Source organism: Azospirillum sp. TSO22-1, assembly GCF_003116015.1.
Lineage (GTDB): Bacteria > Pseudomonadota > Alphaproteobacteria > Azospirillales > Azospirillaceae > Azospirillum.
In genome coordinates this window covers 1-57,671 of the sequence record NZ_LGQZ01000108.1, presented here as the reverse complement: position 1 = coordinate 57,671, position 57,671 = coordinate 1, and the positions used below count along the sequence as shown (strand labels likewise).

Sequence of the window (57,671 nt, the reverse complement as noted above, 5' to 3'; positions counted from 1 at the left end):
ACGCGCCAGGGCGACCGCCGCATCGACCACGCCCGCAACGCGATGAGCACTGCGCTCGACCGCCTGCCGGGTGACGTGGACGCCGGGCTGGTGGTGTTCGGCGACTGCAAGGGCACCGACAATTTCTCCTTCTTCAAGCCGGCCGAGCGGGACCGCCTGCGCGGCATCGTGCAGGGCATCGAACCGCGCCAGGGCACGCCGCTGGCCCGCGGGATCGAGCGCGCCGCCAACATGATGGCCGCCGACGACCCCAAGAGGCCGGCGGTGATCGTCGTGCTGTCGGACGGCCACGATTCCTGCGGCGCCGACCCCTGCGCCGCGGCGCGCGCGCTGAAGGCCCGCAAGCCGGGGCTGGTCATCAACGTCGTGCAGGTCACCAACGGCGACTCCGCCTCGTGCCTGGCGCGCGAGACCGGCGGCAAGGTGTTCAACGCCACCGATGTCGGCGGCCTGCTGCCGGCCGTGCAGAAGGCCACCGGGCAGGCCCCCGTACCCGCGGAGTGTCGGAAACCATGAGCGGTCCCATGGACATCGGCGCGCTGCTGCGCTCCGACCCGCTGAGCGCCTATCAGGCCAAGGGGGCGCACGGGGAACCGGTGTTCCGGTCGGCCACGCCCCTGCGCCGGGCGGTGCAGGCGCGGCTCGGGCCCGAACTGGCCGGGTTCCTCGCCATCCCCAAGATCAACGAGCGCGGCGACGCCATCGACTGGTACGCCGCGTCGGGCGGCGACGTGATCCCGCCCGCCAGCCAGACCGAGGAGGAGCGCGCGCAGGCGCACGCCGAGGCCAAGGCCATGCAGGCCCGCCTGCGCGAGGCCGCCGCCGGCTTCGCCGCCGCCGCCGGCGCCACCCGCGACGAGACGCTGTTCGCCGCGCTGCTGGCCGCCGCCGCCGAGTTCCCGGACGGCGACCACGTCTATCTGGTCAACGGCCGGCCGGTGATCACCTTCTGGGGCTTCACCCACATCGGCCAGGACACCACCAGCTGGGCCGCCCGCGCCCCGGTCGCCACGCCGCCTCCCGAACCACCGCCCGCCGCGCCGATGCCGTCGGTACCGGCGCCGGTACGGCGCGGCGTCCTGTCCTGGCCGTTCCTGGCCGGCTTCCTGCCCTTCGTCGTGCTGCCCCTGCTGCTGATCCCCTTGCTGTTCGGGCTGCACAGCTGCTCGCCCGGTCTGGTGGAGCCCTATGTGGCCGGGATCGACCCGCGCCTGCCCGGGCTGTTCGGCTGGAGCGCGCCGGAGCGTCCGTCCCCGCCCGCCGCGCCGGCGCGCATCGACCCGCCGAAGGCGGAGGTTGCCGCCCCGCCGAAGGCGGAAATTCCAGTGGTCCCAGCCGTCGAGCCGGGAAAGCCGGTGCCGGTGACGCCGGAGGTCGGCAGGGCCGGGACGGTGCCCCCGGTTCCGCCGTCCAAGCCGCCGACGCCCGCCACCCTGCCGCCGGAGCCGGTGCCGATGGTGATTCCGGAACAGGCGCGCAAGGAAGGCCGGGTGGATTTCCTGGAGGGCCGCTGGCGCTCGCGCACCGGCCTGACGGAAACCGACACCGGGCGCCCGGTGGCGGTCGATTACGCCTTCGACCGGCAGGGTCAGGGCACGCTCACCATCCGTCGCGACGACGGCTCCGAATGCCGGGGCCGGGCGCAGGCGACCATGCGTGGCGGCCAGCTGCACATCGACGGGCTGGACGACCCGCGCTGCCCGGACGGCACCCGGTTCAACCGTTCGCAGGTGGAATGCCGGGTGGGCGAGGGCGGACGGGCGGTCTGCCATGGCCGCCACGCCAACAACAAGACCTTCAATGTCGAGATGCAACGCTAGGCCAGCCGGGGAAACCGTCGAATGCTCGCCGAACTGAAGAAATACGACGACGTCACCTCGCTGATCACCCGCAGCGGCGTGCAGTTCCTCGATTTCGGGCTGACGCTGCGCAGCGCCGGCAGCATGCCCGCCGGCTTCGTGCTGGACGGCGGCACGATGGGCGCGATCCGGCTCGACTACGCCCCGGAGGAGGGCGAGTACCATATGCCCGGCGACAGCCGGGCGCGCCGCCAGCCGCAGGTCGAGACGCTGCTGAAGGAGGTCGCGGCGCTGTACGACCGCCAGTGGCTGCCGGTGCCGGTGCTGCGCCGCCGGCCCGACGGCGGTTTCCTGGAGGGGCCGACCAACTGGGCGCGCGCCCGGCTGGTGCGGCTGGCCGAGGGCGAGGACCCGGCGCACAGCCACCGTCTGACGCTGGCCATCGACACCGCGCTGATGGTGGCGGAGGACGCGCTGTACCTGCGCCCCACCGACGAGGACGTGCGCGCCGGCCACCTGTTCCAGTTCACCGACGACGCGCGTGTGGCCGCCGGCTTCGCCGCGCTGCCCTGGGTGGACGCGTGGCTGCGTGAGCTGTTCGAGGTCGACGCCAAGCGACGCAAGGCGCACCCCGACGACCTGTCGGCCGATCTCGCCGCGTTCAGGCACCGGGCGCTGTACCTGCACCTGCTGAACCTGCTGGCGACCCAGGCGGCGGTGCCGCAGGTCAAGATGATCGCCAACCGGCAGGACGCGCTGCACCGCCCGGTGCCGGTCGACCTCGTCCTCGATTTCGGCAACGCCCGCACCTGCGGCATCCTGATCGAGGAGATGCCCGGCTCCGCCAACCGGCTGGGCGACGTGCACGCGCTGGAGCTGCGGGATCTCGGCGAACCGCACTGCGTCTGGCGCGAGCCGTTCCAGTCGCGCATCGAGTTCGCGCAGGCCAGCTTCGGCAAGGATCACCTGTCGGTGCAAAGCGGGCTGGGCGACGCCTTCCTGTGGCCGACCATCGCCCGCGTCGGGCCGGAGGCCATGCGCCTCGCCGCCCGGCGCCGCGGCAACGAGGGCTCGACCGGCCTGTCCAGTCCGAAGCGCTACCTGTGGGACACCGCCGAGTACCCGACCGCATGGCGCTTCAACGCGCAGCCCGGCGGCGGTGCCGCGTGGGACGAGCCGCACGCCACGGCCGCCCCCTTCGCCAACCACATCGACCAGAAGGGCGAGGCGCTGTTCTCGACGCAGACCAGCCACATGCCGGTCTTCATGCCGCACTACGCGCGCTCCTCGCTGATGACCTTCACCCTGGCCGAGATCCTGGTGCAGGCGCTGACGCAGATGAACAGCCCGGCGCAGCGCCAGCGCTCCAGCCACGCCGACCTGCCGCGCCACCTGCGCCGCGTCATCCTGACCGTGCCGCCCTCCATGGCGGTGCAGGAGCAGGCGATCTACCGCGAGCGCGCCAACCAGGCGCTGCGGCTGGTGTGGACGACGCTGGGATGGCACCCGGAAAGCTATGACCCGGAGCCCAGCCGCGACTGCTGGCCGGAGCTGCCGCAACTGGTCATGAACTGGGACGAGGCGACCTGCTCGCAGGTGCTGTACCTCTACAACGGCATCGTCTGGCATTTCGCCGGCAACGCCCAGCAGTTCTTCGCCACCATGCGCCGGCCGCGCTACGGCGAGACGCCGGGCCGGGCGCTGCGCGTCGCCTCCATCGACATCGGCGGCGGCACCACCGACCTCGTGGTCACCGACTTCACGCTGCGCGGCGAGGGCATCAACCCGGACATCATCCCCGACCAGCTGTTCCGCGAGGGCTTCAAGATCGCGGGCGACGACATCCTGCTGCGCGTCGTCCAGCAGGTGGCGGTGAAGGCGATCGAGCGGCACTTGGCCGCCTGCGGCGTCGGCGACCCGCACGTGGTGGTGGACGATCTGATGGGGCCGCACGCCACCGAGGCCACCAGGACGCTGCTGCGCCAGCAGCTCGCCGTGCAGGTGCTGCACCGCATCGGGCTGACCGTTCTGGCCGCCTACGAGGAGTACGACCCGGTTGCCGGGGCGCCCGTGCAGACGCGCACGGTGGAAGAGTTCTTCGACGTCTCCACCATGCCCGGCGCCACGGTGTTCGATTACGTGAACGCCGGGGCGAAGGCCGCCGGGGCGCAGGGCTTCGACCTGCGCACGGTGCCCGTCACCATCGACCTCGGCCTGCTCCACCGCACCATGTGGGAGTGGGAGATCGCCAAGGTGCTGCGCTGCCTGTGCGAGGCGGTGCGCGCCTACGACTGCGACGTGCTGCTGGTGTCGGGGCGGCCCTCGCGCCTGCCCGCGGTGCGCGAGATGCTGCTGGCCGAGCTGCCGGTGGCGCCCGACCGCATCGTGCCGCTGCACTCCCACCGCATCGGCAACTGGTACCCGTTCCAGAAGACCGGCCGCATCGGCGACCCCAAGACCACGGCGGCGGTCGGCGCCATGCTGTGCGAGCTGGGGCGCTGCGGCGCGCTGCGCAACTTCGCGCTGTCGTCCGACCGGCTGTTCGTGAAGTCCACGGCGCGCTACGTCGGCTTCCTCGACCTCGTCGGCACCATCGCGCCAGAGGACGTGCTGGACGAGCTGGACGTGGACGTCCGCCCCTCCGACGAGACGGGCGGGCAGGAGACCCTGGACCTCGCCAGGACGCACGTCTTCCGCAGCGTCGTGCAGCTCGGCTTCCGGCAGCTGCCCATCGCCCGCTGGCCGGCGACGCCGCTCTACCTGATGCACGCAGCCCCCGGCAAGGCGGAGGTGGTGCGCGCCGCGGCACCCGAGGTGACAGTGAAGCGTGTCACCCGCATTCCCAGCGCCGATCAGGTGCGGCGCGGCCGCAAGCCGCCCTTCGCGGTGGAGGATTACGACGTGGCGCGGGCCGAGCCGACCAACCCCGTCGGCGGCTTCAGCCGCGCCGACGTGAAGCTGAGCCTCCACACGCTGCCCTACACCGGCGTCGGCGTGGACGGCTACTGGCTCGACACCGGCGCCGTCGCCCTGCAGAAGTGAGACCGCGGACATGACCTTCGACGGCAACCCCCTCCCCCAGGCCTGCCAGGACGCGCACGACGCCGCCGGGCAGGCGGCCGGCTGGATCGCCGCCACGCGCGCCGAATCCCCGCGGCTGGACCGCGAGGCCGACGGCCTGACCCAGCAGCTCCTGCGCAGCCGCAACCACCTGCGCCGGTTGCGCCGGACGGTCGAACGGCCGCTGGCCGTGGGCTTCTTCGGCGAAAGCCAAGTCGGCAAGTCCTATCTGGTGTCGGTGCTCGCGGCCGGGGCGAACGGCCGGCTGGAAACCCGGCTCGGCCCCGACCGGCTGGACTTCCTGGAAAACGTCAACCCCGTGGGCCACGGCAAGGAGGCGACCGGGCTGGTCACCCGCTTCACCTGCCGCCCGGGCGGCGCGCCGGCCAGCCACCCCGTGGAGGTGCGGCTGCTGTCGGAGGCGGACGTCATCAAGATCCTCGGCAACAGCTACTACCGCGACTTCGACCAGCAGACCGCCGTGCCGCTGCCCGAGGCCGCCATCCGCGACCGGCTGAACGAGCTGCGCGGCCGGGCGCAGCCACAGCCGGCGGGCGGCCTCAGCGCCGAGGACGTGATCGACGTGATGGACTATTTCGCCCATCACTTCCGCGCCTCCATGGAGCGCTACACGCTGTTCTGGCGCACCGCCGCGGATCTGGCGCCGCGCCTGGCCGCCGACGACCGCGCCCGGCTGTTCGCCCTGCTGTGGCAGGACGTGGCGCCCTTCACCGAGTGCTACCGCACGCTCCAGGCGGCGCTGGCGGCGCTCGGCCACGCGGAGTCGGCGCATTGCCGCCTGTCCGCCCTGGTGGAACGCAAGCCGGACGGCAGCCTCGCCAAGGAGCGGGGCATCGTCAACGTGCAGACGCTCTGGCAGCTGGGCAAGGACGGCGCCGACCGCGTCGGCGTGCTGCCGGCCGACGGTGGGGCAGCCGGTGGGGCCGAGGTGGCGTTGCAGCGCTCCGTCCTGGCGGCGCTGGTGGCGGAACTGCGCTTCGTCCTGGCCGAACCGCCGGCGGCGGAGCTGGTGGAGCGGGTGGACCTGCTGGACTTCCCCGGCTACCGCGGCCGGCTGGCGGTGTCCTCCATCGAGGAGGTGGGGAGCCAAGCGCGCACCGCGGCCAACGCCGACCCGATGGCGGAGCTGTTCCTGCGTGGCAAGGTCGCCTACCTGTTCGAGCGCTACACCGCCGACCAGGAGATGAACCTCCTGCTGCTCTGCGTCGCCTCGTCCCGCCAGCCGGAGGTGGCGGCGGTCAAGGATGCGGCGTCGGCCTGGGTGCGCCAGACGCAGGGCGCCACACCCGAGGAGCGGCGGCGGCGTGCCGCCGGCCTGTTCTTCGTCATCACCCGCTTCGACGAGAAGGTCGCCCCGATGGCGGCGGAGACGGCGGAGAGCCGGCGGCTGATCTGGTCCGACCTGATGAAGATGGCGCTGGAGAAGATCGGCGCCGAGGAGTGGGTGGCGAACTGGAACGGCCGCCCGTTCAACAACACCTTTCTGACGCGCAAGCCGCGCCTCGCCAGCACCGTCGTCGCGCTGGAGGACGGGCGCGAGACCGGCTTCCTGCCGGGCCAGCCGGAACGGCTGGCGGAGCTGCGCCGCACCTTCCTGGAGGAGACGCTGGTCCGCGACCACGTCGCCGAGGCCCACGACGCCTGGGATGCCGTGATGACGCTGGACGACGGCGGCGCCGGGCGGCTGATCGCCAAGCTGACCGCCGCCGCCGACCCGGCGCAGAAGACCGGCCGCGTGGCCGAGCTGCTGGCCGCGGAATGCCGGCGCCTGCGCGACGGCGTCGGTTCCTTCTACTCCGGCACCGGCACCGAAGAGGTGACGCGCAAGGAGCAGGCGTTCGACGCGCTGCTGCGAAGCCTCGACCCCGGCTATCTCGGCGCCATCCTGGCCAGCCTCTATCCCTCCGCCGAACGGCTGCGCGCCCTCTATTTCGGGGCCGGCGAGAAGGCCGAGACGGCGCCCGCCGCCCGCGCTCCGCGCGGCCGGGCCGACCTGTCGGCGCTGATGAGCGGCGGCGGGGCGGCGGGTGGCGCGGCACCCAGGGCACGCTCCGGCCGTGCCGTCGATTTCGCCCGCGAGGTGATGCGGGAATGGCAGCAGCTGCTGCGCGAGTTCCCGGACGACGAGGACCTGCTGCGCCACCTGGGCGGGCTGCCGCGCGAGACGGCCCTGTTCATCACCCGCGAGCTGCTGACCGCCGCCGCCACCGCCCGCCTGGAGGAGCGCATCGTCACCGCCATCGAGGCGGCCGAGGCCAACGCCGGAGCGCAGTGGGAGGCGATGGTGGACCGGCAGGTGCTGGCCTCCGCCATGGTCATCGGCCGCTTCATCGATGATTTCGGCATGCAGGAGCGGGCGCCTTCGGCCCGGCCGCTGCGCCCGGACGGCGTGACGCCCATCTTCACCGACCCGCCGCCGGCCGGCGCCTATCCCGACCTGCCGGAGGAGGAGACCACCAGCCCGTTCATCTTCGACTGGCTGCTCGCGCTGAAGGCCGCCGCGATCGAGAACGTCGGCCATTCCGAGGCCAGCGAGATCTCCAGCCACGCCAACCGCCGCCTCGGCGAGATCCTGGCCCGCGTGCCGGTGCCGGACGCCGCCTGAGCAGGAAACCGACCGCATGCGCGCCGACATCCTCACCCACCCCTGCCTCGGCCCCGGCCACGGCCTGATCCGCCTGCCCGACGGCACCGCCGCCCCGCCGGCCCTGTCCATCCAGCGCAACCAGGGGGCGGCGAACTGGCTCGGCCCCGGCGGCTGGCAGGCCAGCGAACACCGCTTCGCGCTCGACGGCGGGATGTTCACGCCGGAGGACGGCGGCATCGCCGTCGCGACCCCCGCGGTGGATGCCGTGCTGGCGGCGCGGGCCGGCGGAGCCGCCTTCGCGCTGCACCTGCTGGACGGCGAAGCCCGCACCACCGGCATGCTGAGCGTGCGCGACCTCCTGGGCGGCAACGCCCGCCGCGCCGCGCCTCCACCCGCTCCCGAGCCGGTTCCGCCCGAACCGCCGCCGCCCGAGCCGGTACCCCCCGGGCCGGTGCCGGACCCGCCCCCCGGACCAGTGGTGCGCAGCGGCGGGGGCGGCCCGAACGTCGCGCTGATCGCCGCGGTTTTGGCGGGGGTGCTGCTCGCCGCCGGGGGCGGCGCGTGGCTCCTGTTCGGCCGCGGCGACACGCCTCTGACGGCGGCGGCTCCCGCCGCCCCGCCCGCGCCGCCCCCGGCTCCGGCCGACACCCGCAAGGAGGTGGGCGACTTCCTGGCCGGCAAACCCTCGCCGGATGGCGCCCGCGCCAAGGCGGAGGGGATGGCGAAGGCCGGGCGGTTGGATGGCGCGCTGCTGCTCTACCGCTACGCGGCGGAGGGCGGCGACGGGGCGTCGGCGCTGGCGCTGGCCCGGATGTACGACCCCGCCACCTTCGCTCCGCAGACCAGCCCGCTGCCCGCGGCCAACGCGGACATGGCGCGCCACTGGTACGAGAAGGCCGCCGCCGCCGGATCCGCCCCCGCGCAGCAACGCCTGTCGCAGATGAAGGAGGGCAAATGATGCGCCGCGCCTGGAAGGCTCCGTTCGCCGCGCTGGGTCTGGCGCTCTGCCTCGCCGCCACGCCGGCGCCCTGTGCCGAGCGGCAGCCGCTGCTGATGGAGGGCAAGAAGACGCTGTTCCAGCGCGCGCTGACCCGCCCCGGCGCCCTGCTGGCGCCCGCCGCCGGGCAGGCGGGCGGCAAGGAGCTGCCGGCGCTGTCCATCCTCTACGTCTACGACCGCAAGGCGGGGGACGGGGCGGAGTGGCTGGAGGTCGGCGCGGACAGCCGCGGCGGCGTGCGCGGCTGGGTCAGGGCCGACGCGACGCTGCCCTGGAAGCAGCAGCTGACGCTGGCCTTCACCAACCCGGCCGGGCGCGACCGGGCGCTGCTGTTCAGGGAGAAGGCCGGCGTGCTGTCGGTGCTGGAGGCGCCGGAGCCCGGCGCCGCCGCCCGTCCGCTGCTGGCCGCCGCGCAGACGCCGCCGCTGCCCGCGGATTCACCGGCGATCTCCATCGAGCCGGAGACCCACGTCGATCTCAACAAGCGGTTCTACCTGCTGCCTATCCTCCAGGCGGAGGAGGCGTACCACGGCGCCGGCTTCCCGGTGCGGGTGCTGGAGGTGGCCTCGGTTACCGCGCGTCCCGACCCCAAGGACGCTAAGCCGGCAGCCGACCACGCGTTGGCGCTGCGCAACTTCAGCGCCAACCTGGTCTTCGTCATCGACAGCACCGTGTCGATGGACCCCTACATCGACCGCACGCGCGAGGCGGTGCGGCGGATCCACGCCCGCGTCCAGCAGGCCGGCCTGTCGTCGCGCGTGCGCTTCGGGCTGGTGGCCTTCCGCTCCTCAGTCAAGGCGGTGCCGGGGCTGGAGTACGTCACCAGGCTCTACGCCGATCCCAACACGGTCGCCGACGGCGACGCCTTCATGGCGCAGGTCAAGGGGCTGAGCCAGGCCAAGGTGTCCAGCGCGCGCTACGCCGAGGATTCCTACGCCGGGGTGATGACGGCCCTGCGCGACATCGACTGGAGCGAGGCCGGCGGCCGGTACGTGGTGCTCATCACCGATGCGGGCGCGCTGCGCGGCAACGACCCGCTGTCGGAGACCCGGCTGGATGCCGAGCAGGTGCGGCTGGAGGCGGAACAGCGCGGGGCGGCCATCTACACGCTGCACCTGAAGACGCCCGCGGGCCGGAACGACCACGCCGCGGCCCAGGCGCAGTATCAGGCGCTGTCCCTCAACAAGACCCTGGGCAAACCGCTGTACTACCCGGTGGACGCCGGATCGGTGGACGAGTTCGGCCGCATCGTCGACAGCCTCGCCGAGGCCATCGTCGCCCAGGTGAAGACCGCCGCGGAGGGCAGGCTCACCCCCGCCGACGCGGCCAGGGACGAGAAGGACGCCGCCCGGCGCGCCGCCCGCGAGGCGCAGATGGTCGGCCGCGCCATGCAGCTCGCCTATCTCGGCCGGGTGGAGGGGACGGAGCCGCCGCGTCTGCTGCGCGCCTGGATCGCCGACCGCGACTTCGCCAAGCCGGACCTCGCCACCACCGACGTGCGGGTGCTGCTGACCAAGAACCAGCTCTCCGACCTTCAACAGGCGGTGAAGGGCATCGTGGACGCGGGCCAGGCGGCGCAGCTCACCCCCGACGATTTTTTCAAGCGCCTGCGCTCGGCCGCCGCGGTGCTGGGCCGCGACCCCAACCAGATCAACCGGCCGGACGCCGCCAAGCTCGGCGACCTCGGGCTGCTCGGCGAATACCTCGACGACCTGCCCTACAAGAGCAAGGTCATGAGCATCGACCAAGCCACCTGGGGCCGCTGGTCCATCGGCGAGCAGCAGGCCTTCCTGGACGAGTTGGAGCGCAAGTTGCGCCTCTACCAGCTCTACCACGACGACACGGCGCGCTGGATCGCGCTCGACACCAGCGCGGCGCAGGCGGACGCCGTCTTCCCGGTGCCGCTGGAAGCGCTGCCGTGACCGCCATCCTCCACCTGGAAGACGTGACGCGGCAGCGCGGACGGGGTCCCGGTTCCTTCCGGGTGGAGGTCCCCCGACTGAGCGTCGCGGCGGGGGAGTGCGTGGCGATCACCGGACCGTCCGGCTCGGGCAAGAGCACGCTGCTGGACCTGCTGGGCCTAGTCGGCGCGCCGGAGAGCGCCGGGCGCTTCGCGCTGCGCCTCACCGCGGGGGAGGCGGTGGACGTGGCGGCGCTGTGGGCGCGGGACCGCTCCGACGCGCTGGCGGAATTGCGCGGGCGCGGCGTCGGCTATGTGCTTCAGACCGGCGGGCTGCTGCCGTTCCTCACCGTGCGCGACAACATCGCGTTGTCCTGCCGTCTGACCGGCAAGGCGGCGGGCGAGCGGGTGGCGGCGCTGGCCCGCGTGCTGGGGCTGGAGCGGCACCTGACCAGGAAGCCCCGCGACCTGTCCATCGGCGAGCGCCAGCGCGTCGCCATCGCCCGCGCGCTGGCGCATGGCCCGGCGCTCGTCGTCGCCGACGAACCGACCGCCTCGCTCGACCCCGCCAACGCCGAGCGGGTCATGGCGCTGTTTCTGCACCTCGCCCGCACCTTGGGCGTCGCCGTCGTCGTCGCCTCGCACGACTGGGAGCTGCTGGGCCGGCACGGCGTGCGGCGCATCGATGCCTCCCTTGCGAGGACGGAGGGCGGCACGGTGGCGCGCTTCGACGGGGCGGCCGCATGAGGCGTTGGCGCACCGCCCTCGTCCTGGCGTGGAAGGACTTCGCCCATGAATGGCGGATATCCGCCTGCCTCGTCCTCGGGCTGGCGGCGGTGCTGACGCCGCTGCTGGTGCTGTTCGGGCTGAAGTCCGGCATCGTCGCCACGCTGACCGAACGGCTGCTCGCCGACCCCACGAACCTCGAGGTGGTGGTGCTCGGCAACGGCCGGCTGGACCGGGACTGGTTCGCCGCACGTGCGCGCGACCCGCTGGTGCGCTTCGTCGTGCCGCGCACGCGCAGCCTCGCCGCCACCATCGATCTCGTGGCCGGCGCCAGCGGCGGGGGCGGCGGAAGGCGCGTGCTGGCGGGCGTCGAGATGCTGCCGACCGCCGCCGGGGACCCGGTGCTGGCCGGCCGCCCGGTTCCGTCGGAGGTCCGGCAGGTGGTCCTGAGCGCGGCGGCGGCGCGCAGGCTGGGCGTGGCGCCGGGCGACCCGCTGGCCGCCGCCGTGCCGCGCCAGACCGGCGAGCGGCGCGAGGCCGGACAGCTGGGGCTGACCGTGCTGGACGTGCTGCCGGACGCGGCCATGGCGCGGGAGGCGGTGTTCGTCCCGCTGGCGCTGCTGACGGCGGCCGAGGATTTCCGCGACGGCTTCGCCGTGCCCGATCTCGGCTGGCCGGGGGAAAGAAGCGCGCCGCCGCGCACCGTCTTCGCCAGCGCCCGCCTCTACGCCACCGGGATCGATGCGGTGGCGCCGCTGGCCGCCGCGCTGGCCGCGGCCGGGATGGAGGTGCGCACGCGCGCGGCGGAGATCGAGCAGGTGCGCGCCATCGACCGCGTGCTCTCCTTCCTGTTCACCGTCATCGCCGGCATCGGGGCCGGCGGCTTCGTGCTGTCACTGGCCGCCAGTCTGTGGGCCAACGTGGACCGCAAGCAGAAGGACCTGGCGCTGCTGCGGCTGGTCGGCTTCACCACCGCGCCGCTGGTCGCCTTCCCGGCCGCCCAGGCGGTGATGATCGCGCTGTGCGGCGCCGCGGCGTCGGCCGCCTGCTACGCCGCGGTGGCGGCCTCGCTCAACGCCGTGCTGTCCGAGAACCTCGCGCATGGCGAGGTGGTCTGCCGCCTGCCGCTGCCCGCGGCGCTGGCGGCGCTGCTGCTCACCCTCGTCCTGTCCGTCCTGGCGTCCGCCCTTGGAGGATTCCGTGCGTCCCGCATCGAACCGTCGCAGTGCCTGCGCGAGGTCTAGCCTCGCCACCCTCCTGCTGCTGCTGACGCCGGCCGCGGCCGGGGCGGCGGAAGGACCGGCGCGCTGGGCGGACGCCCTGTGGAACCCGAAGCCGGACACGGACGACGTCGCGCTGCCCATGCCCTGCGGCGGCGCCATGGCCTTCCGCCGGGTCGAGGTGCCGTCGGACGGCCCGCTGGGCGACTACAAGGTCACCCTGGGCGGCACCGACGAAACCGCCGCCTTCGCCGAGAACAGGCACACCGACCACCTCGCCGGCGCCTTCGAGGCGGGCAAGGCGGCGCGCTATTACCTGATGGCGAAGTACGAGGCGAGCGAGCTTCAGGTGCAGGCGCTGTCCGGCACCTGCCCGCAGCCGTCCATGCGGCTGCGCCTGCCCAAGGTGAACGTCACCTGGTTCGAGGCGGTCGCCTTCGCCGACGCCTACAGCCAGTGGCTGCGCGCCAACGCCGCCGACCGCCTGCCGAAGGATGGGCAGGAGGCGGGCTACCTGCGCCTGCCCACCGAGGCGGAGTGGGAGTTCGCGGCGCGCGGCGGCACGCGCGTGCCGCCCGCCGAGTTCGAGGAGCGCACCTTTCCCATGCCCGAGGGCATGGCGCGCTACGTCTGGTTCCAGGGCAGCCAGTCGGCCAACGGCAAGCTCCAGCTCACCGGCCTGCTGCTGGCCAACCCGCTGGGCCTGCACGACATCCTGGGCAACGCCGACGAGATGGTGTGGGAGCCGTTCCGCCTCAACCGCGTCACCCGCGCGCACGGGCAGGCCGGCGGGTTCGTGGTGCGCGGCGGCAACCTGTTCACCTCCGAGGCGGACATCCGCTCCGCCTACCGGCAGGAGCAGCCCTTCTACGATTCGCAGGGCGCACGGCGCAGCGCCTCCACCGGATTCCGGCTGGTGGTGACGGCGCCCGTGCTGACCAGTCCGGCGCGGTTGCGCGAGGTGCAGGCAGCGTGGTCCAAGCTGGGAACGGGGGCTGGCGGACTGGCTGGGCCGGCGCTCGCCGACCCGGTGGAGGAACTGGGCGTCATCGTCAAGGCGACGGACGACGAGCGGGTCCGGCGTCGCCTCCAGGACCTGCAGACGACCATGCGCGGCAACATCGCCGCCCGCGACGAGCAGCGCGACCGTGCCGCCCGCGTGCTGCTGCGCCTTGGCGCCTTCCTGGGGCGCAAGCTGGCGGACGACGCCCGCGCCATCGACCAGCTGGCCGCCGTGTACGAGGCGCGCACCAAGTCGGCCTCGGCCGACGACGCCCTGGCCAAGCGCTACAAAGGGCAGCTGGATACCGAGAAATCCGTTCTCTCCGACAACCTGAAATACTATGCTGATACGGTGCTGCGCGCTGCGGGCGACTACACGGCCGAGGTGCTCTCCCGCCAGAACGCCGTGCTGGCCGTGGAACTGAAGAACAACGAACTGCCCGACCTCGTGCGCCTGGCCGAGATGTTCCTCGGCCACACCCAGGCCTACCGCGCCTCGGGAAAGCCGGACCGGGATCAGTGGCTGAACGAACTGAAGACCAGAAACTGAGCGTGGGGGCCCCTGAGAATGTTGAACAACCGTAGAGCGATCCGCCGCACCGCTCTGGCGCTGGCCGTCGTCATGACGCTGTCGGCCTGCGCCGCCGGGCAGAACACCGCCACCATGACTCCGGCGGAGCAGCGGCTGCATCAGCAGGCCCAGGACTTCAACCAGACGCTGACCGAGGGCGCGGTGGCCGGCGTCGTCATCGGCGCGCTGCTGGGCGCCGCGCTTGGCGGCCGGCGCGGTGCCGCCATCGGCGCGGGCGCCGGTCTGGCCACCGGTCTGGCCGCCGGCTACGCCGTGGCCAAGCAGAAGGAGAGCTTCGCCACCGAGGAAGCCCGGCTCGACTCCATGGCTGCCGACGTGAAGGCGGACAACGCCAAACTCCAGCAGATGACCGTGACGGCGCGCGACGTGCTCGCCCAGGACCGCGACCGGATCGATCAGGTCCAGCGCGAGATGGCCGCCGGCCGCATGAACGCCGCCGAGGCCAAGCGCCGGCTCGCCAGCGTGGACAACAACGTCCAGTTCCTCACCAAGACCGTCGAGAACCTGAAGAAGAAGATCGGCGACTACAAGGAGGCGGCGATGGAGCAGCGCCAGAAGCACGTGAACACCTCGGCCATGGAAACGGAGATCCGGCAGCTGGAGGGGCAGGTGTCGAACCTGGAGATGGAGCTGGCGCAGCTCGTCACCCGCCGTCAGATCACCCGGATCGGCTGACCGGGGATCGGCCGATGACGATGAACCGGACCATGCTGGCCCTCGGCGTGCTGCTGCCGCTGGCCGCCTGCACCACCAACGACCCGACGCGCGGCGGGTTCTTCGGCGGCGTCGGCGGACTGAGCAGCGGCGCCTACACCCAGCGCATCAACGACCGCAAGACCGAGTTGGAGAACGAGCAGGACCAGCGCATCGCCAACCAGCGCGCGCTGGACCGCGCACAGCAGGAGCAGGTCGCCGTCGCCACCGAGCGCCGGCAATCGGAAGCCAAGCTGGCCTCGCTGCGCGGCGAGGTGTCGGCGCTGCGCACCAGGCTCGCCGCCAGCCAGCGCAAGGAGAAGGCGGCGAACAGCGCGCTCGCCCAGCTCCAGGACGAGGTCGACAGGCTCGATCGCGAGGTCCGGCTGGCGGAGAACGACGGCTTTTCCAGTCCCGAGGAAAAGGCACGCCGCCTTGAGCAGCTTCGGCGCAGCAAGGAACAGCTCGAACGTGAGATCCAACTGGCCATCGGCCGTTGAGACCGACCGCTGGGGACGCCGTCCTAGTCGCGACAGGGGCCGTCGGCCAGGGGCAGGCGCAGGCCGCGCTCGGCGATGAAGGCGGCGAGGTCGGCACCGGCCAGCGCGAAGCCGGCCTTGCTGCTTTCCTTGGCGTCCACCGTCATGAAGGTGTTGATTCCCACCACCCGGCCGCAGCGGTCGGTCAGCGGCCCGCCGCTGCTGCCGGAGGAGATCTGCGCGGAATGCGCGATGGTGGCGAAGCCGTGGTCGCGATTCTGCACTGCCATCACTTCGCCCCGGCTTAGCGCCAGGTCCGGGATGGCGGCGAGGTCGCCGTTGAGCAGCGCCTGAAATCGGCTGTCGTTGCTGAGCAGCAGGCCCGGGAAGCCGGCCGCCACGACCTCCTCGAGCGGGGTCACCGCGGTGGCGATGGACAGCGTCTGCGCCGCCCTTCCCCCGTCCACCCGCAAGATCGCGTAGTCCCGCCCCGCCGATCCTTCCGGCGTCGGCGGCGACATGGCGAGCACCTGCGCTCGCAGCGGCTGCGGAACCGCCTTGCCGATGACGATCACGTCGCCGTCCTCCACCTTCTCGACGACGTGGCGGTTGGTTATGATCGTGTCCGGGGTGACGAAGAACCCCGATCCCGTCATGGGCGGTGCCAGCACCAGGACCGTGGCGGCTTCCAGCCGGCGCACCAGCGCCTCGCGCGCCAACGGCTTTCCGGGCGGCAGCGTCGCTTCCTGGACCGGCACGGGACCGGCAGCGTCCCGGCCCGGCGGGCAGGGGTCGGAGTCCAGCGCCGCCTTCAGCTCGGCCGCACGCTGTTCGAGCGCACGGTTGCGATCCTCCCGCTCGTGCAGGAGCCGCGCCACGTCGGCCGGTTCAGACGGAGCGGGATCGCACGCCGCGGCCACCGTCAGGACGGGCAGCAGAACGGCCAAACGTCTCCAGGCAGTGGTTCGCATTGCAAATATCACGTGTTTTCCGGCGCCTGATTCGCCAAGAACACGCAGACGTTAACACAATGCCCCCCGACTCCCAACCATCTCCAACCGATGGAACGGCGCGGCCACGCTATCGTCGCGCAGACGGAGCAGCACCTCGCCGCCTCAAGCGGCTCACCGCCCAAGCCGTCGGCGTGACGTCGCCTGGGCGCACCTACCGGCAGGGCATCAAGCCGTTGTGAGCAGCCGTCGCGCGCGCCTCCGGTGCGACGAACGCCTCCCGGAGCGTGGCGTATACGAGTTCTATATGCGGGGGATACCTCGCCCCACCTCGAATTTATACGCGCTTCGGGCGCACCCTGATTCCGGCGGACGAGCGTCGCGAGCGACGGCGCTTTGCCTGGATAAAGGCGGGCTCGGCCGCACGCGCCAGCCCCGCCATCACGACAAACGGCGTGCCTTGGAGACCAACCATGCTCGACATCGTCGCCCTGGCGATCACCGTGGCGTTCTTCGCCGGGTCGATCGCCTACGTCCACGCCTGCGACCGGCTGTAGGGGGATTGCCATGATCCTCGACTACGCCCTTGCCGGCGTGGTGACCGCCGGCCTGCTCGCGTACCTAGTGTACGCGCTGATCCGCCCCGAACGGTTCTGAGGAGAGCCCCATGACCGCTCTCGGCTGGTTTCAGATCCTGCTCTTCGCCGCCCTGGTGGTCGCCGTCACCCGGCCGCTCGGCGGCTTCATGACGCGCGTCTTCACCGGCGAGCGCACCGTCCTGACGCCGCTGCTGCGCCCCGTCGAGCGCGGCCTCTACCGCCTTGCCGGGGTGGATGAGACGGCGGAACAGCACTGGACGGCCTACGCCGTCGCCATGCTGCTGTTCAGCGCCGCCGGCATGCTGCTGCTGTACGTGATGCAGCGCGTCCAGGACGCCTTGCCCTTCAACCCGGCCGGGATGACCGATGTGCCCGCCGACCTCGCCTTCAACACCGCCGCCAGCTTCATCACCAACACCAACTGGCAGAACTATGGCGGCGAGAGCACGATGGCCTACCTCGTGCAGATGGCCGGGCTGACCGTCCACAACACCGTCTCGGCCGCCACCGGCATCGCGCTGGCGGTGGCCCTGGTGCGCGGCTTCGCCCGCTCCTCGGCGCGCACGGTCGGCAACTTCTGGGTCGATGTGACCCGCTGCACGCTCTACGTCCTGCTGCCGATCTGCGTGGTCTACGCGCTGTTCCTGGTCTGGCAGGGCGTGCCGCAAACCTTGGGCGCCTACGTCGACGCCACCACGCTGGAGGGCGCCAAGCAGACCATCGCGCTCGGCCCCGTCGCCTCGCAGGAGGCGATCAAGATGCTGGGCACCAACGGCGGCGGCTTCTTCAACGCCAACTCGGCGCATCCGTTCGAAAACCCGAACGCGCTGACCAACCTGGTGCAGATGGTGTCGATCTTCGCGCTCGGCGCCGGGCTGACCAACCTGTTCGGCCGCATGGTCGGCGACGAGCGCCAGGGCTGGGCCATCCTCGCCGCCATGGGCGTGCTGTTTTTCGCCGGCGTCGCCGTCGCCTACTGGGCCGAGGCGCAGGGCAACCCGGCCTTCGCCGCGCTCGGCGTCGATCCCGCCGCCGGCAACATGGAGGGCAAGGAGACCCGCTTCGGCGTCGCGCTCAGCGCGCTGTTCGCCACCGTCACCACCGCGGCGTCCTGCGGCGCGGTGAACGCCATGCACGACAGCTTCATGCCGCTTGGCGGCATGGTGCCGCTGATCAACATGATGCTGGGCGAGATCATCATCGGCGGCGTCGGGGCCGGGCTCTACGGCATGCTGCTGTTCGCCATCGTCGCGCTGTTCGTCGCCGGACTGATGGTCGGCCGCACGCCCGAGTACCTCGGCAAGAAGCTGGAGGCGAGGGAGGTCAAGATGACCATGCTCGCCGTGCTGTGCCTGCCGCTGATGATGCTGGGCTGGACCGCGGTCGCCGTGGTGCTCGACACCGGCACCGCCTCCATGGCCAACGCCGGGCCGCACGGCTTCTCGGAGGCTCTGTACGCCTACGTCTCCGGCGCTGCGAACAACGGCAGCGCCTTCGCCGGACTGACCGGCAACACGCTCTGGTACAACCTGACCATCGGCATGGCGATGCTTGTCGGCCGCTTCTTCGTCATCATCCCGATGCTGGCCATCGCCGGCTCGCTGGCCGCCAAGAAGCGCGCCGTCGCTTCGGCCGGCACCTTCCCGACGCACGACGCGCTGTTCGTCGGCCTGCTGGTCGGCGTCATCCTGATCGTCGGCGGCCTGACCTTCTTCCCGGCCCTCGCCCTCGGCCCGGTGGTCGAGCACCTGGCGATGAACGCCGGCACCCTCTTCTGATCGGACACCCCCATGCACACCGTGTCGAAAGAACGCAAGCGGATGCCGGTGTCGACCATGCTCGACTCCGCCATCCTGGGCCCTGCGGTGGCCGAGTCCTTCAAGAAGCTCGACCCGCGGCGGATGGTCCGCAATCCCGTCATGTTCTGCGTCGAGGTGGTCGCGGCGCTGACCACGCTGCTGCTGCTGCGCGATCTGGCGACGGGCGCCGGCGGCACCGGCTTCGCCCTGCAGATCGTCGTCTGGCTGTGGTTCACCGTGCTGTTCGCCAACTTCGCCGAGGCGGTGGCCGAGGGGCGCGGCAAGGCGCAGGCGGCCAGCCTCCGCAAGACCAAGACCGAGACCAACGCCCGCCTGCTCGGGCCGGACGGCACCGTCAAGCAGTTCGTGCCGGCCACCAGCCTGAAGCCCGGCGACATCGTCCTGGTCGAGGCCGGCGACCTTATCCCCTCCGACGGCGAGGTGGTCGAAGGCGTCGCCTCGGTCAACGAGGCCGCGATCACGGGCGAGTCCGCGCCGGTCATTCGCGAGTCCGGCGGCGACCGTTCGGCGGTCACCGGCGGCACCCAGGTGATCTCCGACTGGATCAAGGTGCGCATCACCGCGGCGCCGGGCTCGACCTTCCTCGACCGCATGATCGCGCTGGTCGAAGGCGCGCAGCGCCAGAAGACGCCGAACGAGATCGCGCTGAACATCCTGCTGGCCGGCATGACGATCATCTTCGTCATCGCCGTGGCGACCGTCCCCAGCTTCGCCGCCTACGCCGGCGGCTCGGTCGGCGTACTGGTGCTGGTGGCGCTGTTCGTCACGCTGATCCCCACCACCATCGGCGCGCTCTTGTCGGCCATCGGCATCGCCGGCATGGACCGGCTGGTGCGCTTCAACGTGCTGGCGATGAGCGGGCGCGCGGTGGAGGCGGCCGGCGACGTGGACACGCTGCTGCTCGACAAGACCGGCACCATCACCCTGGGCAACCGGCAGGCAGCCGAATTCCTGCCGGTGACCGGGGTGAGCGAGCGCGACCTGGCCGATGCCGCCCAGCTCGCCTCGCTGGCCGACGAGACACCGGAGGGCCGCTCCATCGTCGTGCTCGCCAAGGAGGCCTACGGCATCCGCGGCCGCGAGATGGCCGAGTTGCACGCCCACTTCATCCCCTTCACGGCGCAGACCCGCATCAGCGGCATCGACACCGACGGCGTGTCGATCCGCAAGGGCGCCGTCGATGCGGTGCTGGCGCACGTCCAGAGCGGCAGGCACGCGGCGGCGGTGAGCGGTCGCGGCCCGGCGCTCCAGGCGCTCCGCCCGGCCAGCGTGGCCGAGGCCGCCGAGCGCGAGCTGATCGCCATCGCCGAGCGCGTCGCCAAGGCCGGCGGCACCCCGCTGGCGGTCGCCAGGGACGGCCGGCTGCTCGGCGTCATCCACCTGAAGGACATCGTCAAGGGCGGTATCCGCGAGCGCTTCGCGGCGCTGCGGCAGATGGGCATCAAGACGGTGATGATCACCGGCGACAACCCGATGACCGCCGCCGCCATCGCCGCCGAGGCCGGGGTGGACGACTTCCTGGCGCAGGCGACGCCGGAGGCCAAGCTGCAGCTCATCCGCGACGAGCAGGCCCGGGGGAAGCTGGTCGCCATGTGCGGCGACGGCACCAACGACGCGCCGGCGCTGGCGCAGGCCGACGTCGGCGTGGCGATGAACACCGGCACCATGGCGGCGCGCGAGGCCGGCAACATGGTCGACCTCGACAGCGACCCGACCAAGCTCATCGAGATCGTCGAGATCGGCAAGCAGCTGCTGATGACCCGCGGCGCCCTGACCACCTTCTCGATCGCCAACGACGTGGCGAAGTACTTCGCCATCATCCCGGCGATGTTCCTCGCCTTCTACCCGCAGCTCCAGGCGCTCAACGTCATGGGACTGGCGAGCCCGCAGAGCGCCATCCTCTCGGCGATCATCTTCAACGCGCTGATCATCGTCGCGCTGATCCCGCTGTCGCTGAAGGGCGTGGCGTACCGGGCGGTCGGCGCCGCCAGCCTGCTGCGCCGCAACCTGCTGATCTACGGCCTGGGCGGTCTCGTCGTCCCGTTTGTCGGCATCAAGGCGATCGACCTGATCGTCACCGCCATCGGCCTCGTCTGAGGATTCTGCCATGCTCAAGGAACTGCGTCCCGCGCTGGTGATGACCGCCGCTCTGACGGTGATCACCGGCCTCGTCTACCCGCTCGCCGTCACCGGCGTCGCCCAGGGCCTCTTCGGGCATCAGGCCAACGGCAGCCTGATCGTGAAGGACGGTGCCGTGATCGGCTCCGAGCTGATCGGCCAGCCCTTCACCGGCGAGCGCTACTTCCAGCCCCGCCCGTCGGCAACCACCGGCCCCGATCCGGCGGATCCGGCCAAGTCGGTGGCGGCTCCCTACAACGCCGCCAACTCGATGGGCTCCAACCTCGGCCCGACCAGCAAGGCGCTGGTCGAGCGCGTGCAGGCCGACGCCGAGCGGCTCAAGGCGGAGAATCCGAGCGCGCCGGTGCCGGTCGATCTCGTCACCACTTCGGGCAGCGGGCTCGACCCCGATCTCTCGCCGGCCGCAGCCGACTTCCAGGTGCCACGCGTCGCCAGGGCGCGCGGGCTTTCCGAGGAGCAGGTCCGCCGGCTGGTCGAGGCGCACACCGCGCCGCGTCTGCTCGGCCTGCTCGGCGAGCCGACGGTCAACGTGCTGAAGCTCAACCTCGCCCTGGATGCGGCCGCCGCCGGGCGGTAGGCTTCCCGATGATGACGGACGAACTGCCCGAACGCGCCATCCGCCCCTCGCCCGACGCATTGCTGCGTCAGGCCGAGCGGGAGGAGCGCGGCCGGCTCAAGATCTTCCTCGGCGCCGCGCCCGGCGTCGGCAAGACCTACGAGATGCTGCAGACGGCGCACGCCAAGCGCCGCGAGGGCATCGACCTCGTGGTCGGCATCGTCGAGACGCACGGCCGGCGCGAGACCGAGGCGCTGGTCGCCGGCCTGGAGGTCGTGCCACGCCGCAAGGTCGCGTACAAGGAGCGCGTCCTCGATGAGATGGACCTGGACGCCATCCTGGCCCGGCGGCCGCGGATCGTCCTGGTCGATGAGCTGGCTCACACCAACGCGCCGGGTAGCCGCCACGCCAAGCGCTACCTCGACGTCGAGGAACTGCTGGCGGCGGACATCGACGTCTACACGACGCTGAACATCCAGCACGTCGAGAGCCTCAACGACGTGGTCGCCAAGATAACTCGTGTCCGCGTTCGCGAGACGGTGCCGGATTCCATCCTCGACCGCGCCGACGACATCGAGATCATCGACCTCACGCCCGACGACCTGATCCAGCGCCTGAAGGAGGGCAAGGTCTACGTGCCGCGCACGGCGGAGCGCGCGATCCGCCATTACTTCTCACCCGGCAACCTGACGGCGCTGCGCGAGCTGGCGCTGCGGCGCACGGCGCAGCGGGTGGACGAGCAGTTGCTGACCCACATGCAGGCGCACGCCATATCCGGCCCCTGGGCGGCCGGCGAGCGCCTGCTGGTGTGCGTCAACGAGGACCCGAACGTCGCCGCGATGGTGCGCTACGCCCGCCGGCAGGCGGAGCGGCTGCGCGCACACTGGACGGCAGTCCACGTCGAGACGACGCGGGCGCTGCGGCTCAGCGAGACCGAACGCGACCGCATCGCCGACGCCCTGCGGCTGGTCGAGCGCCTCGGCGGCGAGGCGGTGACGATCCCCGGCGCCGACGTCGCAACCACCGTCGTCGAGTACGCGCGGGCCAACAACGTCACCCACATCGTCATCGCCAAGTCGGGCCGGCCGCGCTGGTCGGAGCTGCTGCACGGTTCGGTGGCGCACGACCTGATCCGCCGCGCCGGCGACATCAGCGTGCACGTGATCGCCGGCGACGCCGGCGAGCCGATCCCGCCGAAGACGGTGAAGACCGCCCCGACGCCGCGCAAGCCGGTCGAGTGGTGGCCCTATCTGGCGAGCACCGCCTATGTGGTGGCGGCGCTCGGCGTCGGGCATGTGCTGCGGCTGGTGCTCGACCTCAGCAACATCGCGCTGGTGTTCCTGACCGCGGTGCTGGCCAGCGCGGTCACTGGTGGCCTGGGGCCGTCGCTCTACGCCAGCCTGGCCAGCGTGCTGGCCTTCAATTTCTTCTTCCTGCCGCCACTGCACACCTTCACCATCGCCGACCCCGAGAACATCGTTGCGCTGTTCTTCTTCGCCGTGGTGGCGGTGATCGCCAGCAACCTGGCGGCCCGCGTGCGCGCCCAGGCGGTGACGGCCCGCCAGCGCGCCAAGACCACCGAGGACCTGTACCTGTTCAGCCGCAAGCTGGCCGGCGTCGTCACCATGGACGACCTGTTGTGGGCCACCGCCTACCAGATCGCCGCGATGCTGAAGGTGCGGGTCGTCCTGCTGCTGCCGGAGGGCGAGACAGTGGCGGTGCGCGCCGGCTACCCGCCGGAGGACGTCATCGAGGATGCCGATCTGGCGGCGGCGAAATGGGCGTGGGAGAACAACCGGCCGGCCGGCGCCGGCGCCGACACGCTGCCGGGCGCCAAGTGGCTGTTCCTGCCGATGCGGACCGGCCGCGGAGCGGTCGGCGTGGTGGGAATCGACACCGGCAAGCCCGGCACCCTGCTCACCCCGGACCAACGGCGGCTGCTGGACGCGCTGATCGATCAGGCGGCGCTGGCCATCGAGCGGGTCACCCTCGCCGAGGACGTCGACCGTGCCCGGCTGGCGGCGGAGACCGAGCGGCTGCGCTCGGCGCTGCTCACCTCCATCTCGCACGACCTGCGCACGCCGTTGGCCTCGATCCTCGGCTCGGCCACCAGCCTCAACAGCTACGGGCCGATGCTCGACGAGGCGGCCCGCAAGGACCTTGCGGCGACGATCCAGGATGAGGCGGAGCGCCTGAACCGCTTCATCGCCAACCTCCTGGACATGACGCGGCTGGAATCGGGGGCGGTCCGGCCGCGCACCCTGCCGGTCGATCTGGCCGAGGTGGTCGGCAGCGCCCTGGAGCGGGCCGGCAAGATCCTCGCCGGGCACCGGGTCGAGGTCGATCTCGCCGCCGACCTGCCGATGCTGGAGCTCGATTCCGTGCTGTTCGAGCAGGTGCTGTTCAACCTGCTGGACAACGCCGCCAAGTACGCACCGGCCGGCTCGCTCATCGGGGTGCGGGCGTGGCGCGAGGGCGGCCGCGTGCGCATCGAGGTGCAGGACGAGGGCGACGGTATCCCACCGGCGGACCTGGAACGGATCTTCGACAAGTTCTACCGTGTTCACGCGCAGGACCGGCAGCGGGCGGGCACCGGGCTCGGCCTCGCCATCTGCCGCGGCTTCGTCGAGGCGATGGGCGGCACCATCGCGGCCGGGAACCGCCGCGACCGGGCGGGGGCCCTGTTCACCCTCACGCTTCCGCCCGCCGCCGAGGTGCCCAGGATGGAGGAGGAGATGGCGCCATGAGGTCGGACTCGACGCCGGTGCGGGTGCTCATCGTCGATGACGAGCCCTCAATCCGCCGCTTCCTGCGCACCAGCCTGTCGGTGCAGGGCTACGACATCACCGAGGCGGACGACGGCGCCAGGGCGCTGGACGAGGTGCGCCGCCGTACGCCCGACCTCATCGTGCTCGATCTCGGGCTGCCGATGATGGACGGGCAGGAGGTGATCCGGCGGCTGCGCGCCGACGGCGCGACGCTTCCCATCATCGTGCTGTCCAGCCGCATGGACGAGGCCGGCAAGGTGGAGGCGCTCGACCTCGGCGCCGACGACTACGTGACCAAGCCGTTCGGCGTGGACGAACTGCTGGCGCGCATCCGGGCCGCGCTGCGCCACCGGCTGCAGCAGCAGGGCGAGCGGCCGGTGTTCCGCAGCGGCGACCTGACGGTCGATCTGGTGCGGCGGCTGGTCACGGTGCGCGGGGTGGAGGTGAAGCTGTCGCCCAGGGAATACGACCTGCTGCGCCTGCTGGTGGCGCATGCCGGCAAGGTGCTGACGCACCGCTTCATCCTCAAGGAGGTCTGGGGCGGCGAGACCGACATCCAGTACCTGCGCATCTACATCCGCCAGCTGCGCCAGAAGATCGAACCGGATCCCGAGCGCCCCTGGCACATCCAGACCGAGACCGGCGTCGGCTATCGCCTGCGCGCGTCGGATTGAGACACGCCGTCCAACGAAAGAGCGGCCATGGACGTTGCCGACCTTCTGCCCCCCGACCGCGTCATCGCGAAGCTGCCGGCGGGCGACAAGCCGACGCTGCTGGCCGACCTCGCCCGCCGCGCCGCCGCCGCGACCGGGCTGCCGCAGCCGGCGATCCTGCAGGCTCTCAAAGCGCGGGAAGCCTTGGGCTCAACCGGTGTCGGCAGCGGCGTGGCGATCCCGCACGCCCGCATTCCCGGCATCGAATGCTTTTTCGGGCTGTTCACCCGTCTGGAGCGGCGGATCGATTACGATGCGGTGGACGAGCAGCCCGTGGACCTCGTCTTCCTGCTCCTGGTGCCGCCGCACGCGGCGAACGAGCATCTGCAGGCGCTTGCGTGCATCTCGCGGCGGCTGCGGGACCAGGCCGTGTCGGCCCGTCTGCGGCGGACGACCGATGCCGAGACACTCTACGCGACGCTGGTTGGACGAGACGGCCCGTGACCGGAACGGTTTCAAAGTCGTGATGCGTGCGATCCCCGGCATCAACCCGGAGCGGTTCATGGCGCCGTTCACAGAGCGCCTGCTGCCGAACATCCGGAACCGATTCTGGCCTTCGATCCGGGCGTCCAGTTCTTCGCGGCGGTGAACGCGGCCAGACGAACCGTCACGCGGGTGAATGGCAAAATCGTCAATGGTATCCGATTCTACGACGCCGCCATTTCTGTTATGCTGCGCGGAGGCTTCTCAACGTCAGCGCGCAACCGATGACAATGGCAGATCAGGCTGCCCAGACTTGGCGGGACCGTCTCGAAAAATACAACGGCTCGAACGAGCTGTTCGACGCGGCGTTCCTGGCCCAATGGGGTGGCGAAACGTGGTTTCCTCAGCCAGCCGACAAGATCGCGGCGGCGGCGCTGCACACGCAGATCATGTCGCGGATCACCGTCCAGCGGTTGGGCTACAGCGACGGCGTGGAGGCGACGGCCCTCGACAGCGTCTACAAGCTGTTCGAGAAAGCCCGGGACATCGTCGACAGGAACTTCGGCTGCAAGCACTTCGAGGCGATCGCCTGGCATGTGCTGAACACGCATGTCCGGCCGTTCACCGCGAAGTGGCACTGGCGCAGCCAAGCGGGGGAGTTGGGTGCCGTCGATGCCACGGACGAGTTCCGCGCCGAACTCGGCTCTCTTCAGAAGAAACTGCGCGACTTCGACCGGCTGCTGGTCGAGATGCGCGACGGCGAGCCGCCGCCCCCGGCGCCGGACGCCACGCTGGCTTCGGCCATCCTCAACGATCTGAACGGGCCGCTGCGCTGGGGTGTCCGTCCGGTGGGGGCGCTGACGCCCGGTCAGGCCTGGAGGATCAACAGAGCTGAACGGGCTTGCATCAAGCGGCGCCAGCAAGCCGACGAGGAGGCAGGAACCCGGGGATACGCGACAGGTCTCGCGCTGTCCGGCGGCGGCATCCGTTCGGCGACCTTTTCGCTGGGCGTGCTGGCAGCGCTGGCGAAACGGGATGTGCTCAAGCACATCGATTATCTCTCCACCGTGTCGGGGGGAGGCTATCTCGGTGCATTCCTGACCACCTTCCTGGCGGCGGGCGGGCGCGCCGGCAAGATCGGATTGAAACCGCAACAGCTTCCGTTCCTTCGCGAAGGCGGGGAATCGGCCGCGCTCCGTCACATACGCCACAACAGCCGCTATCTCCTCACCGGCTCGCTCGGTGAACGCTTCTCCATGATTCTCTCGATGTTCGTGGGAATGGCGCTCAATGCCGCAGCCGTTCTGGCGTTGGTTGCCCTGGTGGCGTCGGTCGAATTTCTCGGCCGGGGGCTCCTGCCTTCGTGGACAATGGTGTCCGCGATCCCGTCCTGGCTGGCGCTGCCGGCCGCTCTTGCCGTCCTGTGGGGAATTCTCAGACTGCGGGCGGGCGACGGCTGGCTGCGATGGCTGGCGCTGGCGATCCTGTATGTGGCAGGAGGGGCGCTGGGCGTCCTGCTGTTCGGACGGAGCATGGCCGCGCTGCGCGACGTCTATACGGCCGACGGCGTCGGGCCGGCCGTTCTAACCATCACCGCCATCGCCACGATTGCCGCGCCGGTGATCCTCGCTGCGTCCGGACGCCGGTCCGGATGGCCGCGGATTGTGCTCGCAATCCTGGCGTCGGTGTCGGCCCCGCTGTTCCTCATCGCCTGTGAACTGGGATTCTACCAACTGCTCGGCTCCCCCGTGAGCGGCTGGTGGCATGGGCTGATCGGCCTGGCGCTCAGCGTCCTGATCCTGTGCCTCGTGTGGTTCGTGGATGTGAACGTCACGTCCCTGCACCGTCACTACCGTGACAAGCTGGCCGGCGCTTTTCTGATCCAACCGGCGGCATCGCCGACGGGCGAGCAGCCGTTCGACGCCGCAGTGCCGGTCAAGCTCACGTCCATCGAGCCGGGCTTCAATGGCCCCTATCCGCTGTTCAACGCGGCGCTGAACGTTCCGGGATCGCGGAACTCGGCCATGCAGGGGCGACTCACCGACTTCTTCCTGTTCAGCCCGGCGTTCTGCGGCAGCCCGATCACCGGCTACATCCCGACGAGACGGTGGGAGGAGGCCAATCCCAAGCTCACGCTGGCCACGGTCATGGCCATTTCCGGCGCCGCCGTGTCGTCGCAGATGGGGCTGGCGACCTCCTCGTACCTCCGGTTCTGGCTTGCGCTCCTCAACGTGCGCCTCGGATACTGGCTGGGGAAGCCGCCGGCCGAAGGACAGGCCTCCCCGGTCCGGCGACCCGGCCTGCTCTGCCTGTCTCAGGAAATGACCGGGAGCATGCACGAGAACGGCGATCACTTGTATGTCTCCGACGGCGGGCACATCGAGAATCTCGGCGTCTACGAACTGTTGCGCCGCCGCTGCAAATGCATCATCGCCGTGGATGGTGAACAGGACCCGCTCATGACTTTTCATGGGTTGGCGAACCTGCAGCGGATGGCCAAGATTGATTTTGACATCGACATCGAGATCGATCTGAACGATCTGCGGCTGAACACGAAGGGGGTCAGCCGCTCGCACTTCGTCTTCTGCCGCATCCGCTACCCCAAGGACGCGCTGCAGCAGGAAGACGCGACCGGGTATCTCCTGTACCTCAAGCTGTCGCTGACCGGGAACGAAGGCGAGTTCCTGCGGCGCTACAAGCTGGACGAACCGGACTTCCCGCACCATTCCACCGCCGACCAGTTCTTCACGGAGGCGCAGTTCGAGGCCTACCGCTCGCTCGGCGAGCATGTCGGGGAAAAACTGTTCCTGCCCGCCATCATCGGAGAGGTCGCCCAGGACGAGCACGTCGATTTCGTCCGGTGGTTCGCCGCCATCGGGGACAGCCTGCTTCCGCCCGACACCTGAAGGGGCTTCAAGCCTGACGAGGGGGAGGCGTCTGCGTCAGTCCCCGCATGATCAGGTGGACGGCGGCATCGACGCTCGCCGTGGTGAACAGGATGCGGTTCTCCTCCTCGCTCAGGCCATTGGCGGCCGACAGACCGGAAAGTCCGTACCGGTTCAGTTCGGCCGTCACGGCGGCGTAATCGATGGGCGGCAGGCCGAGCGCGGGCTCCCGTGTCCGTACGGCGTCGTAGTAGCGCAGCGTCTCGGCATAGTCCGGCGAGCGGGCTTCCTGGTAGGCGCGGGTCAGCTCGTCCGGTTGTTCGCCGGCCAGAGCCCGGGCCACCAGGCGGGCGCCGCCGCCGAAGCCGCCCAGCACATACACGGGATGGCCGGCGCGGGTGGCCAGCAGCACCTCCTCGACGATTCCCGGCAGGAACCCGACGAACCCGTGCGGCTTGCCGCCCAGCACGACCCGCGCCCCGGTCGCGTCGATGTTCCGTTGGCGCATGGCGCCGAGGCTGCGGCCGAGCGCGTAACGGCCCTGCGCCGTTGCCGCCAGCCGGCCGACGTGCCCGGGCCCCGGGATGTCGCCCAGCGCCAGCGCATCGGCTGGTGGCGGGCATCTCTCGACCGTCAGCATGTCCTGGCGCAGCACGCGCCAGTTCGCATCGACCTCCTCGTCCCACGGCCATGGGGTGTGATTGACCAGCGGCGGCAGCGTAAGGCCTACGCGATTGTAGGCTCCGATCATGTCATACAGCGCTTGGGTGAGCGACTTGTCATTCAGGACACCGCCGTAGTGCAGCGTGGCGCCGGCCGCCAGTGTCTGGCGAGCGATCACGCGCATGGCATCCTCGATGTGCTGGGACAGGCCCAGCGCCTTCTGCTCGGCCGCGTCGCCGGGCGACAGGGACAGGCCGAGGTGAAGATGGTCGAGCCGCTTCTGCCAGAGGCTGGTCGGGGTGACGAACGTGGCGCCGAACGGGGCCAGGTCGTCGGCCTCCTCAGCGGCCATCATGGGGTCGGGATGCAGCAGGACCGGCGGTTCGGACGTTGCGCCTCCGGCCTTCTTCTTCCGGGCGTCCGCTATGATGGCCGCGAGGTCGCGCGCTTCCGGCGGGCGGGTGAGCAGGATGGCGCTGTCGGGAACCAGCTTGGCCTGCTGCAGCATGGTGAGTTGCAGGTTGGCGTAGAGAAAGCGGACGATCTCGAGGGCGATGACGTTGACCACGCCCTCCAGGCGGGGCCCATTCAGGTCATCGGGCGTCACCCGTTCACTCGGCAGGTGCGCAAGCAGCGGCGTCGAGCGGGGCTCCCGCCGAGACAGCGCGTCCAGCACCACCATGGGACGGCGATGGCGCTTTGCCAGCGCCAACTCCTTACGGCACCATGGGCTGGAGACATAACGGTCGGTGCGGATGCAGACCAGCGCCGCGTCCTGGATCTCGGCCTCCAGCACCGTGTTGAGTTCATCACCCGGGGTGATCGACACCTCGTCGAAGAAGCGCTCGACCGTCAACGTGTCGAGATGGCGCTTGAGGGCCTCCGCGATCGGCAGGCCGGTCTCGTCGCGCTTGGTGTGGCTGAGGAAGAGCTTGATCGGGGCGGCACCGAGCGCGGCCGCCGCGCCGCTTCGCGGGCGGTTCGCCAGCAGCCGGCAGCAGGCGAGCAGAACCTCCCGCATCACCCGCTCCTCGAATCGCTGGTCGGCGGGGTCGATGCGGACGGACAGGCGCGTCCCCCGGAGACCGCCCATCGAGAGATCGAAGCAGATCATCGCCGCGTTGCGGCCCTTGCCCGCGACCTCTTTCTGGCATTGGTCGAGGTAGGCCATCCAGGCGCGGTCCTCGATCATCTCGGCGGTGACCAGCGCGATGCGGAGGTCGAGTTTGGTGTCGGACAACTCGATCGGACGCGGCACGCCCGTGGGCACACGGGGATCGGCGCCGGCGCATCGGAAGAACACCGGAATGCCCACCCCTGGCAACAGCGGCTGATCGGGGTCCCGGTTGAGCGCGACGTAGATGCGCTCGGCAACCGGCCGGCACGCCGCGTCGCTCGCCGGATGCCAGAGAACGTGGACCTGCATTGGGATGGGGTACGTCATCGAACACTCCGGAGCGCCTGCGTCCATCATATGGGGTTGTCCCTGGCCATGGACGACACGATGCGGCGCCGTTGCCATGTCGATATGGCCCGACCGCCGTCCGCGGCCCGCGAGGAGCTCGCTTCTATTCGAGCGCCTTCTGCTGAATGACCGTCACGTCCATCCCCGGGTCGGCGCTGTCTGATTCGGCATCGGACATCATCTCCAGCAGGCGGCGAAGTGAAACTGAGTTCTGATACTCCGTTCCCGTCTTCTCGCTGATCTTCAGGGCGGTAGCCGCCAAGTCCCGCGCCTGGCCCAGGTCGCCTTGCTGCCGCAAGGTTATGGCTAGATTGGCCATAGTGGACAACGTGTCCAGATGCTCGTCGCCGAGGGTCTGCCGACGTTGCGCCAGCACCTCCTCCTGGAGCGCCAGCGCTTCGGAGAAATCGCCCTGTTCCCGCAGAGTCGAGGCCAAATTGCTTAAAAAAACCAGCGTGTCCGGGTGCTCCCCGCCCAGCGACGTGCGGCAGATGTGAACCGCCTCCTCCAATAGCTCCCGCGCTCTGTCGAGGTAACCTTGATGCCGCAGAGTTGCGGCAAGATTGTGCATGATCGCCAATGTGTACGGGTGTTCCTCGCCCAGCACCTTCCGACACATATAAAATGCTGACTCCTGAAGCGCCATCGCTGCACGGAAGTCGCCTTTGTACGACAAGGTGGAGGCCAGATTAGACGTGGAGATCAGCGTATCGGGATGTTCATCGCCAAGCGTCCGGCGGCGGATGGACAGTACCTGCTCCTGGGCGAGTTGCGCCCCGCTCAGGTCACCCTGCTGCGACAGGATGGAGGCCAGATTGTTCAGGGAGACCAGTGTATCCGGGTGCTCCTCACCCAAGGTCCGGCGGGACACTGCCAGAGCCTTTTCCTGAATCATCCGCGCCCCGTTCAAATCGCCCTGCAGCGAGAGGGTCGAGGCCAGATTGCGCAGCGAAGCCAACGTTTCCGGATGCTCGTCGCCGAGCACGCGGAGGCGGACGGACAGCACCCGCTCGTCCAGCGCGCGAGCCGCGGAAAGGTCACCCAACCTTGAAAGAGTCACAGCAAGATTGTTCATGGCCGCGAGGGTGTGCGGATGCTCCTCGCCCAGAATGCGGCGCCGGGCTTCCAACTGCCGCTCCCAGCCGGCGCGGGCCGCGCGATAGTCGCCGCGTTCGAAATCGTACCGACCAACCAGACCGACCAAGGTTATGGTCGCGGCATCCTCCGCCTGCTCGCACAGGGCGCGGGCATGCGGCAGCCAGTCGGTCAGACCCGCATGAGCGCGCGCATCTTCAACCCGTTGCAACACCGTGTTCAGCACCTCCACCGCCGCTGCCCGCAACGCGGGCACGGGCGGGAACCGGTACCGGACGGCACGGCTGACCAGCGAGTGGACCCGCAGGCCGAGGTTGGCGGCGAACTGGCCCAAGGACTCGCGTTCCACCGCGGCAAGGGCACGCAAGGCCTGCCTGCGGCCGCGTCTCTCATCCGTCTCGAGGCGCGCGAAGACGGCAAAGATCAATTCGTTTGGAATTGGTTCCGCCGCGATCAGACTGGCAAGCTGCAGCACCTGCAGACCCGACGGTTCGAGCCGCTCGACGCTTCGCAACAGGGTCGCGGCGATGCTGGACTCATGGCCGTCTATCAAAGAGATCTCAGCAGCCAGATCGAGGACGTCGGCGGACTGATCGCCCAACTGCTCCAGGAAATCCGAGTAGCCCATCAGGGCAACCGCAGAGCCTGCCACATCGAGCGCCAAGGCGTGGTTGCCTAGCATCCGTGCGATCTCCTCGGCGTGGCGACGTTCGCCATCCGTGCGCGGTGGATGCTTTCGTGTCAGAAGCGCCAATGCCTCGTCTGGGCTGAGCGTGTTCAGGGACAGGGTGCTGAAGGTTCCCTCGAACTTGGAGCCGCGGGTGGTGATGAGCGTGCTTCCATTGGCGGTGGGGGCGAGCCACTTGACGAATTCATCGCCGTTCGCCGTGCTGAGAAGGTCGTCGACAATCCAGAGATACGGCCCCAAGCCCAGCAGGTGTTGTTCCAGCAGCCCCCTGACCCGCTCGACCGGCAGGTCGGCCACGGGCAAATCCAGATGCATGGCGACGTCGACGACTTGACGCGCGAAATCGTCGCCGGCGGCGTTCAGCCAGAAGATCCCGCCGGGATACGCCATGCTGAAGCGCAGCGCGTATTCCTCGGCCAGCAGCGATTTGCCGATGCCGCCCAAGCCCTGCACCATGACCGTCCTCGCACGGCTGTCCCCGAGGAGGGCCGCGGATCTTCCGCGCAGGATGCCGTGCAGCCGCCACATTTCGACCGAACGCCCGACGAAGCGGCTGGACGACAGGCGCCGCGGGCCATGCCATTTCCCGCCCGTGAGCGGAACGACGGCGCCCAATGGTGCGGACACCGCCGCCGCACGCTCCGCGATCCACCGGGAGGTTGCTTCCACGTCGTCCTTGCGCAGCAGGTGTGAGTCCCTCAGTTCAGGCGGAAGGATGTGCGCGTCGTCACCTTCGGGATTGATCACGACAACTCGGGACGACACGGATCCTTCCGCCGCTCCGGCGAGGCAGGCGGCCGTCAGTTCCCATTGACGGTTGCGAGAGATGGCATAGTGCCGGGAATACCACGCCACCAGTATCTTGCTGGTTCCCAGCGCCTCGTTCAGCCTTGTTGCAATGCCCGCTTCGTCCTGAAAGTCCTGCCGGTTGAGGAACACCGAGACGCCGCGGCGACGGAGTGCCTCAAGCACCGGCGCGATTTCCGCCTCGTCGGTGTGCGAACAGCTCAGGTAGACGTCGTGGCTTGCCGTGCTGAGTTCGGAGCGGCGCAACTGGGCCAACTTCTCGAATCGGGTGCGCCGGCGGTTTTCCAGCAAGTTCCACCGTTCCTTCACATGGCGCAGGAGCGGCACGAAGTCATCGCACAGCGCCTCGTCGGCGATGGTGATCGTTCCGGCATCCTGGCGGAGCGCCCCGGTCTGCAGCAGCCGGTCCACCCAGCCCTGCTCGTCGCCTGACGAAAAGTAGTCCATGGGCCGAGGAACGCCCTGGATCTTGTTCTCGTCGCTCAACTCGATCAGGGTCAGGAAGAGGTCCAGAACCCGCTCCGGCTCACCCTCGTTCAAGCCGGCGAACAACGCCTCCAGCCGTTCCCGTGTCGCCACCCGGGCGTTTTCGCGCCTCGCCGTTTCCAGGTCGTCGCTCGCGGCAAACTGAACGATCAGGCGCTCCAGAAAGTCCTCATAAGCACTGGTCATCGACAGCCGGTCGGGATGCTCGTCGCGCACCGCGATGGTTTCGCCGTAGGCATAGTAAGGGACATGCGGGATCTGGACCTGATTAAAATAGTCCGTCAGATCGCACATCTCCAGATCGTATATCTTCTTGAAGAGTTCCTCAAACAACGGCTGGAAGGCGACGCCTTCAGCCTCGAACCGCCATTGCTTCTTAAGATCCGGGTGGGTCGGCTCGATCCTCGATGGCAGGGGAAAGACGCCAAGCGGCCTCGGATCACCCGAGGTGATGCGATAGTCGATCACTCTCTCGACCATGCGCTGGATTCCGAGCAAGCTCTGTCGGTTGGTGGTGAACACAACGACCAGCTTGTCGGGCATCAGCATGGTGCAGATACCACTGGTGTCGGTCAGACCGGTGCGTGAGTCGATCAGCACATAATCGAATTGGCTGGCCAAGCGACGGCCGAAGGCGTGGAACAGGTAGGGAGAGCGATTGAACAGGCCTTCCCAGTCGAAGCGGGCGATCCGGCTCGGATAGGAGTCATCAAAGCGGCCAGCCTTTATTAGGTGCAGCCCCGGAGTCTCCGCTGGCAGAAAGTATTCATGAAGCGGAAGATTGGCGACGCTTCCCTCTGCTGCCTTCCAATTCTCTGGATTTCCCTCTTGCGGCACGATGTCATCAAGGTATTCGAACAAGTCGATAATACCCGGAAACTGATTCAGCCGCGCTTCCTCCGCCATTTCTGGTTTGAGGAGTGGAGCAAAGAAGCGGTGTAGCCCCGGGGCTTCAAGATCCCAATCGATGGCTAAGACCGACTTTCCCTGCTTGAGCAAGAGGCACGCAATGTTGGCCAGAGTCATGCTCCGCCCGGTGCCGCCTTTGTATGAATAGAATGTGATAATATTCCCCGCCGCCATGCCCAATCCCCTCAATCACGAAAGACAAAGCGAGGGCGGTGCTCAGCCCAATCATCCCCGTTCAGGCTTTCAAGGCTCTCGAATTCACTGCAGAATCCAAATGCATTTTGCATATGCCCATCGAGTTCTCTATAGCGATCCAGGATATAGGTCGCGATCTCGTCAACGTAACCGCTGAATTTCTTGCTTTCCATTACCCCTGGCCGGCCGATGAGGCACCGCGAAAAATCGCGATGGTGTCGGCGCTTTATTTCCTGCGGAACATCCTCCGCCCTTCCGCCAACGACCAAGGGAATAATCAAACCATTGCTGCTTTGATGCAGCGACGACCGCCTGTGCTCGACCAGCCGCATCGCGCTGTACTCTTTCTTGCAATAATTCCGGCTGCCGTATTGCGGACAGTAGACGACGATCATGCAGACGCTTCGGCAAATCGTCTGGCACAGGGTCTCGTCATATAACTCCCCCGCCTCCAACCGCTTCCTGTCGAGGAAAACGTGTTTGTCGTCAACCCGGGTGGGAAAGTGCCGATTCAGGTGAAGGATGAGGGTGCGGCGCAGGTCTTCAACAAAACCTTCAATGGAAGGAATGCACGGATAGCTGATGAAACAGTGATAAATGTCCATAGCCGCGCCATCCACGATGTCCACCATACCATGGGCTAAAGCGTTCCGTATCGGGATCCCCACAACCCACTGCTGAATAAGCAGCAGAACCCCTGCAGAAATGCAAGCACGCAAACAGCGAGATGCGGCCTGCGGTTGGTGGTTATCCCCCGGGTCAGCCGAGACCGGCGATCCCCTTGCCGCGGCCTCGGGCAGATGGTCCGCAGGGTCTGACCGCCGGAACCGACGGCACCGGGCGGCCGCGGAACTCCGCCTCCCGAAGGCCAGCACCGCAAACGCGCCGGCGCATGTTCCAAATCGGCAAGTCTTGCCGCTGTCAAGCGACATGCGTCATACAATAATATGCGCAAGAAGCGGCGCAGCCGATCATTCAGCCTAATTTGGAGAAGCCTCCAACGGCGCGTCTTGCATCGGATCCCATTTCGTATAATACTTTATCTTGATCAGCCACATAATGCGGATATCGTCATCGGGAAGACGAACATGGAAGCGGATCTTCATAAGCCCAAGGCGACCGACGTATTCCTGATTCACAACCACAGCGATCAGGTTTTCGTTCGGCGCGTGGCTGAAGAGCTGAGAAAGCGTGAACTTGAAGTCGGGCTTGACAGCGAGTTCATCGCTGGAGGCGATCCTGTCAATAGCCTGCTTGATCAAGCTTTGCGTCTGACTCGGGCCTTCGTCGTGTTCTATGGCCCGCACGGGCTCGGCAATACCCAGGAATGGGAGATCAGCGTCGCCTTGCAGCGCGCGCAGGCCGAGGGGATCCGACTGATCCCGGCGCTGCTTCCGGACGCGCGCGACGACCGTTTGCTGATGATCAAGACGCTGAATCCGATCATCTTCGTCAGCGCATCGGACGAGGACGAGCCCATCAGCCAGATCGTCCGCACGATCAAGCCGCGTCGCCGACCTGCGGCTTCCGCTGCCCCGCCGACGGGTGACGTGAACTTGGTTCACGACGCGATGGAGTACATCCGGATGTCGGGCGCCCGGAACGGGCGGTTGAACCTGGTGTTCGGACCGCACAGCACCCTCCAGGGGCAGGACGGCCCGCCGGGACCATGGGATCTTTCGAAGCTCTTCCTGAGCCAGTTCGGCGTGGTGTCTCCTGAACACGACGGGCTGCTGCCCTCACTCGACATCTCGGGCGGCTATGTGGAGGCGCGCCAGGGGCTTGGGGCGCTGGAGGAATTCCTGATCGAGCGCATGTTGCGCGCGCAGCCATCGGAGGTGCTGGTCTATGCCGAAGTGGCGCGGCTCGTCCGCGGCGTCATCAACGGAATAACGGCGCCGCGTCCACGGCGTGAGACACCGCTTCTGTTCAACCTCAACGTCGACACGCTCCTGGAGAGCGCCCTGCTGTTCCGACAGGTACCTTTCACGCGGGTCGTCGTCAACCTGCAGAACCGCCGCCTCTACGCGACGGCGTTCGAGGCTGTGCGCCTTGACGAGGGACGTTTCCGGATCACCGCCGCCGCCGCCGGTCGCAGCGAGACGGTCACCGGCCACCCGCGCGATTTCGCCAACCTGTTCGCGAGCCTGCCACAGGAGGAGTACGCACCGACGCTGCCGCATCAATCGTACGGGCACGGCAACGTCCGTCTGGTGGGCGACCTCTCCTTCGCGTCGGTGCAGGGCTGTGTGCTGTTCAAGTACCACGGCTCGTACGACATCCCGAACACCGTGGCGATGACGACGAAGCAGTATTTCGAGCTTTCGGCCGCGCAGGACCTCATTCCGCCACGCATTCGCGAATGGCTGTCCACGCGGCCGACACTGGTCTTCGGATGCAGCGTGCTCTGCTCCACATTCCACCAGGCGTACAGCAGCCTGCTGAAGGAGAGCTTCGAGCAGGGCGGCATGCTGCGGCGTTACACGTTCCTCGATCGCGGCGTCCTGCTCAACGATCCCAACTGGCGGCTGGATGGGACACTCAAGGACATCGTGATGCAGTTCAGCCGCTTCGGCATCCAGATGCTGGACGTCAGCCCGGACCTGTTCCTCCAAACCCTCACCGACGAGTTGCACGGACACGGAGGCAACGCATGACCGGTGCCGAGCCGATCAGTTCCCGGGTGACCGACACCAAGCCTTACAAGGGCGCGGAGAGCTACCAGCTCGAGGACGCACACCTGTTCTTCGGCCGCGACCACAACGCCGAACAGGTCATCGCGTGCATCCTGTCGTCCCGGCTGTCCGTCCTGCACGCGGCCTCCGGCACCGGGAAGACCTCGCTGCTGAACGCCAAGGTCGTGCCGCTGCTGGAGACGCGAGGCTGGCGATGCGTGACGGTGCGCCCGCAGAGCCATCCGATCCAGGCGATCCAGTGCGGCGCCCTCCGGCAGCTGCTGCCGCCGCCCAGCTTCGAGGCCGCGGCGATCCGGCGGCTGCTGGCCGTCGCGCCCGACCTCAACGATGCCACGCTGGGCGAGGTCCAGCGGTTCTTCCAGGAGCTGCCGAAGGCCTCGAGCCTGCGCCGCACGCTGGTCGCCCCGTTCCGGCAGGACGGAAGCGCCGCCGTCTGGACCGAGCCGATGTTCTGCTACCTGCTGCGCGGCATTCACACGGCCCAGCAGTTCCGGCAGCACGTGCAGTGCCTGCTGACGGAGCCCGACGCCGAGCCGTCCCTTCGAATCGATGAGGAGACCGGGCTGTGCCAGCTGGCGGAGTCCCTGGACGGACAGAGGGCACGGGCGGCGTACGACGACTGGATGAGCGACATCAACCTTCCCGTGTTTGGGCTTCTGCCATTCTTCCGCAACCTGTTCGAGCTGTGGGGGGACACCCAGCCCGGCTATGGCGTGGTCCTCATCATCGACCAATTCGAGGAGCTGTTCACGCTTTTCACCGACCGCGGGATCCAACAGGCGGCCGACGGCGACGGGCCGGACTGGCGGCTGCGCGAAGCCCTGTTTGCGGAGATGCAGGCGCTGCTCGCCTACGGCACCGCGGCGTCGGGCGCGCCTGCCGGCGTGCAGCCGCTTCCCCTGCGGATCGTGCTGTCGATGCGCAACGAGTACGTCGCACAGCTGGATGCCATCCGGGCCTTCGCCGGGTCGCTGGAACGGTCGAGCTACCATCTCGGACCACTGCTGCGAAGCGATGCTGAAACGGTGATCCGTCTGCCCGCGCAGTTCTACGGGTACGATTACTCCGACGGTTGCTTCGCGCGCATCGTCGACGACCTGACCCGCGAGGGACGCTACATCGAGCCCTCACAGGTGCAGATCGTCTGCGAGAAGCTGTGGGACCACACGGGGCACCGTCTCGCCCGGGTGCTGAAGGACAGTGCCGCGCCGGGCGAGTCGATGACGATCGACCTCGACACCTTCGAGAACGTGCTCGGTGGGACGGCCGCCATCCTCTCCAACTATTTCAAGGACACCCTCGCCTCCCACTCCCGGGAGGATCAGGAGGAGATCATCGAGATCCTGGAGCCGTTGATCACCCCGCAGGGCACCCGCAACATTGTCGAGCAGTCCCAACTGATCGCTGCGCCGTTCCGTCGGCAGGAACTGCGCGAACGGCTCATCGAGCAGCTCAAGAAGCGAAACATCCTGCGGATCGAGCCGCGCCTCGGCGGCTACTTCGCGGAGATCACCCACGAATTCCTGATTCACCCCATCCTCGACCACATCAAGGAATCGATGAGCGAGAACCCTGGCGGGTACCGGTTCCGCAGCGCCCTGCGCTGGCTGACCCGCATGCGGGAGACCAGCAGGGGCGGAGAACTCGCTGAGACCGGACTGGCCGCCGCAGGTTTCGAGGCGCTGGACGAGAACCGCGATCGGGTCGTTTGGGACGCTTGGTCGGCCGCGGTGATGTTCCGCAGCGCGCTGGAATGCGGCAAGGGTCGCGAGGCGCTCGAACACTGGGCCGCACGCTTTCGCCAGCTGGAATCCACGGATCCCGGGTAGATTGAGGAGTGACGCGCCGTGCCCGACCTGCTCGAGAAGATCGTGGACTCCTATGCCACGCGCGAGGATGAGCATCTGCGCGCACGCGCATGCGTCGCCTACGCGGTCCTGGGGACCGACAATGGCTTGGAGAAGATGCTGACACGCGCCGTCGTCGACGACTCCAAGCTCGTCCGCACGACCACCGTCGAAGAAATCCAGAGGCTGCCGCCCGAACGGCAGAAGCAGGCAATCCATCGGATCCGCGAGGAGATCGCGTCGAGCGACAAGCGCCTGCGCGCCAACGCCTATCGGCTGTTGGGAGGCCTGACGCGCGCCGGTGTCGACGCCGCCGACCGTTCAGCGCCTTTCATGAGACGTCTCGGGCACTACTTCGGCGCGATCCGCCTGGGCATCACGTATGGCGCGTCCCTACCGCGGGGCATAGGGCCGATCGCCAGGTCGACCGGCGTCACCCTGGCCTTGCTGGTCACCCTCTGCGGAGCTACGCTTCCCGGGCTGAAGCTGTTCAATGCGGACGGGTTGGGAGTTCTCCTGATCAGCGCCCTGTTCGCCGGGATTTTCGGCTTCTTCATCCAGACCAAGAACCTTCCGCTTGGGCTGCACTACGACACCACCGCCGAATGCGTCGGCGCCTTGCTCCGGACGGGATGGCTCACCGTCTTCTTCACGCTGCTGCTGCCGCTCCTGGTCTTCATCTTCGTCGCGGCCGAGGCCAAATCCCTGACCGACATCCCTGAGCAAAGCACCAACCTCGTGACCTATTCCTTTGTTTGGCCCCTCCTTACAGCCGCCACGGCGGTCGGCGTACGCGCCGCGACCCTGGCGCCGTCGCGCGGAGGCTCGGAGGCGATCCCCTTCCTGCGCTTTCTCAATGGCCTGATGACCGGGACTGGCATTTCGCTGGTGCTGGTCCACACCATCGGGGCGAACATCACCTTCGACTTTCCAATCGTTCTCGAATGGCTCGCTCTGGTTCTGGCCAGCGGTATCCTCGCACACCTCTACGCATGGAGCGACCGCCCCCTGCCGAAACAAGCGCAAGCCATGCACGGGGCTCACCATCGCCTGCAGATCATCTTCGGAATCGCCTATGGTCTGGCATTCCTGTTCGTCCTGACTCTCCCGATCACCTTCTCGGCGATCGAGGCTCCGAAGTCGACGGGTACGGCCATTGCGTTGCGTGCTGGCGAGCGCGTCACACTGTCCAAGGTTTCGTTCTTCGAACCGGTGGAGTTCGAGTTGTTATCGGGCGATCACCTCTCCATACTGGCGACGTCCGCCCGCTATTCCGAGAACGAGTACCATGCCGTGGTTTGCCGCTACAGCGACTCCGGTCCCGAGGCCGAGTTCTTGGTGAGGGGGAACAGCGAGAGGGGGGGCAGCATCCCGCCTGGACGGTACTACATTTTCATGTCCCATGGCAGCAGCTTCTTCTTACAACGGCGGTGCCTGCCGACCGGTGAGACCCCCAGGGTGAGGATCTCGAGCTTGTCCAAGGCCTATGCCGGAGCAGTGGCCGACGCCATCGCGGCGACGCCCGCCCTCGTCAAGGCGCTCTGGCAGGGCAAGGCATGGAAGCCACGGAACTGGCGTCGGGACATCACGATCCACCTCAGCGTGTCGCCGGAAAGCGGGTCCAATCTTGCGCGACAACCACCGAAGCCAACGAAGGAGTGATGGTCCCGAACGCCGACCGGCAGATGCACGGATCCCCCACGTGGCGCCCGCATGACGATCGCAGGAACCGAACATTCCATGGGCGACGCCTGTCATTCCGCAAGCAGCACGCCAGCCTCGATGCGCGTTTGAGTGTGCGGTCTCGGGATGAGGTGCCCCCTGCAGCGGGACTACCGGGCTTGCCGCGGCACGCTGCAACGAATGAAAATATCAATCAAATCCATCGCCCAGCACATCCAGAATACATTCATATTCATACCGACAAAATCAGGCTATTCATTCGGTGTATACGATAATATGTGCATTACAAATCTTCAGTTGTTCTGATCACGATAGATACGGGCAATGTTTTACCGACCGTGAAGCACCCTGAGGCGCTGATGAAGACTCGCCGGTCAGCAGCTTGTCGATTTTGGTGATCGCGTTGACTCCAACCCTGCTGGAGGCTTCCCAGATGGCGATCGGATTTCAGGCAGTCCCCATCGCGGTCTATGACGCCGGATCGGCGAGCATGCGGGAACTCACGGCGGCGCTGGACTCCGCATGGCAGGGCATGGCGGCGGCCGAGAATACCCGCAATCAGCTGGCTGCGGCGCTGGGGGTCACGTCGGACGCCATCGCGACTCTGCCGTCGGCGCCGATCCGCATCAGGACGGACCATGCGGACATCGACGCTTCTCCGCGACATCCACTGGGACCTCGATCCGAACGCCGATTATCTGTTCCGGCTGGAGCACAAGCGGCTGCTGAACAATATCGTCCATTACGCAAGCCTGGTGCGGGAATTCGCCCCACTGGGGACAGCTCGCCCCGCTCGGGCTTGGCGACGACAGGTTCCGGGGAATGCTCGCGGTCCGCAGTTCGGCCGGCTCCGGGGTGACGTCACTGGGAGCCGAATGGAGCCGCCGCAGTCCGAAGCCCTTCTCCGGCAAGGCGGGAAGGGCTTCGGAGCGACGCGGGGCGTGTCCAGCGGTCAGTGGCCGTGCGTGACGGCGGCGACGCGGGTCTTGGAGGTCGGATCCACCACGGTGACGTTGGTCATCATGCCAACGTCCTCGTGATCGAGGATGTGGCAGTGGATCGGGAAGGTGCCGGCGTAGTCCGTGTATTTGGTCAGCGCCTTGTAGCCGTTCGGCCCGACCAGCATGGTGTCGCGCCACATCGGGGTGGACAGCGGCTGCCCCTCCACCTCGGTGACCAGGAACGGGTTCACGTGGATGTGGAAGACGTGCACGCCGGGGGTGGAGACGACGTACTGGTCCACCGAGCCCAGCGGCGGCTGGAACAGGACGCGGCCGGGGCAGAACAGCTCACCGTTGATCTGCAGCTTGAACGAGCTCGGCATCGCCGCAGGGTTGTAGCTGGGCAGGTCGTTCTTCAGCGTGCCATTCGGCGCGGTGACCTTGGTGACCCCGAAGACCACGTAACGGCAGGCGTCGGGCGTGGTGGCCGCGGTGATCTCCGGCACCAGCGGCCGCGGCAGCGGATCGCCCGGCAGCGCCATCGCCTTCGGCGCACCGGCCACGTCGACGGTGAAGACGGTCGCCGGGTCGCCGGCGAACGCGGCCTCCTGCCACACGCCGCCGATCTCGAAGCCGGCGGTCAGGCCGGCGGTCGGCCCGCCCTGCCCCTTGACCACGTACTGGCCGACCTGGGCCAGCAGCTTCGTCGGCTGCGCCGGGGCCTTCACCAGGATGTCGGCGCGCCCGCCCGGCGGCAGGTAGACCGCCTGCACCGTCGCCGCCTTCGGGCTGAAGTTGATGCCGTCCATGGCGATCAGCGTCACGTTCACCGGGGCGCCGCCGGAGGCCTGCACCAGGGCGAACTTCGCCTCGGCCTGGAAGCCGGTGTTGACGATGCGCCAGCGCTGCACCTCGCCCGGCTGCATGGCGAGCGTACGGCCGGTGGTGCCGTTCACCGTCCACTCGGCGGTCGCCCCGTTGCCCGGCGCGTTCCACAGCGTGTCGAAGTCGGGTAACTCGCCGTTGGGGTTCAGCATCACCTGCTGGATCAGCAGCACCTGCTCGGTGATGCCGTCGATCCCCTTGACCCGGTCGATGGTGCCCGTGCCGCCGCGCACGACCAGCGCGCCGGCTGCGCCGCTGGCGACCTGCACCGCCACCGAGCCGTGCCGGTGCGGGTGGTACCAGAAGGTGCCCGGCGTGTGGTTCTTCAGGGCGTAGACGTAGTCGAAGCCGCCGACGACGCTGGTCTCGCCGTCGGCGTACTTGGCTTCGGTGCCCTTCGGCAGGATCTCGAGATAGACGTTGTCGCTGCGGCCCTCCGGCGACACGTGCAGGCCGTGGGTGTGCAGGTTGGTGGTGTTGAACTGGCTGGGGACGTTGACGACGTGCGGCTGCGCCTGATCGGGGTTGCGCGGCAGCCCGTTCGCCAGACGCACACCGAAGGCGCCGGTCTGGCCGAACTCCAGCGTCGGCGCCATCAGGTACTGCCGGGCCGTGACGTTGTCGTAGGCGCGCAGGTTCCTGGCCGGACGGCCGCCGAGCTGGACGCTCTGCGTCTTCATCCCCAGCGTCGCGGCGGCGCCCGGGCGCACCTTGAGGACGGGCGGCGTCGGCAGCGCCCCGCCGGCGGCCGGCGCCGGGGTGGCACCCAGCAGCGCCTCACCCGACTTCGGCGCGGCAGGCGCGGGCGTCGTCGCCGACCGGATGCGCGAACCGAGGGAGCCGGGGTGGTCGCCATGGGCCTCGTGCGTGCCCGTCTGCGCCTGCGCGGTGGCGCCGTCCATGGCGACCACCGCCGCCATGGCGGCCGAACCGCCCAGCAGGGCCGAACGCCGAGAGATCGCGCGTTTCTCAAGCCAAGTCTTCATTCTTCGCTCCCCCAGGAAGTGTCGGTCGCGCAGCGACACGGGCGCAACCTCGCCCGCGCACCGCCTCGTGCGGCAGCACGCATGTTCTTTGATATGCAACGACGCTACAGAAGATAAGAATCAACGCACAAGAAATTATTTTTGATTTTTATGCGTCAACACGACAACATGCTTTTGAAAAGGAGAATGCACGGCCCAACATACTTGCGTATGCTGGTGCAAGAACCGCCGAACTCCTGTCTTTGTCCGGACTTTTCTCCAGACAGAGCCGCGGCGCCGGCGCGGGACGTCGGCCCCTCCCCGCGCCTCTTCAGCCGCGGCCAGCGTGGGGTGGTCACGCCGGTCAGGCGCGCGCATATTCTGTCATACAATGCCCTCAATCGTCATGATTTATCTATATAATACCATGATAAGCATATGATGCAGAATATATACTATATGAAAAGTGGTATTCATGGGCTGCGGTGAAGCGGTCTATCCAAGCCGTTCCCTGCCTTCTCACTCCAACCCCATAACGAGGAACAGCAATGTTCATGCGCGCGTTCGTGATCGCCGGTACCATTGCGGCGGCCGTCTGGCAGGCTGGGCCGGCGGCGGCTGGGAGCAACGAGTACGTCTTCTCGCTGAGCTGGCAGCCAGCCTTCTGCGAGACCAGGCCCCAAAAGACCGAATGCAAGTCGATGACGCCCGACCGCTACGACGCGGCGAACGTCGTGCTGCACGGGCTGTGGCCGCAGGGCGCGCAGTTCTGCGGCGTCCCGGCCTACATCGTCGCCCTGGACAACGACCCGGGCCGCTGGCTCGACATGCCCGAGGTCGCCATGAAGCCGGAGACGCGCCAGGAACTGGCCACCTACATGCCGGGCGTGGCGTCGGGCCTGCACCTGCACGAGTGGTACAAGCACGGCACCTGCTCGGGCCTGTCGCCGGACGGCTACTTCGGGCTGTCCGTCACCCTGGCGAAGTCCGCCGCGACCGCGTCCTTCGGCAAGCTTCTGCACGGCAGCGTCGGCGCCACCATCACCGGCCAGCAGCTGTGCGAGGCGCTGGCGCGCGACTACGGCGACAAGGCCAGCCAGCTCGTGAAGCTGATCGTCAAGAACGGCACCTTCTCGGAGATCCGCTTCACCCTTCAGGCGGACGCCGACAAGACCACCGCGCTGAACGCCACGCACATGCTGCCCATGGGCGGCGCGCGCTGCTCGACCACGCCGATCCGCATCGACGCCGCCGGCAACTGACGGCGCGCCGTCGTCCGCATCGCCGGCTCCTATGGAGCCGGCTCTTCGGTGTATTTCTGCATACCATGGTGTGTATTGCCGCGGTGCGACATAATGTCGCTGTGCACAGCAGACGTTGCTGCAATCCCTGGCCAACGGCGAGCCATGTACGCTCACCAAGCCATCGCCGGATATCTTTGGCGAGAACATCAACATTACATACAAACGCGTTGGTTGACTCTAGGCAATCAACGCAATTATATGGTTTTCTCGTAAGCTTGAATTCTACTTTTCTGTGGAACAATCTTTCGGGGGAACGCAATGTCGAATGAACATGTTGGCAATGCACTGAACGCCTGGATGGCGTCGGTGAATCCCGAGCACAGCACCGCCCTGCGCACCGCGACGGCGCGCGAGAGCCTCTCGTTGCTGAACGCGGCGACGGGGGCCATGGATACGCCGGCCATGATGCGGGTGACCGGCAACGAAAACGTCGCGGCGCAGCAGAAGGATCTCTTCGACACGCAGCAGCGGACGGGCGCCACCAGCGACGAATCCATCGAAAAGATGCTGAAGGCGCCCGCCACCGGCCTGATGCACGTGTCCGATATGGCCCGCATCTCCGCCGGCTGGAGCCCGGTGATCCTGACCGACAACGAGGCGAACTCCAAGGCATACGAGGCCTACCTCAACAAGGTGGTCCAGTTCCCGCTGGTGACGCTCAACTACGCCCAGCGGCAGACGCTGAAGCGGGAAACGAGCGACTGGAACACGCTGATCAACGCGATCGCGGACACCTTCGTCGGCATCGCCGACAAGGACCGGGGCGCCATCATCACCGGCCTGAAGAATCTGGCGCAGGCGGCGTCCAGCACCATGGAGACGACGCAGAAGACCAGCCTCTTCTGCCAGAACGCCATCAACGCGGCTGACAACGTCTACGAGTTCTATCTCTACAACAGCACCTGCACCTTCTATGAGAAGTCGGGCAAGGGCTACGACACCAAGCAGAACGACTTCGACGTGCTGCAGGTGAAGCTGACGCTCCTGATGCCGCTGTGGACCCGGGCAAACGTCGCCAAGATCATCGGGCAGACCAGCAGCAGCCTGGACAACTGGCTCAACGACAACAGCTCGTCCCTCAAGGGCACCAAGCCGATCCCGGCGCTCCAGTAACGAGACGCGGGCCGCGCCACGGTCTGCCCGGCACGGCCGCCGTCCATCGCGACGGCGGCCCGTGCCGGGCGCCGGGGCGCGGCACCGGCGATCGGGCGCCCGGGAACCCGAGGCGCCGCCCCGCCCGCAGCGGAAAGACGGGGCATCGGAATCCGGGGAAACGGAACGATCGCGTTTCCCAACGCACAACACGGGGAAGGCTGGCCCTTGACGACCTTCGATCAATCCGCGTTCCACGCATGGCTCAGGGCGAACTCGCCGTCCAACGGGCCGCTCTCCCTCACCGACGAGCCGGTCCTCCTGGCGCAGCAGGCACTTACGCTCCTGGCCGCCTATCCCGACCGTCCGGTGGTGGCCAACGGCATCCTGAGCGGCTGCGGTGCCCAGAGCGCCCTGCGCCTGGACGCCGATTACGTCCACGCGAGACCGGGCAACGACGCCGTGGCGGCCCTGCAGCGGAGCCCCGTGACCGGCTGTTCGATGCTGCTCACGCTGGCGCGGGAGAAATCCGGCTACGACCCCAGCGTGCCGGCCCAGGCCGGATCGCTGGCCATGTTCTTCAACTACGTCAACCAGATCCTCAAGTGCCCGCTGTTCTCACAGGTCCTGAACGACCATATCGCCCCGACCTTCTCCGGCGACTGGAACAACACGATCAACCAGATCATCGGTTACTACGTCGGCATTCCGGATTACGACCTCAGCGCGTTGAGGCAGAGCCTCGTCAACGTCGCCGCCGCGGCGTCCAGCAACCCATCGACGAACCAGACCCTGAACGTGTTCTCCCAGTCGACGATCAACGTCAACGCGGACACCAGGGTCTACCTGTACAGCACGAACGTCCAGATGGTCACCACCGTCACGTCCGGCGGCAAGCATGAGCCGGACAGGGTGAGCAACCAGGCGAACCTGTCCCTGTACCGGGTGCAGATGCGGTTCGACGCCGCGCAATGGCCGGCGCAGGCGGCCGCGGTGTACGGGGAGACGCAGCAGTCCCTCGCCGATTGGCTCGCCTTCGGCTCGACGCCGTCGGGCTCGCTGCCGTCCGACTGGCACCCGCGATAACGCCCACACACGCGGCCCGATGCTTTCATATCCCGGTTGGAGTCGCTGAAGATGCGGTTGGAGCGCGACGAGGAGATCGCCATCGTCGGAATGGGGTGCCGTTTCCCGGGCGGGGCGTCGAACCCGGAAGCCTATTGGGACATCCTGAAGAACGGCGTCGACGCGACGGTCGACGTGCCGCCCGAACGCTGGAGCCTCCGGCGGTTCTACGATCCGGACAACGCGACCGCCGGAAAGATCCTGACGCGTCGGGGCGGCTATCTCCGGGAATCGATCCGGGCGTTCGATGCGGCCTTCTTCGGGATCTCCCCGCGCGAGGCGGCGCCGATGGACCCGCAGCAGCGGCTTCTCCTCGAAGTAGCCTGGGAGGCGTTCGAGGACGCCGGGATTGTCCCCGACCGGCTCCGCGGATCGAAGACCGGCGTCTACGTCGGCGGCTTCACCAACGACAACCTGCTGCACCAGCTCAACGCCCTGAACCGCGAGGCGATCTCCAGCCACACCGCGGTCAGCGCAACCCTGGTCATGCTCTCGAACAGGCTGTCCTACGTGTTCGACCTGAAGGGGCCGAGCATGACGGTCGACACGGCCTGCTCCTCCTCGCTGGTCGCCCTGCATCTGGCGGTCCAGGCGCTGCGGCGCGGGGATTGCGATCTGGCCCTGGCCGGCGGCGTCAGCCTGATGTTCCGCCCCGCCTATTCCGTCGCGATGAGCAAGGGCGGTTTTCTGTCGCCGGACGGCCGCTGCAAGAGTTTCGACGCGAGCGGAGACGGATACGGCCGCGGGGAAGGGGCCGGGATCATCATCCTGAAACCGCTTTCCACCGCCCTGCGGGACGGCGATCCGATCCACGCCGTGGTCGTCGAGACCGGCGTCAACCAGGATGGCCGGACCGACGGGATCACCCTGCCCAACCGCGAGTCGCAGGTCGCCCTGATCCGGGAGGTCTACGCCCGGGCCGGCGTCGCCCCAGACCAAGTCGGCTATGTCGAGGCGCACGGCACGGGCACGAAGGCCGGCGACGCCACCGAACTCCGCTCGCTGTCCGAAGCGATCGCCAGGGACCGAAGCCCGTCCCACGGGCCTTTGCTCGTCGGGTCGGCCAAGTCCAACATCGGCCATCTGGAGGCGGCGGCCGGTGTGGCCGGCGTGATCAAGACCACGCTCGCCCTGCGGCACCGGAAGCTCCCGCCGAGCCTGCATTTCAAGTCTCCCCCCGAAGCGGTCGACCTGGAAGACCTCGGGCTGGAGGTCGCGACGAAGCTGCGCCCCTGGCCCGAAGGCCCGGGCGGCCGGCTGGCCTCCGTGAACTCCTTCGGATACGGCGGCACCAACGCCCACGTCGTCCTGCGCGAGGCGCCGCCGCCCCGGCGGGTGGCCCCGACCGAACCGGCAAGGCTGCTGCTGATTCCCGTGTCCGCCCGAAGCGACCGGTCGCTGACCCGGCAGTTCATGAGGCTGCATCAGGTGCTTGGGGCCGATCCGGGCATTCCCGTCGCCGACCTCGGCTACACGCTGGCCCGGCGGCGCTCCCACCTCGGCCATCGCGCGGCAATCGTCGCCCGCACCACCGACGACGTGCGCCGGCACCTGCGGCAGTTCTCCGACACCGGCGAGGTAAGCGGCGGTTTCGTCCAGGCCGCCACCGACCGCTTCCGCGGATCGCTGGCGTTCGTCTACACGGGGATGGGGGCCCAGTCCTGGGGCATGGGCCGCGGATTGATCGAGGCCGAGCCGCTGGCCGCGGCCGCGCTGGACCGCTGCGACGCCATCTGGCGGGATCTGTCGGGGTGGTCGCTGCGCGAGCTTTTCGCCCGCTCGGACGGGCAGCCGATGCGCGAGCCGAAATTCGCCCAGCCGGCGAATTTCGCGCTCCAGGTCATGCTGACGGAAACCGCCCGCGGCTACGGCCTTCGCCCCTCCGCCGTCGTCGGCCACAGCGCCGGCGAGATGGCCGCCGCCTGGGCCGCGGGGTCGCTGAGCCTGGAGGACGCCCTCCGGGTCACCTGGCACCGGTCCCGCCTGCAGCAGACCTGCGACGGACCGGGCCGGATGCTGGCGGTCGGCCTGTCGGAAATCGAGCTCGACGCGGACCTCGTCAGGGACCTGGACATCGCCGCGGTCAACGGCCCCGGAACCGTGACGCTCGCCGGCGACGCGGCGCGGATCGAGGAGGCGGCGCGGCTGCTCGACGCGCGGTCGGTCTTCAACAAGGTCCTGCCGGTCCACATCGCCTATCACAGCCGCCACATGGATGGGCTGGAGACGCGCTTCCTGGAGAGCCTGGACGGGCTTGCGCCCCGGACGCCCGACCTTCCGCTGTTCTCGACCGTCACGGGCGGCCCGGTGGAAGGTGCCGGGCAGGATGCCGGCTACTGGTGGCGCAACCTGCGCCGGCGGGTCGAATTCCTGCGCGCGGCCGAGGCGATGATCGGCGCCGGGCACACCCTGTTCCTGGAGATCGGGCCGCATCCGGCGTTGGCGTCCTCCCTTCTCGATTGCCTGCGGACGGCCGGGAAGCCGGGGGTCTGCCTGCCGTCGCTCCGACGCGGCCAGGAAGAGGCGGCGCAGTTCGCGGAATCGATGGCCAGGCTCTACGTCCAGGGCGTCGATTTCGACTGGGAGCGTCCCTACCCGGACGGCAATCTGGTTCCCCTGCTCTCCTATCCCTGGGACAGGGAGGATCTCTGGGTCGAAACGGAGACCTCGAAGGCGGACCGGCTGGGCAACCACGAGCACCCGTTCCTCGGGCGCCGGGTGAACGAGGCGACGCCCGGCTGGGAAGGCGATTTCTCGCGGTCCGCGCATCCCTATCTGTTCGACCACCGGGTTCAGGGCGAACCGGTCTTCCCGGCCGCCGGCTACGTCGAACTCGCCCTGGTCGCCCGGCCGGACAAGGCGCGATCGTCCGCGGTCGAGAACCTGGAAATCCATGGTTCCCTGGCCACCTTCTCGACGCCGGTCGTCCGCGTGCAGCTCGATGGCACGGGCGGCGCCTTCGGCATCCATTGCCGCGAGAACAAGCCGGATGCGCCCTGGTCGCGCGTGGCGACCGGAACGCTGACCGCCACGCCGGTGCCGCCGCTGCGCTCGCAGGTCGATCCGGCGGCCCTGCGCCGGCGGTGCGCCGACCGGCTGGATCCCGAGGCTTTCTACGCGGACGTGGCCCGGCTGGGGATGGAGTACGGCCCGGCGTTCCGCTGCATTCGGGAGGGCTGGACCGGGGCGGGAGAGGCTCTCGTCCGCCTCGGACTGGGCGACGACGAAGGCCGGACGGCGGCCGATTACTTCATCCATCCGGCGATACTGGACGGCGCGCTGCAGGCGGTGCTGGCGCTGCGGCTCGCCGGGCGGCCGGACGGCGGCCACGCCGTCGCCCTGCCGGTGGGCATCGACCAGTTGCGCTTTCACGCCAAGACCGGGAGCGCGGCGTGGTGCCACGTGACGGTGGCGGGGGAGCGGATCGACCTCGTTCTCTTCGACGACGGGGGCACGGTCCTGGTGGAGCTGTTCGGCCTGCGCGTCCGCCCGGTCGAGTTGCGCCATCCGGATGCGCGGACGCAGAGCGAGCTGCTCTACACCACCGCCTGGCCGAGCCGGCGGCCGGCCCCCCGCGACCTTCCGCGCGCCACGCGATGGCTGGTCTTCAAGGATTCCACCGGGGTGGCCGCCGCCCTGCGGGACATGGGGGCGCGGTCGCGCATGCTGTTCGACATCGTCGAGCCGGGCGAGGGCTTCGCCCGGACGGCGGACGGCGGGTTCGAGATCGCCCGGGGGTCGCGGGCCGACATGGCCCGGCTGCTCCACGAGGCGGGCGTGGAGACGCTGGACGGCATCCTTTACCTGTGGGCGCTCGATCTGACGGACAGCATGACCGGTCCCGACGATCGGATCGTCGGGCGTGCCGACATGCTCGACGTCCTGCACCTCACCTGCACGCTGTCGGGCATGGACCTGCCGCGTATGCCGCCGGTCACGGTGTGCACGGCCGGAACCCAGATCGTCCGCCACGGCGACAAGGCGGAGGGCGCGCCCGGCCAGAGTGCTCTTTGGAGCGCCCTCCGCGCCGCGCGCCTGGAGCTTCCGAACCTGCGGTTCAAGCTGGTGGATCTGGCGACCCGCCTGCCCTTCGCCGCGGCGACGAACCTGACGGCCGAACTCCGGACCCCGGCGGACGAGCCGGAAGTGGCGTTCAGGGGCACCGACCGCGCCGTGGGACGCGTCGCGCGCCTCGGGCCGGAGCGCTACCGCGACCACCTGGCGGTCCCGGGCGCGAACTTCGCCTTCGGCGTCTTCGACCGTGGCGGCGTCCGCAAACGCTGCTTCGTCGAGACCGGCCGACGCAGTCCGGCCGCCCATGAGGTGGAGATCGCCGTCGGGTCGGTCGGGCTCGGCGAGGCCCACCGGCCGGTCCTGCGGGGGCTCACCCCCCTCGCCGTGCCGGTTCTCGACCTGCAGTGCGCCGGCCTGATCTCGGCCGTCGGCGACGGCGTCGAGGGGCTGGCCGCCGGCCGGAGGGCACTTGCCTTCGCCGAACGGGCGCCGATCGGGGCGTATCTGACGCTTCCGGCCGATCTGGTTCTCCCCTGTCCCAACGATCTCCCGGCCGACGACGGCGGCGCGCTGTTCGACTGGCTGCTGGCTCAGTATGCGCTGTTCGGCGTCGCGTCCTTGAAACGGGATCACTGGGTCCTCATCCAGGACGCCTGTTCCGGACCCGGCATGGCCGCCCTGCGGCTGGCGCTCCGGGCCGGGGCGAAGGTCATCGCCACGGCGGACACCGACCGCCGGCGCGATCAGCTCAGAAGCCACGGCTGCACGCACGTCGCCGCTTCCGAGACGCTCGCCTTCCGCGATCTCGCGCTGCAGGCGACGGCCGGCCGCGGGGTGGACGTGGTGCTCAGCCCACTGACGGGGGAATTGCGCGTCGCCGGACTCGATTGCATCCGCGCCGGCGGCATCTATCTCGACCACGCGCCGATGACGCCCGATAGCGCCGAGACGATTCCGATCCGCTTCGCCGAACGGGGCATCCGCTTCACCCGGCTGTCCCTGGCCCGCGCCGTCAGGCAGGCCCCGCAAGACGTGCGCGCCGCGCTGGACTCGGTGGCGGCGTATCTGCGGTCTCCGAATTTCGAGCCGATGCCCGTGACCATCGTCTCGGCGCTGTCCGTGGAAGACGCCTTCACCGCCTGCGCACGCCATGCCCATGAAGGCAGGCTGGCGGTCGCGATCGCGGACCGTGCCGTGCCGGTGCTGCGGCAGCAGCCCCGGCCGGTCGTTGCTCCCGATGCCGGGTATCTGGTGACCGGGGGGTTCGGCGGCATCGGCCTGGAGACCCTCCGGTGGCTGGCGGCGCGGGGCGCCGGATCGCTGGCGGTGATCAGCCGGAGCGGCCCCTCGTCGGAAGAGGCGCGGGAGCTCTTGCGGAACCTCGGGGAGGGCGGGGTCCGGGTCGTCTTCGAACAGGCGGATGTGGCCGATCCGGACCGTCTGGCCGCAGCGCTGGCGCGCCTGAAGCCGCAGATGCCGCCCATCCGCGGCGTCATCCACTGCGCCGGCGTTCTCGCCGACGCCGCGATCGAGTCGATGGACGCGTCCATGCTGGACCGGGTCCTGTCGGCGAAGGCGTTGGGCGCCTTGAACCTGCATCGCGCCTTTGCCGGCGAGGATCTGCGCTTCTTCGTCTGCTACGGCTCCATCGCCGGATCCTGGGGCAACGCCGGTCAGTACAACTATGCGGGAGCCAACGGATTCCTGCATGGGCTCGTCCTGCACCGCAGGGCGCGCGGGCTTGCCGCCACCTGCGTGAACTGGGGCCCGGTGGCGGATGCCGGGATGGCCGTCCGTGACGGGCGGACGGCCGACCGCCTGGCCCGGGCTGGTCTGCGGCCGTTGCCGATGGCCTCCGTCTTCGGGATCCTGGAGGAGGCCCTCGCCGAGAACTGGGGAAGCTTCGACGCCGCGGACATCGACTGGCCGCTTTGGGCCCGGCAGGCGAACGACCGGGAAAGAGCGCGTCTGGCCGACGTGCTGCCGGCCGGACAGACCGCCGCCGGCCGCTCCGCGGAGGCGTTCCGAAGCGGCGTCCTTGGCCTCGCCCCCAGGGAACGCCGCGCGGTCGTGTTCGACCTGATGGTCGAGATCGTGGCAGCGGTCCTGAACATCCCGAAAAGCCGGATCAATCCGACCAGTTCGCTCGGTGACCTTGGAACCGACTCGCTCATGGCGGCGGAAATCTCGGCCGGCGTGTTCGACAGGACCGGCATCCGGTTACGGATGCTCTATCTTACGCGCGGACCGACCCTGGTCGACATGGCCGAGCGCGTCGAGGAAGGCATTCTGGCGCAGGACCGGGCGTCCTAGAGGACGCCGCAAGGGTGGCGCTCGAACGGCGGTTCGCGCGCCACCCGTTGATGATATTCCTATCTCTGGCATTCTGCGTCCCAGCAGCGGGCGGAGTGCGCCCGCACCTCCCCTGCCCTGCCCCACCACTATCGCCACGGGTTCGTCGGGACCCGCGCGGGAGTTCGTGCCCCATAACCGCCGCCGTCATGGACGACACCGCTCCGATCTTGTCGGCCGAGAACAGCGCATCCCGCGACTGAAGCGGCAGGACGTGCATGCGGCTGTTCCGGCAACTTGGCAGGGCGGCGTTGACAAAGTTCCGGCAACTTGCGCAGAATCGCCCTGCTTACACACCAGGGGAAGAACGATGCCGTCGATCGGAGGCGACGAGATGCGCCACCTGCGCGAGCGCCGGGGCGAGAACCAGACGCAGTTCGCCGAGTGGCTGAACGCCCAGCTCGGCCGCAGCTATACCAAGGCGAAAATCAGCCGCTGGGAGAGTGGAGCGGAGCGCATCCCGCAGCAGGTGCTGGACGTCCTGGCCGGCGAGACCGCCGAAGACCGGCCGCGCTCGGCCGTCTTCCTCGCCGTCGCCAATCAGAAGGGCGGGGTGGGCAAGACCGCCACCGCGGTGAACCTCGCGTACGCGCTGACCGAGGGCGGGGGGCGCGTGCTGCTGATCGACTGCGATTCCCAGAGCAATGCCACCGTCCACGTCGGCATCGGGAACGCCGCCATCGTCGAACTGGAGCAGCGCCGCAAGACGCTGTACTTCGTGCTGCGCTCCGACGAGCCGTTGTCCTCGGTCATCGTGCCGACGGGAGAGCGCGGGCTCGACCTCGTGCCCGCCGGGCTGTCGCTGGCCGACGCCGATGTCGAGCTGGCCGCCGACTCCACCGGCGGCCTGGTGCTGCGCGAGAAGCTGGACGAGGTGCACGGCACCTACGACTTTGTCGTCATGGACTGCGCGCCGAACCTCGGCCTCGTCACCGCCAACGCGCTGTCGGCATCCGAACTGGTGATCGTCCCGGTGCAGACCGAGGCCCTGTCGCTGCTGGGCGTCAAGCGGCTGGTGGACACCATCACCCGCATCCGCCGCCGGGTGAATCCCGGCCTGCGCATCGCCGGCATCATCCCCACCATGTACAACGACCGCCTGACCCAGGACCGCGCCACCCTGCACGAGCTGCGCGAGTCCTACGCCGCCCACGTGCCGGTGTTCGCGCCGATCCCGCGCGCCACGGTGTACGGCAAGGCGGCGGCGGCCGGCATGATCACGCTGGCCGGCGACCCTTCGGCGCCAGGTGCCGAGACCTTCCGCGAGGTGGCGCGGCAGATCCGCGCCTACGCCAAGCAGCGGGAGGCCGCGCATGTCGCGTAAGTTCGAGCGCAAGACCAGGGAATTGCTGGGCAGCGCCCCCGCCGCGACGCTCACCGTTGGCTCCGACAAGCTGTTCGGCACGTCGGCCGGGTTCCCGCACGTGGTGGAACTGGACCTCGCCCGCGTGAAGCGCAACCCCGACCAGCCGCGCCGCAGCTTCGACGAGACGGAGCTGCGCGGGCTCGCCGCCTCCATCGAGCGGCACGGCCTGCAGAACCCGGTGCTGGTCCGGCCGTTGCCGCAGGGCGACTATCTGCTGATCGGCGGCGAGCGGCGGGTGCGCGCGCATGAGATGCTGGGCCGCACGACGATCTTCGCCATCCTGACATCCGGCGACCCGGACGAGATCGGGCTGATCGACAACGTCCAGCGCGTCGACCTCAACGCGGTGGAGGTGGCCGCTGCCCTTGCCCGCCTCGCCGGCAAGCACGGCTACACCCATGAGGAACTGGCCGTGGTGGTCGGCAAGGACCGCACCGATGTCACCAAGCTGCTGGCCATCCTGACGCTGCCGGAGGACATGCTGGCGGAGTACACGGCGGCCTTCACGCACGTCTCGCGCTCGGTGCTGATCGAGATTGCGGCGGCGCCCGACGCGCTGCGGTCCGCGCTGTGGGAGCAGGCCAAGGCAGGGGCGAGCGTCAAGACGATGCGGCAGGCCAAGCGCGATCACGCGCAAGGGGAGGGAATGGCACAGGTTCGTGACGCCGGCCCACACGACCCGCTGCGCACCCTGGAGGCCAGCGTGAAGCGCATCGTGCGCGACGTCGCTGTGGTGCGCGAGCAGCGCCGCCACCTGGACGAGGCGCACCGCGAGCGCCTGCGTACGCTGCGCGCCGAGATCGACGCCATCCTCCGGGAAGACGCGGGCGCGTGACGGCGATGTGGGACATCCCACATCGCCGTGCGCCGGTTTCGCCGTCCGTGTGGGACGTCCCACATGGAAGCCCCCCCGCCCGCGAGCGGCAGCCCGATCAACCGCGATCCCCGCGGGGGGGGCGGTGCCGCCACCTCGGGACTGGCGGCCCGATCCGCCGTCGTGGCGTTCCCGTTGACGAAGCACTCGGTAAGCTTGGTCTCCATCTCCCGACGCAACGCCTCCTGGAGCGTGGAATCCTAGGGACGGGCAGGCCCCTCGTCTCGGCACAGCAGCAGATGATCGGCGAAGACCGCGCCCACGAGCAGGCGGCGCACCGTCCCGTCGGCGGATTCGTAAAGCGCGGCGGCGCTGCCCGCCGACAGCCGTTCGCCGTCGTCGCGGAGGATTTCGCGCACCGCACGGGCGCCAGTGGACGAGGACGCGATGTGCAGAATCTGCGTGGGCGAGGTGTGGACGATCCCGGCGGAATAGAGCAGGAAGCGCAGCGGACTGGGGTGCGCCGCGGTGAGGATCGAGCCGTCGCGGAGCCAGCTCAGGTTGTCCACTCCCGATCCGGTTCGGACAGGCACGCTGCCGTCCGGCTCCGTCCGTCCGGCTCCGTCCCAGCGGTACGCGCGCACGGTCCCATCCAGGGTAGACGCCACGAACAGGCGACGCGACGCCCGGTCGGCGAGGAGCCCGTTGGCAAATTCCACCGTGCCGTCGACGCGCTGGAAGCGGGATCCATCGTACCGCACGACGTGGCCGCCGGTACGGCCGAACAGGGCGCCCAGCTTTTGGCCGATGCAGGAGCGCGTGTCGCTCGAATTGGAGACATAGAAGCCATCGCCGGTCGCCGCCACGTCGTTCGGGTTGGGCAGCGCCTCGGCGTCCTGGACCGTGCGGTCGTAACCCAGGGGGCCGCCATCGGACGGCACCGTCAGAATCTCGATGCCGCCGCCGCCACCACAGGTGCTTCCGTCCGCCGCCCGCTGCCGGTTGACCACGAACAGGCGGCGCTCCGGTCCCTCGTCCAAGAGATCGATGCCCTGCGGCAGGAACTCGCGCCAACGAAACGCGCCGGGTGTAACGTCGGTTGCTGTGGCCGGGTCCGTCTTCAGGTCGATGCGGTAGATGCGGCCGTGGTGCTCATCCGGTATGACCGGCGCGGCCTTCCCGTCCGCCGCCCACCGGTCGGTCGAGGAAACGTAGGCGAGGCCCTTCTCGCGGTCGAGGGCAATGTCCTCCGGGCCGGGAATGGGCCCCAGGGGTTGGCAGGACCACGCCCCCGCGGCCGGTTCGACGGCCCCTCCGCCGGGAGGCAGCAGCCCGCAGCCTGAAACGCCCGCGACGACGAAGGCCAGGGAAAACACCGAGAGCGGCAGTGCCCCCGGGAGCCGGATGCTGCAGGCATCTCGAACCATGGCGATCCGATTCCACACATGTTCGTGAAAAGCGTGATAGCGCAATCGCAGGACGTCAAGCGGCAATGACAGCCCCATGCGCTGTAGTCAATAAGAAATTGACAAAATATATAGTAATATGCGTTCCGAACAAGAAGGTTACGTCATAGAACTGCTGATCTCATTGCTTTTCATTGATGAGGACTGTATCATTCGCAGCGGTGCGAACCGGGCAGCCACGCCAGGATGAACTGGACGTGACCAAAGCGCAGGACGGAGCTTGCGTCCGTTCGCGCGTTGGACTCTCCGGCCCGCAGCATATGCTTTGCTGGCGACGTGCCTGCTGGCAGCGTGCAATCCACAGGAACATCTCAAAGAGCGACATTCGTCCGTTGCCATATTCGATCGGGCCTGGCGGCGTCCGGCGCGTCGACGGTCTTCGCCAAGCTGGGTTCGAGCTTCCTCCCTATTTTCCGGACACCGGCCTGTTCGCGCCGCCGGTCAACATCTCGGTCAGTAATCCGGCCTGGGGCGTCCCGTCTCTCCTCCAGAGTGATCGTGCCCCGAGGCGTGGTGTCTGAAGAGGTCTCGTGTTCCTCGGCGCGCCGAGGCCGCCGGTTTATTCCGCTGAGATGATGAGCGGGTCACCGGCAGGGTTGCACGGCACGGCCAAGCTTTCCATGGTCATGTACCGTCGGCACACCGCCCACTCGTCGTGTTGCTCCAGCAGCAGGGCGCCGACCAACCGGGTGCCGGCGGCTTCGCATGGGAAGATGCCGACGACGTTGGTGCGCCGCTTGATCTCGCCGTTCAAGCGTTTCAGCGGATTGGTGCTGTGAGCTTCCCTCGGGAGAATGGACATCGGGTTACGCGGTCTGCAACTCGGCCTGCTCTGGGGTGATGTCGCCGAGGGCCGAGTGGAGCGGCTGGCGATTGTAGTAGCC

Annotated in this window: 34 protein-coding genes and 1 pseudogene (1 of these 35 running past the window's edge); 28 read left to right on the top strand and 7 right to left on the bottom strand. The window is 68.8% G+C overall.

What is annotated here, in order from left to right:
* The 11 genes in view from TSO221_RS26035 to TSO221_RS25985 are tightly spaced (at most 21 nt apart) and all read left to right on the top strand, a layout consistent with a single transcriptional unit that may run on beyond the window.
* On the top strand, positions 1-516 hold the 3' portion of the coding sequence (locus tag TSO221_RS26035) for a VWA domain-containing protein (protein ID WP_109121430.1). 1,305 nt of this gene lie to the left of the window's left edge; 516 of the gene's 1,821 nt are visible here — the last part of the coding sequence; the start codon falls outside the window, past its left edge; its stop codon occupies positions 514-516.
* Positions 513-1,820: an SrfA family protein gene (locus TSO221_RS26030; protein ID WP_146208909.1), complete on the top strand. Its 1,308-nt coding sequence runs from the start codon at positions 513-515 to the stop codon at positions 1,818-1,820. The genes TSO221_RS26035 and TSO221_RS26030 overlap by 4 nt, the downstream gene beginning before the upstream one ends.
* Positions 1,821-1,841: 21 nt before the next feature.
* Entirely contained in the window at positions 1,842-4,841 is a 3,000-nt protein-coding gene (locus TSO221_RS26025; protein WP_109121428.1) for a virulence factor SrfB, read from the top strand.
* 10 nt (positions 4,842-4,851) lie between these two features.
* Entirely contained in the window at positions 4,852-7,485 is a 2,634-nt protein-coding gene (locus tag TSO221_RS26020; protein WP_109121427.1) for a virulence factor SrfC family protein, read from the top strand.
* Between the two features lie 16 nt (positions 7,486-7,501).
* Complete coding sequence (locus tag TSO221_RS26015; RefSeq protein WP_109121426.1) at positions 7,502-8,425, top strand: hypothetical protein; 924 nt, start codon at positions 7,502-7,504, stop codon at positions 8,423-8,425.
* Complete coding sequence (locus tag TSO221_RS26010) at positions 8,422-10,386, top strand: vWA domain-containing protein (RefSeq protein WP_247878278.1); 1,965 nt, start codon at positions 8,422-8,424, stop codon at positions 10,384-10,386. The genes TSO221_RS26015 and TSO221_RS26010 overlap by 4 nt, the downstream gene beginning before the upstream one ends.
* Positions 10,383-11,111, top strand: a complete 729-nt coding sequence (locus tag TSO221_RS26005; protein ID WP_199229638.1) for an ABC transporter ATP-binding protein — start codon at positions 10,383-10,385, stop codon at positions 11,109-11,111. The genes TSO221_RS26010 and TSO221_RS26005 overlap by 4 nt, the downstream gene beginning before the upstream one ends.
* Positions 11,108-12,334, top strand: a complete 1,227-nt coding sequence (locus tag TSO221_RS26000; protein ID WP_109121424.1) for an FtsX-like permease family protein — start codon at positions 11,108-11,110, stop codon at positions 12,332-12,334. Before TSO221_RS26005 ends, TSO221_RS26000 begins: the two co-directional genes overlap by 4 nt.
* Positions 12,291-13,862 (top strand): SUMF1/EgtB/PvdO family nonheme iron enzyme, encoded by a 1,572-nt coding sequence (locus TSO221_RS25995; protein ID WP_109121423.1) that lies wholly within the window; start codon positions 12,291-12,293, stop codon positions 13,860-13,862. The genes TSO221_RS26000 and TSO221_RS25995 overlap by 44 nt, the downstream gene beginning before the upstream one ends.
* Positions 13,863-13,880: 18 nt before the next feature.
* Positions 13,881-14,579 (top strand): hypothetical protein, encoded by a 699-nt coding sequence (locus tag TSO221_RS25990; protein WP_109121422.1) that lies wholly within the window; start codon positions 13,881-13,883, stop codon positions 14,577-14,579.
* Positions 14,580-14,593: 14 nt separating this feature from the next.
* Positions 14,594-15,097: a hypothetical protein gene (locus TSO221_RS25985; protein ID WP_109121421.1), complete on the top strand. Its 504-nt coding sequence runs from the start codon at positions 14,594-14,596 to the stop codon at positions 15,095-15,097.
* Positions 15,098-15,120: 23 nt separating this feature from the next.
* Here the strand turns inward: TSO221_RS25985 and TSO221_RS25980 are convergent, their stop codons facing one another.
* The gene (locus tag TSO221_RS25980) at positions 15,121-16,023 is read right to left on the bottom strand and encodes a serine protease (protein ID WP_158284219.1); all 903 of its coding nucleotides are present in this window, start codon (positions 16,021-16,023) and stop codon (positions 15,121-15,123) included.
* A gap of 570 nt (positions 16,024-16,593) precedes the next feature.
* Between TSO221_RS25980 and TSO221_RS25975 the strand changes: the two genes are divergently transcribed.
* From TSO221_RS25975 to TSO221_RS25940, 8 genes are all read left to right on the top strand, one after another.
* Positions 16,594-16,683 (top strand): K(+)-transporting ATPase subunit F, encoded by a 90-nt coding sequence (locus TSO221_RS25975; RefSeq protein WP_109121419.1) that lies wholly within the window; start codon positions 16,594-16,596, stop codon positions 16,681-16,683.
* A gap of 10 nt (positions 16,684-16,693) precedes the next feature.
* Positions 16,694-18,403, top strand: coding sequence for a potassium-transporting ATPase subunit KdpA (gene kdpA, locus TSO221_RS25970; RefSeq protein ID WP_109121418.1), 1,710 nt, complete (start codon positions 16,694-16,696; stop codon positions 18,401-18,403).
* Between the two features lie 12 nt (positions 18,404-18,415).
* Positions 18,416-20,542: a potassium-transporting ATPase subunit KdpB gene (gene kdpB / locus TSO221_RS25965; RefSeq protein ID WP_109121417.1), complete on the top strand. Its 2,127-nt coding sequence runs from the start codon at positions 18,416-18,418 to the stop codon at positions 20,540-20,542.
* Positions 20,543-20,552: 10 nt separating this feature from the next.
* Entirely contained in the window at positions 20,553-21,161 is a 609-nt protein-coding gene (locus TSO221_RS25960) for a K(+)-transporting ATPase subunit C (RefSeq protein WP_109121416.1), read from the top strand.
* A gap of 11 nt (positions 21,162-21,172) precedes the next feature.
* A complete protein-coding gene (locus tag TSO221_RS25955) occupies positions 21,173-23,887 on the top strand; it encodes a sensor histidine kinase KdpD (protein WP_109121437.1) in 2,715 nt (904 codons plus the stop codon).
* Entirely contained in the window at positions 23,884-24,582 is a 699-nt protein-coding gene (locus TSO221_RS25950) for a response regulator transcription factor (protein ID WP_109121415.1), read from the top strand. Before TSO221_RS25955 ends, TSO221_RS25950 begins: the two co-directional genes overlap by 4 nt.
* 27 nt (positions 24,583-24,609) lie before the next feature.
* The gene (locus tag TSO221_RS25945; RefSeq protein ID WP_109121414.1) at positions 24,610-25,065 is read left to right on the top strand and encodes a PTS sugar transporter subunit IIA; all 456 of its coding nucleotides are present in this window, start codon (positions 24,610-24,612) and stop codon (positions 25,063-25,065) included.
* 269 nt (positions 25,066-25,334) lie between these two features.
* Entirely contained in the window at positions 25,335-27,950 is a 2,616-nt protein-coding gene (locus tag TSO221_RS25940) for a patatin-like phospholipase family protein (protein WP_109121413.1), read from the top strand.
* Between the two features lie 7 nt (positions 27,951-27,957).
* Here the strand turns inward: TSO221_RS25940 and TSO221_RS25935 are convergent, their stop codons facing one another.
* The 3 genes from TSO221_RS25935 to TSO221_RS25925 all read right to left on the bottom strand — a co-directional run bounded on the left by TSO221_RS25935 (position 27,958) and on the right by TSO221_RS25925 (position 34,869).
* Positions 27,958-30,036 (bottom strand): TIR domain-containing protein, encoded by a 2,079-nt coding sequence (locus tag TSO221_RS25935; protein ID WP_158284218.1) that lies wholly within the window; start codon positions 30,034-30,036, stop codon positions 27,958-27,960.
* A 124-nt stretch (positions 30,037-30,160) separates the two neighbouring features.
* Positions 30,161-34,216 carry a tetratricopeptide repeat protein gene (locus TSO221_RS25930; RefSeq protein WP_109121411.1) on the bottom strand — a complete coding sequence of 1,352 codons (4,056 nt, stop codon included), beginning with the start codon at positions 34,214-34,216 and terminating at the stop codon, positions 30,161-30,163.
* Between the two features lie 11 nt (positions 34,217-34,227).
* The gene (locus tag TSO221_RS25925; RefSeq protein WP_158284216.1) at positions 34,228-34,869 is read right to left on the bottom strand and encodes a toll/interleukin-1 receptor domain-containing protein; all 642 of its coding nucleotides are present in this window, start codon (positions 34,867-34,869) and stop codon (positions 34,228-34,230) included.
* 456 nt (positions 34,870-35,325) lie between these two features.
* Between TSO221_RS25925 and TSO221_RS25920 the strand changes: the two genes are divergently transcribed.
* The 3 genes from TSO221_RS25920 to TSO221_RS25910 are packed head-to-tail and all read left to right on the top strand — an operon-like array spanning position 35,326 to position 40,442.
* Positions 35,326-36,894, top strand: coding sequence for a TIR domain-containing protein (locus TSO221_RS25920; protein WP_158284215.1), 1,569 nt, complete (start codon positions 35,326-35,328; stop codon positions 36,892-36,894).
* On the top strand, positions 36,891-38,762 hold the full coding sequence (locus tag TSO221_RS25915) for an ATP-binding protein (protein ID WP_109121408.1): 1,872 nt from the start codon (positions 36,891-36,893) through the stop codon (positions 38,760-38,762). Before TSO221_RS25920 ends, TSO221_RS25915 begins: the two co-directional genes overlap by 4 nt.
* 18 nt (positions 38,763-38,780) lie before the next feature.
* A complete protein-coding gene (locus TSO221_RS25910) occupies positions 38,781-40,442 on the top strand; it encodes a hypothetical protein (protein WP_109121407.1) in 1,662 nt (553 codons plus the stop codon).
* 973 nt (positions 40,443-41,415) lie between these two features.
* Here the strand turns inward: TSO221_RS25910 and TSO221_RS25905 are convergent.
* On the bottom strand, positions 41,416-43,275 hold the full coding sequence (locus tag TSO221_RS25905; RefSeq protein ID WP_109121406.1) for a multicopper oxidase domain-containing protein: 1,860 nt from the start codon (positions 43,273-43,275) through the stop codon (positions 41,416-41,418).
* Between the two features lie 533 nt (positions 43,276-43,808).
* Between TSO221_RS25905 and TSO221_RS25900 the strand changes: the two genes are divergently transcribed.
* From TSO221_RS25900 to TSO221_RS25875, 6 genes are all read left to right on the top strand, one after another.
* Positions 43,809-44,516 (top strand): ribonuclease, encoded by a 708-nt coding sequence (locus TSO221_RS25900; RefSeq protein ID WP_158284214.1) that lies wholly within the window; start codon positions 43,809-43,811, stop codon positions 44,514-44,516.
* Positions 44,517-44,855: 339 nt separating this feature from the next.
* Complete coding sequence (locus TSO221_RS25895; RefSeq protein ID WP_109121404.1) at positions 44,856-45,671, top strand: hypothetical protein; 816 nt, start codon at positions 44,856-44,858, stop codon at positions 45,669-45,671.
* 207 nt (positions 45,672-45,878) lie between these two features.
* Entirely contained in the window at positions 45,879-46,736 is an 858-nt protein-coding gene (locus TSO221_RS25890; protein WP_109121403.1) for a hypothetical protein, read from the top strand.
* Positions 46,737-46,787: 51 nt separating this feature from the next.
* Positions 46,788-53,102: a type I polyketide synthase gene (locus tag TSO221_RS25885; RefSeq protein WP_109121402.1), complete on the top strand. Its 6,315-nt coding sequence runs from the start codon at positions 46,788-46,790 to the stop codon at positions 53,100-53,102.
* Positions 53,103-53,451: 349 nt separating this feature from the next.
* On the top strand, positions 53,452-54,465 hold the full coding sequence (locus TSO221_RS25880) for an AAA family ATPase (protein WP_109121401.1): 1,014 nt from the start codon (positions 53,452-53,454) through the stop codon (positions 54,463-54,465).
* Positions 54,455-55,342, top strand: a complete 888-nt coding sequence (locus TSO221_RS25875) for a ParB/RepB/Spo0J family partition protein (RefSeq protein WP_109121400.1) — start codon at positions 54,455-54,457, stop codon at positions 55,340-55,342. Before TSO221_RS25880 ends, TSO221_RS25875 begins: the two co-directional genes overlap by 11 nt.
* A gap of 239 nt (positions 55,343-55,581) precedes the next feature.
* On the opposite strand, the gene TSO221_RS25870 is transcribed toward TSO221_RS25875, so the two are convergent.
* Together TSO221_RS25870 and TSO221_RS25865 are read right to left on the bottom strand one after the other, a co-directional pair.
* Positions 55,582-56,826, bottom strand: coding sequence for a hypothetical protein (locus tag TSO221_RS25870; protein WP_109121399.1), 1,245 nt, complete (start codon positions 56,824-56,826; stop codon positions 55,582-55,584).
* A 520-nt stretch (positions 56,827-57,346) separates the two neighbouring features.
* Positions 57,347-57,565, bottom strand: a pseudogene (locus TSO221_RS25865) (transposase); the annotation flags it as partial.
* Between the last annotated feature and the right edge of the window lie 106 nt (positions 57,566-57,671).

What these genes read in the sequence shown, in the direction of transcription:
- TSO221_RS25955 (WP_109121437.1), top strand. Translation starts at nt 21,173, where the DNA reads ATGACGGACGAACTGCCCGAACGCGCCATCCGCCCCTCGCCCGACGCA.
- TSO221_RS25905 (WP_109121406.1), bottom strand. Translation starts at nt 43,275, where the DNA reads ATGAAGACTTGGCTTGAGAAACGCGCGATCTCTCGGCGTTCGGCCCTG.
- TSO221_RS25935 (WP_158284218.1), bottom strand. Translation starts at nt 30,036, where the DNA reads ATGACGTACCCCATCCCAATGCAGGTCCACGTTCTCTGGCATCCGGCG.
- TSO221_RS25900 (WP_158284214.1), top strand. Translation starts at nt 43,809, where the DNA reads ATGCGCGCGTTCGTGATCGCCGGTACCATTGCGGCGGCCGTCTGGCAG.
- TSO221_RS26000 (WP_109121424.1), top strand. Translation starts at nt 11,108, where the DNA reads ATGAGGCGTTGGCGCACCGCCCTCGTCCTGGCGTGGAAGGACTTCGCC.
- TSO221_RS26010 (WP_247878278.1), top strand. Translation starts at nt 8,422, where the DNA reads ATGATGCGCCGCGCCTGGAAGGCTCCGTTCGCCGCGCTGGGTCTGGCG.
- kdpB (WP_109121417.1), top strand. Translation starts at nt 18,416, where the DNA reads ATGCACACCGTGTCGAAAGAACGCAAGCGGATGCCGGTGTCGACCATG.
- TSO221_RS26030 (WP_146208909.1), top strand. Translation starts at nt 513, where the DNA reads ATGAGCGGTCCCATGGACATCGGCGCGCTGCTGCGCTCCGACCCGCTG.
- kdpA (WP_109121418.1), top strand. Translation starts at nt 16,694, where the DNA reads ATGACCGCTCTCGGCTGGTTTCAGATCCTGCTCTTCGCCGCCCTGGTG.
- TSO221_RS25895 (WP_109121404.1), top strand. Translation starts at nt 44,856, where the DNA reads ATGGCGTCGGTGAATCCCGAGCACAGCACCGCCCTGCGCACCGCGACG.
- TSO221_RS25915 (WP_109121408.1), top strand. Translation starts at nt 36,891, where the DNA reads ATGACCGGTGCCGAGCCGATCAGTTCCCGGGTGACCGACACCAAGCCT.
- TSO221_RS25945 (WP_109121414.1), top strand. Translation starts at nt 24,610, where the DNA reads ATGGACGTTGCCGACCTTCTGCCCCCCGACCGCGTCATCGCGAAGCTG.
- TSO221_RS25960 (WP_109121416.1), top strand. Translation starts at nt 20,553, where the DNA reads ATGCTCAAGGAACTGCGTCCCGCGCTGGTGATGACCGCCGCTCTGACG.
- TSO221_RS25985 (WP_109121421.1), top strand. Translation starts at nt 14,594, where the DNA reads ATGACGATGAACCGGACCATGCTGGCCCTCGGCGTGCTGCTGCCGCTG.
- TSO221_RS25990 (WP_109121422.1), top strand. Translation starts at nt 13,881, where the DNA reads ATGTTGAACAACCGTAGAGCGATCCGCCGCACCGCTCTGGCGCTGGCC.
- TSO221_RS25930 (WP_109121411.1), bottom strand. Translation starts at nt 34,216, where the DNA reads ATGGCGGCGGGGAATATTATCACATTCTATTCATACAAAGGCGGCACC.
- TSO221_RS25880 (WP_109121401.1), top strand. Translation starts at nt 53,452, where the DNA reads ATGCCGTCGATCGGAGGCGACGAGATGCGCCACCTGCGCGAGCGCCGG.
- TSO221_RS26015 (WP_109121426.1), top strand. Translation starts at nt 7,502, where the DNA reads ATGCGCGCCGACATCCTCACCCACCCCTGCCTCGGCCCCGGCCACGGC.
- TSO221_RS26020 (WP_109121427.1), top strand. Translation starts at nt 4,852, where the DNA reads ATGACCTTCGACGGCAACCCCCTCCCCCAGGCCTGCCAGGACGCGCAC.
- TSO221_RS25925 (WP_158284216.1), bottom strand. Translation starts at nt 34,869, where the DNA reads ATGGTGGACATCGTGGATGGCGCGGCTATGGACATTTATCACTGTTTC.
- TSO221_RS25975 (WP_109121419.1), top strand. Translation starts at nt 16,594, where the DNA reads ATGATCCTCGACTACGCCCTTGCCGGCGTGGTGACCGCCGGCCTGCTC.
- TSO221_RS26025 (WP_109121428.1), top strand. Translation starts at nt 1,842, where the DNA reads ATGCTCGCCGAACTGAAGAAATACGACGACGTCACCTCGCTGATCACC.
- TSO221_RS25940 (WP_109121413.1), top strand. Translation starts at nt 25,335, where the DNA reads ATGGCAGATCAGGCTGCCCAGACTTGGCGGGACCGTCTCGAAAAATAC.
- TSO221_RS25875 (WP_109121400.1), top strand. Translation starts at nt 54,455, where the DNA reads ATGTCGCGTAAGTTCGAGCGCAAGACCAGGGAATTGCTGGGCAGCGCC.
- TSO221_RS25920 (WP_158284215.1), top strand. Translation starts at nt 35,326, where the DNA reads ATGGAAGCGGATCTTCATAAGCCCAAGGCGACCGACGTATTCCTGATT.
- TSO221_RS25870 (WP_109121399.1), bottom strand. Translation starts at nt 56,826, where the DNA reads ATGGGGCTGTCATTGCCGCTTGACGTCCTGCGATTGCGCTATCACGCT.
- TSO221_RS25950 (WP_109121415.1), top strand. Translation starts at nt 23,884, where the DNA reads ATGAGGTCGGACTCGACGCCGGTGCGGGTGCTCATCGTCGATGACGAG.
- TSO221_RS25885 (WP_109121402.1), top strand. Translation starts at nt 46,788, where the DNA reads ATGCGGTTGGAGCGCGACGAGGAGATCGCCATCGTCGGAATGGGGTGC.